Annotated in this window: 53 protein-coding genes, 1 tRNA gene and 4 pseudogenes (1 of these 58 cut by a window edge); 22 read left to right on the forward strand and 36 right to left on the reverse strand. The window is 69.8% G+C overall.

All coding sequences use genetic code 11. The features are described from left to right. The first annotated feature begins 479 nt into the window (after positions 1–479). Positions 480–1766, forward strand: a complete 1287-nt coding sequence (locus LIU39_RS22610; RefSeq protein ID WP_227048663.1) for a sensor histidine kinase — start codon at positions 480–482, stop codon at positions 1764–1766. A 114-nt stretch (positions 1767–1880) separates the two neighbouring features. On the opposite strand, the gene recQ is transcribed toward LIU39_RS22610, so the two are convergent. Then, the gene (recQ, locus tag LIU39_RS22615) at positions 1881–3953 is read right to left on the reverse strand and encodes a DNA helicase RecQ (RefSeq protein ID WP_227048734.1); all 2073 of its coding nucleotides are present in this window, start codon (positions 3951–3953) and stop codon (positions 1881–1883) included. A 357-nt stretch (positions 3954–4310) separates the two neighbouring features. On the opposite strand from recQ, the gene LIU39_RS22620 reads away from it, so the two are divergent. From LIU39_RS22620 to LIU39_RS22635, 4 genes and pseudogenes are all read left to right on the forward strand, one after another. Then, positions 4311–5954 (forward strand): sensor histidine kinase, encoded by a 1644-nt coding sequence (locus LIU39_RS22620; protein WP_227048735.1) that lies wholly within the window; start codon positions 4311–4313, stop codon positions 5952–5954. 94 nt (positions 5955–6048) lie between these two features. Beyond that, the gene (locus LIU39_RS22625; RefSeq protein WP_227048664.1) at positions 6049–6702 is read left to right on the forward strand and encodes a response regulator; all 654 of its coding nucleotides are present in this window, start codon (positions 6049–6051) and stop codon (positions 6700–6702) included. A 203-nt stretch (positions 6703–6905) separates the two neighbouring features. Continuing rightward, positions 6906–7219 (forward strand): annotated as a pseudogene (locus LIU39_RS22630) (ArsR/SmtB family transcription factor). Continuing rightward, a complete protein-coding gene (locus LIU39_RS22635) occupies positions 7216–8010 on the forward strand; it encodes an arsenic resistance protein (RefSeq protein WP_227048736.1) in 795 nt (264 codons plus the stop codon). The pseudogene LIU39_RS22630 and the gene LIU39_RS22635 overlap by 4 nt, the downstream one beginning before the upstream one ends. A 122-nt stretch (positions 8011–8132) precedes the next feature. On the opposite strand, the gene LIU39_RS22640 is transcribed toward LIU39_RS22635, so the two are convergent. Together LIU39_RS22640 and LIU39_RS35650 are read right to left on the reverse strand one after the other, a co-directional pair. Then, entirely contained in the window at positions 8133–9779 is a 1647-nt protein-coding gene (locus LIU39_RS22640) for a caspase, EACC1-associated type (protein WP_227048665.1), read from the reverse strand. Continuing rightward, a complete protein-coding gene (locus LIU39_RS35650; protein WP_227048666.1) occupies positions 9776–10144 on the reverse strand; it encodes an effector-associated constant component EACC1 in 369 nt (122 codons plus the stop codon). The genes LIU39_RS22640 and LIU39_RS35650 overlap by 4 nt, the downstream gene beginning before the upstream one ends. 156 nt (positions 10145–10300) lie before the next feature. Between LIU39_RS35650 and LIU39_RS22650 the strand changes: the two are divergent. Beyond that, positions 10301–10466 (forward strand): annotated as a pseudogene (locus tag LIU39_RS22650) (FtsK/SpoIIIE domain-containing protein); the annotation flags it as partial. A 724-nt stretch (positions 10467–11190) separates the two neighbouring features. On the opposite strand, the gene LIU39_RS22655 reads toward LIU39_RS22650, so the two are convergent. Next, positions 11191–11538, reverse strand: a complete 348-nt coding sequence (locus tag LIU39_RS22655) for a hypothetical protein (RefSeq protein WP_227048667.1) — start codon at positions 11536–11538, stop codon at positions 11191–11193. Between the two features lie 362 nt (positions 11539–11900). Here LIU39_RS22655 and LIU39_RS22660 point away from each other — a divergent pair, with 362 nt between their 5' ends. After that, positions 11901–13349 (forward strand): YDG/SRA domain-containing protein, encoded by a 1449-nt coding sequence (locus tag LIU39_RS22660; RefSeq protein WP_227048668.1) that lies wholly within the window; start codon positions 11901–11903, stop codon positions 13347–13349. 87 nt (positions 13350–13436) lie between these two features. Here the strand turns inward: LIU39_RS22660 and LIU39_RS22665 are convergent, their stop codons facing one another. Next, positions 13437–14078 (reverse strand): pentapeptide repeat-containing protein, encoded by a 642-nt coding sequence (locus LIU39_RS22665; protein ID WP_227048669.1) that lies wholly within the window; start codon positions 14076–14078, stop codon positions 13437–13439. Here LIU39_RS22665 and LIU39_RS22670 point away from each other — a divergent pair. Further along, positions 14077–14436 (forward strand): hypothetical protein, encoded by a 360-nt coding sequence (locus LIU39_RS22670; RefSeq protein ID WP_227048745.1) that lies wholly within the window; start codon positions 14077–14079, stop codon positions 14434–14436. The two genes, LIU39_RS22665 and LIU39_RS22670, sit on opposite strands and share 2 nt — an antisense overlap. Positions 14437–14610: 174 nt before the next feature. Here the strand turns inward: LIU39_RS22670 and LIU39_RS35655 are convergent. Then, positions 14611–14766 (reverse strand): annotated as a pseudogene (locus tag LIU39_RS35655) (helix-turn-helix domain-containing protein); the annotation flags it as partial. 487 nt (positions 14767–15253) lie between these two features. Further along, positions 15254–15937 carry a DUF6009 family protein gene (locus tag LIU39_RS22680; protein WP_227048670.1) on the reverse strand — a complete coding sequence of 228 codons (684 nt, stop codon included), beginning with the start codon at positions 15935–15937 and terminating at the stop codon, positions 15254–15256. A gap of 1349 nt (positions 15938–17286) precedes the next feature. On the opposite strand from LIU39_RS22680, the gene LIU39_RS22685 reads away from it, so the two are divergent. Both LIU39_RS22685 and LIU39_RS22690 read left to right on the forward strand, forming a co-directional pair. Next, positions 17287–17577: a hypothetical protein gene (locus LIU39_RS22685; protein ID WP_227048671.1), complete on the forward strand. Its 291-nt coding sequence runs from the start codon at positions 17287–17289 to the stop codon at positions 17575–17577. Between the two features lie 188 nt (positions 17578–17765). After that, a complete protein-coding gene (locus tag LIU39_RS22690) occupies positions 17766–18704 on the forward strand; it encodes a TRADD-N-associated membrane domain-containing protein (RefSeq protein ID WP_227048672.1) in 939 nt (312 codons plus the stop codon). Positions 18705–18772: 68 nt separating this feature from the next. Here LIU39_RS22690 and LIU39_RS22695 read toward each other — a convergent pair whose 3' ends face one another. Genes LIU39_RS22695 through LIU39_RS22730 form a run of 8 tightly spaced genes read right to left on the reverse strand, consistent with a single transcriptional unit; the run spans position 18773 to position 25929 of the window. After that, a complete protein-coding gene (locus LIU39_RS22695; RefSeq protein ID WP_227048673.1) occupies positions 18773–19366 on the reverse strand; it encodes a histidine phosphatase family protein in 594 nt (197 codons plus the stop codon). Continuing rightward, the gene (locus tag LIU39_RS22700) at positions 19359–20120 is read right to left on the reverse strand and encodes an SDR family NAD(P)-dependent oxidoreductase (protein ID WP_227048674.1); all 762 of its coding nucleotides are present in this window, start codon (positions 20118–20120) and stop codon (positions 19359–19361) included. Before LIU39_RS22700 ends, LIU39_RS22695 begins: the two co-directional genes overlap by 8 nt. Continuing rightward, positions 20105–21241 (reverse strand): hypothetical protein, encoded by a 1137-nt coding sequence (locus tag LIU39_RS22705; RefSeq protein ID WP_227048675.1) that lies wholly within the window; start codon positions 21239–21241, stop codon positions 20105–20107. The genes LIU39_RS22700 and LIU39_RS22705 overlap by 16 nt, the downstream gene beginning before the upstream one ends. Next, positions 21238–22395 carry a glycosyltransferase family 9 protein gene (locus tag LIU39_RS22710; protein ID WP_227048676.1) on the reverse strand — a complete coding sequence of 386 codons (1158 nt, stop codon included), beginning with the start codon at positions 22393–22395 and terminating at the stop codon, positions 21238–21240. The genes LIU39_RS22705 and LIU39_RS22710 overlap by 4 nt, the downstream gene beginning before the upstream one ends. Further along, on the reverse strand, positions 22392–22967 hold the full coding sequence (locus tag LIU39_RS22715; RefSeq protein WP_227048677.1) for a phosphoribosyltransferase family protein: 576 nt from the start codon (positions 22965–22967) through the stop codon (positions 22392–22394). Before LIU39_RS22715 ends, LIU39_RS22710 begins: the two co-directional genes overlap by 4 nt. 47 nt (positions 22968–23014) lie before the next feature. Next, positions 23015–24814, reverse strand: a complete 1800-nt coding sequence (locus LIU39_RS22720) for a DUF4254 domain-containing protein (RefSeq protein ID WP_227048678.1) — start codon at positions 24812–24814, stop codon at positions 23015–23017. Then, complete coding sequence (locus LIU39_RS22725) at positions 24811–25458, reverse strand: hypothetical protein (RefSeq protein ID WP_227048679.1); 648 nt, start codon at positions 25456–25458, stop codon at positions 24811–24813. The genes LIU39_RS22720 and LIU39_RS22725 overlap by 4 nt, the downstream gene beginning before the upstream one ends. A gap of 3 nt (positions 25459–25461) precedes the next feature. After that, positions 25462–25929 (reverse strand): NUDIX hydrolase, encoded by a 468-nt coding sequence (locus LIU39_RS22730; protein WP_227048680.1) that lies wholly within the window; start codon positions 25927–25929, stop codon positions 25462–25464. A gap of 273 nt (positions 25930–26202) precedes the next feature. On the opposite strand from LIU39_RS22730, the gene LIU39_RS22735 reads away from it, so the two are divergent. From LIU39_RS22735 to LIU39_RS22745, 3 genes are read left to right on the forward strand one after another with little or no spacing between them, the layout of a single operon-like run. After that, entirely contained in the window at positions 26203–27276 is a 1074-nt protein-coding gene (locus LIU39_RS22735) for a helix-turn-helix domain-containing protein (protein ID WP_227048737.1), read from the forward strand. 23 nt (positions 27277–27299) lie between these two features. Then, complete coding sequence (locus LIU39_RS22740) at positions 27300–27869, forward strand: cysteine hydrolase family protein (RefSeq protein WP_227048681.1); 570 nt, start codon at positions 27300–27302, stop codon at positions 27867–27869. 4 nt (positions 27870–27873) lie between these two features. Then, a complete protein-coding gene (locus LIU39_RS22745; protein ID WP_227048682.1) occupies positions 27874–28812 on the forward strand; it encodes an FAD-dependent oxidoreductase in 939 nt (312 codons plus the stop codon). Between the two features lie 73 nt (positions 28813–28885). On the opposite strand, the gene LIU39_RS22750 is transcribed toward LIU39_RS22745, so the two are convergent. The 4 genes from LIU39_RS22750 to LIU39_RS22765 all read right to left on the reverse strand — a co-directional run bounded on the left by LIU39_RS22750 (position 28886) and on the right by LIU39_RS22765 (position 33410). Next, positions 28886–30601 carry a relaxase family protein gene (locus LIU39_RS22750; protein ID WP_227048683.1) on the reverse strand — a complete coding sequence of 572 codons (1716 nt, stop codon included), beginning with the start codon at positions 30599–30601 and terminating at the stop codon, positions 28886–28888. Beyond that, on the reverse strand, positions 30598–31203 hold the full coding sequence (locus LIU39_RS35660) for a plasmid mobilization protein (RefSeq protein ID WP_372464007.1): 606 nt from the start codon (positions 31201–31203) through the stop codon (positions 30598–30600). The genes LIU39_RS22750 and LIU39_RS35660 overlap by 4 nt, the downstream gene beginning before the upstream one ends. A gap of 178 nt (positions 31204–31381) precedes the next feature. Beyond that, a complete protein-coding gene (locus tag LIU39_RS22760) occupies positions 31382–32638 on the reverse strand; it encodes a DUF3631 domain-containing protein (protein ID WP_227048685.1) in 1257 nt (418 codons plus the stop codon). A 541-nt stretch (positions 32639–33179) separates the two neighbouring features. Further along, on the reverse strand, positions 33180–33410 hold the full coding sequence (locus tag LIU39_RS22765) for a helix-turn-helix transcriptional regulator (protein ID WP_227048686.1): 231 nt from the start codon (positions 33408–33410) through the stop codon (positions 33180–33182). Positions 33411–33830: 420 nt separating this feature from the next. On the opposite strand from LIU39_RS22765, the gene LIU39_RS22770 reads away from it, so the two are divergent. Both LIU39_RS22770 and LIU39_RS22775 read left to right on the forward strand, forming a co-directional pair. Then, positions 33831–34034 (forward strand): hypothetical protein, encoded by a 204-nt coding sequence (locus LIU39_RS22770; RefSeq protein ID WP_227048687.1) that lies wholly within the window; start codon positions 33831–33833, stop codon positions 34032–34034. After that, positions 34034–35272 (forward strand): tyrosine-type recombinase/integrase, encoded by a 1239-nt coding sequence (locus LIU39_RS22775; protein WP_227048689.1) that lies wholly within the window; start codon positions 34034–34036, stop codon positions 35270–35272. The genes LIU39_RS22770 and LIU39_RS22775 overlap by 1 nt, the downstream gene beginning before the upstream one ends. A 78-nt stretch (positions 35273–35350) precedes the next feature. Here LIU39_RS22775 and LIU39_RS22780 read toward each other — a convergent pair whose 3' ends face one another. The 7 genes and pseudogenes from LIU39_RS22780 to LIU39_RS22810 form a co-directional block, all read right to left on the reverse strand. Then, positions 35351–35704 carry a hypothetical protein gene (locus tag LIU39_RS22780; RefSeq protein WP_227048690.1) on the reverse strand — a complete coding sequence of 118 codons (354 nt, stop codon included), beginning with the start codon at positions 35702–35704 and terminating at the stop codon, positions 35351–35353. A 111-nt stretch (positions 35705–35815) separates the two neighbouring features. Further along, a tRNA-Arg gene (locus tag LIU39_RS22785) sits at positions 35816–35888 on the reverse strand. A 565-nt stretch (positions 35889–36453) separates the two neighbouring features. Further along, positions 36454–36941 (reverse strand): annotated as a pseudogene (locus tag LIU39_RS35665) (LysR substrate-binding domain-containing protein); the annotation flags it as partial. A 208-nt stretch (positions 36942–37149) separates the two neighbouring features. Continuing rightward, positions 37150–37593, reverse strand: a complete 444-nt coding sequence (locus LIU39_RS22795) for a hypothetical protein (RefSeq protein ID WP_227048691.1) — start codon at positions 37591–37593, stop codon at positions 37150–37152. Positions 37594–37838: 245 nt separating this feature from the next. Then, a complete protein-coding gene (locus tag LIU39_RS22800; RefSeq protein ID WP_227048692.1) occupies positions 37839–39146 on the reverse strand; it encodes a putative T7SS-secreted protein in 1308 nt (435 codons plus the stop codon). After that, entirely contained in the window at positions 39143–39445 is a 303-nt protein-coding gene (locus LIU39_RS22805) for a DUF6317 family protein (RefSeq protein WP_227048693.1), read from the reverse strand. The genes LIU39_RS22800 and LIU39_RS22805 overlap by 4 nt, the downstream gene beginning before the upstream one ends. Before the next feature lie 173 nt (positions 39446–39618). Continuing rightward, a complete protein-coding gene (locus LIU39_RS22810; protein WP_227048694.1) occupies positions 39619–40284 on the reverse strand; it encodes a hypothetical protein in 666 nt (221 codons plus the stop codon). Between the two features lie 478 nt (positions 40285–40762). On the opposite strand from LIU39_RS22810, the gene LIU39_RS22815 reads away from it, so the two are divergent. Continuing rightward, complete coding sequence (locus LIU39_RS22815) at positions 40763–42328, forward strand: peptide ligase PGM1-related protein (protein ID WP_227048695.1); 1566 nt, start codon at positions 40763–40765, stop codon at positions 42326–42328. A gap of 2 nt (positions 42329–42330) precedes the next feature. On the opposite strand, the gene LIU39_RS22820 is transcribed toward LIU39_RS22815, so the two are convergent. The 5 genes from LIU39_RS22820 to LIU39_RS22840 all read right to left on the reverse strand — a co-directional run bounded on the left by LIU39_RS22820 (position 42331) and on the right by LIU39_RS22840 (position 45574). After that, complete coding sequence (locus LIU39_RS22820; protein ID WP_227048699.1) at positions 42331–43227, reverse strand: alpha/beta fold hydrolase; 897 nt, start codon at positions 43225–43227, stop codon at positions 42331–42333. A 43-nt stretch (positions 43228–43270) separates the two neighbouring features. Continuing rightward, a complete protein-coding gene (locus tag LIU39_RS22825) occupies positions 43271–44476 on the reverse strand; it encodes a beta-ketoacyl-[acyl-carrier-protein] synthase family protein (RefSeq protein WP_308409407.1) in 1206 nt (401 codons plus the stop codon). A 35-nt stretch (positions 44477–44511) separates the two neighbouring features. Continuing rightward, positions 44512–44742 carry a phosphopantetheine-binding protein gene (locus LIU39_RS22830; protein ID WP_227048702.1) on the reverse strand — a complete coding sequence of 77 codons (231 nt, stop codon included), beginning with the start codon at positions 44740–44742 and terminating at the stop codon, positions 44512–44514. A gap of 326 nt (positions 44743–45068) precedes the next feature. Then, positions 45069–45413: a hypothetical protein gene (locus LIU39_RS22835; protein WP_227048704.1), complete on the reverse strand. Its 345-nt coding sequence runs from the start codon at positions 45411–45413 to the stop codon at positions 45069–45071. Beyond that, positions 45410–45574, reverse strand: coding sequence for a hypothetical protein (locus LIU39_RS22840; RefSeq protein WP_227048705.1), 165 nt, complete (start codon positions 45572–45574; stop codon positions 45410–45412). The genes LIU39_RS22835 and LIU39_RS22840 overlap by 4 nt, the downstream gene beginning before the upstream one ends. Positions 45575–45675: 101 nt before the next feature. On the opposite strand from LIU39_RS22840, the gene LIU39_RS22845 reads away from it, so the two are divergent. Then, complete coding sequence (locus LIU39_RS22845; RefSeq protein ID WP_227048708.1) at positions 45676–46329, forward strand: TetR family transcriptional regulator; 654 nt, start codon at positions 45676–45678, stop codon at positions 46327–46329. On the opposite strand, the gene LIU39_RS22850 is transcribed toward LIU39_RS22845, so the two are convergent. Both LIU39_RS22850 and LIU39_RS22855 read right to left on the reverse strand, forming a co-directional pair. Next, on the reverse strand, positions 46326–47612 hold the full coding sequence (locus LIU39_RS22850; protein ID WP_227048709.1) for a M6 family metalloprotease domain-containing protein: 1287 nt from the start codon (positions 47610–47612) through the stop codon (positions 46326–46328). The two genes, LIU39_RS22845 and LIU39_RS22850, sit on opposite strands and share 4 nt — an antisense overlap. A 57-nt stretch (positions 47613–47669) precedes the next feature. Then, entirely contained in the window at positions 47670–48371 is a 702-nt protein-coding gene (locus LIU39_RS22855; RefSeq protein WP_227048711.1) for a rhomboid-like protein, read from the reverse strand. A gap of 334 nt (positions 48372–48705) precedes the next feature. Between LIU39_RS22855 and LIU39_RS22860 the strand changes: the two genes are divergently transcribed. Both LIU39_RS22860 and LIU39_RS22865 read left to right on the forward strand, forming a co-directional pair. Further along, positions 48706–49383 carry a TetR/AcrR family transcriptional regulator gene (locus LIU39_RS22860; protein WP_372464015.1) on the forward strand — a complete coding sequence of 226 codons (678 nt, stop codon included), beginning with the start codon at positions 48706–48708 and terminating at the stop codon, positions 49381–49383. Between the two features lie 164 nt (positions 49384–49547). Continuing rightward, positions 49548–51086 carry an MFS transporter gene (locus tag LIU39_RS22865; RefSeq protein ID WP_227048713.1) on the forward strand — a complete coding sequence of 513 codons (1539 nt, stop codon included), beginning with the start codon at positions 49548–49550 and terminating at the stop codon, positions 51084–51086. Between the two features lie 86 nt (positions 51087–51172). On the opposite strand, the gene LIU39_RS22870 is transcribed toward LIU39_RS22865, so the two are convergent. After that, the gene (locus tag LIU39_RS22870) at positions 51173–51679 is read right to left on the reverse strand and encodes a MarR family winged helix-turn-helix transcriptional regulator (protein WP_227048714.1); all 507 of its coding nucleotides are present in this window, start codon (positions 51677–51679) and stop codon (positions 51173–51175) included. A 101-nt stretch (positions 51680–51780) separates the two neighbouring features. On the opposite strand from LIU39_RS22870, the gene LIU39_RS22875 reads away from it, so the two are divergent. Next, on the forward strand, positions 51781–52557 hold the full coding sequence (locus LIU39_RS22875; protein WP_372464010.1) for a dioxygenase family protein: 777 nt from the start codon (positions 51781–51783) through the stop codon (positions 52555–52557). 30 nt (positions 52558–52587) lie between these two features. On the opposite strand, the gene LIU39_RS22880 is transcribed toward LIU39_RS22875, so the two are convergent. After that, positions 52588–53637: a questin oxidase family protein gene (locus LIU39_RS22880; RefSeq protein ID WP_227048716.1), complete on the reverse strand. Its 1050-nt coding sequence runs from the start codon at positions 53635–53637 to the stop codon at positions 52588–52590. Positions 53638–53785: 148 nt separating this feature from the next. Between LIU39_RS22880 and LIU39_RS22885 the strand changes: the two genes are divergently transcribed. Continuing rightward, positions 53786–54232, forward strand: coding sequence for a cupin domain-containing protein (locus tag LIU39_RS22885; RefSeq protein WP_227048718.1), 447 nt, complete (start codon positions 53786–53788; stop codon positions 54230–54232). An 89-nt stretch (positions 54233–54321) separates the two neighbouring features. Continuing rightward, entirely contained in the window at positions 54322–54879 is a 558-nt protein-coding gene (locus LIU39_RS22890; RefSeq protein ID WP_264483135.1) for a pyridoxamine 5'-phosphate oxidase family protein, read from the forward strand. A 145-nt stretch (positions 54880–55024) separates the two neighbouring features. On the opposite strand, the gene LIU39_RS22895 is transcribed toward LIU39_RS22890, so the two are convergent. Further along, positions 55025–55189 carry the 3' portion of a hypothetical protein gene (locus LIU39_RS22895; RefSeq protein ID WP_227048720.1) on the reverse strand. It continues 351 nt past the right edge of the window, so only the last 165 of its 516 coding nucleotides appear in the window; the start codon falls outside the window, past its right edge; its stop codon occupies positions 55025–55027.

Raw genomic sequence — 55189 nt, forward strand, 5'->3', positions numbered from 1 at the left:
TCACCGAGATCACCGGCGGCCCGCTGGACGCGCTCGCCGCCCGGCACGACGTCGTCCCGATGACCGTGACCGAGGCGTACGACCTGACCGCCCCCGGCAGGCCGCGGCCCAAGCGGTTCCTGCGGATCCCGCCGCCCGCCGGCACCCGGACCGCCTGGGGCGCCGGGGACGCTCATGCCACCCGAGCCCGCGCCACCCGAGCAACCGGCCCCACCCGCCTCTCCCGCCCCCTCACCCCCAGCCCCGGAGCCGCCCCGCGGAGACCGCCGGTGAGACACCCACGATGGCGAAACCGGACGGCCCGAACCGACAGGACGGACCGAACGGACCGAACGGACCGAACAGGCCGGATAGGCCGGGTGGACGACCGTCCGGGCCGAAGAGACCGTGCAGGCCGCGCAGACCACGCAGATTGCGCAGGCCGCACCCCCAGACACCCAAGGCCCCCGCGTCGCTTCTGGCCCCTGCGCGGCCCCGGTGTGCGCCGCGCCGCGGTCTCCCTGCGCTGGAAGATCGCGTTGACCGTGACGGCGGTGTGCTGTGCGGTCGCCGCCGTGCTCGGGGTGCTCGTGCACAACGCCGTGGCCCACCAGACCGTCGGTCAGGTACGCAAGGAGACCCGCGCGGACCTCGACACCGCGCTGGACCTCTTCGAGTACGGAACCTCCCGCGAGGGCATCAACTCCGTCCTGGACCCGCCCGAACTCCCCGCGCCACTACGCCGGTTGGCGCGCGACGGCAAACGCGGCAGCATGGTGGGCACATATCGGGGGCAGCCCGTCATGTGGGCCGCGGCGCCGGCGGGCGACCAGATCATGGCCGTGTGGTCGCCGTACGGCAACACCCGGCGCTCCCTGGAGACGTTCGATACCGCCATCCTCGGCTCGGCGATCCTGGCCGCGACCGCCGTCGCGCTCGCCGGGCTGTTCCTCGCCCAGCGCATCAGCCGCCGCCTGACCAGCACTGCCGCGGTCGCCCGCCGGATCACCGCAGGCGATCTGGACGCACGGGTCGGGGACACTCAGGCCCACGGGCTGCGGCGCGGCGGCGGGGCCGGGCGGGACGAGGTGGCCGCGGTGGCGGCAGCCCTGGACTCCGTGGCGGGCTCTTTGCAGAGCCGCCTGCAGGCCGAGCAGCGGTTCACCGCGGACGTCGCGCACGAGCTGCGTACCCCGCTCACCGGGATCCTCGCCTCCGCCGAGCTGCTTCCCGAGGGCCGCCCCAAGGAGATGATCAACGACCGTCTGCGGGCGCTGCACCGGCTCACCGAGGACCTCCTGGAGATCTCCCGGTTGGACTCCGGCACCGAGCGCGCCGACCTCGACTCGTATGACCTCGGCACACTGGTCGAGCGCAGTGTCCGGGCCACCGGCCTCGATACCGAGGTGCGCATCGAGACCGCCGTGGTCGTCGAAACGGACCGGCGGCGCCTGGACCGCATCCTCACCAACCTCGTTGTCAACGCGCACCGCCACGGCCGGCCCCCGGTCGTGGTCACCGTCGGCACGGCACCCGACGGCGCTCCCACGGTCGAGGTACGTGACCACGGGCCGGGCTACTCCGACGACCTGCTGCACCACGGCCCGCAGCGGTTCCGCACCGACGCTCCCGGCCGCGGCAAGGGCCACGGCCTCGGCCTGACCATCGCCGTCGGTCAGGCCACGGTCCTCGGCATCACTCTCCGCTTCGGCAACGCTCCCGACGGCGGCGCCCGCACGCTCCTGCATCTGCCTCCCCCTTCCCCCGTACATCCCCGTACCCCCTGATGCGCCCGCAGCCCGGACGGTCATCTGCCGCTCGCGCGACCTCACCGGCGGGCACTCCCTACCGTCCGCGGACATCCCCATTTCCGCCGCAATTCCCCGTTCCCCCGCCGATGTTCACCAGTCGATGTCCTCCGGTTCCGGCGCATCCCAGTCCTCCGGAGGGGCCTCGTCCGTCGTCGGCCCGGCCGCGGTTCCGGCCGGGCCGCGGGCCCCCGTCGTCCTCGGTGCGGCGCCCGTGCCCGAGCGCCCGCCGGGTGCGGCAGCGGCAGTGGTAGCGGTACCGCCGCTCGGCGCGACGGTCTCGGCAGCCACGGCGGTCTCGCCCGTCGGCTCGTCCCGTCCGGCGAGCACGTCCAGGATCGGCCGGCCGTACTTCGCGAGCTTGTTCTCGCCGACGCCGTTGATCGTGCCCAGTTCGGCCGTGCTCGACGGCTGGGCGAGGGCGATCTCCCGCAGCGTGGCGTCGTGGAAGATCACATACGCCGGGACGCCCTGCTCCTTGGCCGTGCGGCCCCGCCAGGCCCGCAGCGTCTCGAAGACCGGCAGCGCGGCCTCCGGCAGATCGACCGGCGCCCGGCGTCCCTTCGACGCGGACTTCGCCTTCACGGCGCGCGGCGCCTTCTCGGGCTCGCGCCGCATCGCCACCTCGCGCCCGCCGCGCAGCACCTCTCCGCTCGCCTCGGTCAGCACCAGCGTGCCGTAGTCACCCTCCACGGCGAGCAGTCCCTGTGCCAGCAACTGCCGTACCACGCCCCGCCATTCGGTGTCCCGGAGGTCTTCGCCGATCCCGAAGACGCTCAGGCCGTCGTGGTCGAACTGGATGACCTTCGCGGTCTTGCGGCCGAGCAGAATGTCGATGATCTGGCCGGCCCCGAACTTCTGCCCCCGCTCACGCTTGAGCCGCACGATCGTCGACAGCAGCTTCTGCGCGGGGACCGTGCCGTCCCAGGTCTGCGGCGGCGCCAGGCACGTGTCGCAGTTGCCGCACGGGGTGCTCTCCTGGCCGAAGTACGCCAGCAGCCGCACCCGTCGGCACTGCACCGTCTCGCAGAGCGCGAGCATCGCGTCGAGGTGCGCCGACAGCCTCCGCCGGTGTGCGTCGTCGCCCTCCGAACCGTCGATCATCTTCCGCTGCTGCACGACATCCTGCAGCCCGTACGCCAGCCACGCCGTCGACGGCTGGCCGTCACGTCCGGCGCGGCCGGTCTCCTGGTAGTAGCCCTCCACGGACTTCGGCAGGTCCAGATGCGCGACGAACCGCACATCCGGTTTGTCGATGCCCATCCCGAACGCGATGGTGGCGACCACGACCAGCCCGTCCTCCCGCAGGAAGCGCGACTGGTGCTCGGCGCGCACCCGGGAGTCGAGGCCCGCGTGGTAGGGCACGGCAGCGATGCCGTTCTGCACCAGGAACTGGGCGGTCTTCTCCACAGAGGCGCGCGAGAGGCAGTAGACGATGCCGGCGTCCTGGGCGTGCTCGGTCCGCAGCAGTTCCAGCAGCTGCCGCTTCGGCTCGTTCTTCGACGCGATCCGGTACTGGATGTTGGGCCGGTCGAAGCTCGCCACGAAATGCCGGGCGTCCTCCATCTTCAGCCGCGAGGTGATCTCGGCGTGCGTCGCCTCCGTGGCGGTGGCGGTCAGCGCGATGCGCGGCACCTCGGGCCAGCGCTCGTGCAGCATCGACAGGGCCAGATAGTCGGGCCGGAAGTCGTGGCCCCACTGGGCGACACAGTGCGCCTCGTCGATCGCGAACAGCGAGATCTTGCCGCGGTCGAGCAGATTCAGCGTCTGCTCGACCCGCAGCCGCTCCGGGGCGAGATACAGCAGATCCAGCTCCCCGGAGAGGAACTCGGCCTCCACCAGCCGCCGCTCCTCGAAGTCCTGCGTCGAATTGAGGAACCCGGCCCGCACCCCGAGCGCCCGCAGCGCGTCGACCTGGTCCTGCATCAACGCGATCAGCGGCGAGACCACCACCCCGACCCCGGGCCGCACCAGCGACGGAATCTGGTAGCACAGCGACTTGCCGCCACCGGTCGGCATCAGGACGACGGCGTCCCCACCCCCGACGACATGCTCGATGATCTCCTGCTGGCTCCCGCGGAACGCGTCGTACCCGAAGACGCGGCGCAGCACCTGCACCGCCTCGCCGGCCTCCGTCCCGCCTTCCGCCTCCCCGCCCACGGTCATCTTCACGTCCACGTCCACGTCCACATCCACGTCCGCCTCACCCATGCCTGAAAGCGTACGAGCAATCCGACCACCCGCGTCGACCCTGTGGATAACTCCGCCGGCTCCCCGCCGCGCCGCCCCGCCCCGCAGGCTCCGCCCGGCCCCAGCCCCTCCCGCCACGAGACTTTCGTCGCAGCGGACAGCGACCAACGGCTACTGCCACAGGATGAGGGCGACATCTACCGTGGCGGCGTGAGACTCCGCAAACGCACCGACGACCCCGCCGCGCCGGCTCCCCGTACACCGGCAGGAACACCGCTCTCCCGGGCGGCGCAGCGGCTGGCCGGAGCCATCGGGGGCCTCTTCGCCCCCGGGATGTGGCCCGCCGGGCGGATCGCAGGCGAGGCGCTGCTCAGCGTGCTGCTGGGGCTGCTGGGCGCGGGCAGCGAGGCCCTGGACGGCGGGAACCCCTGGCGGATCGTCGCCGTCGCGCTGGCCGCGGCACTGCTGTCGCCGCTGCGCCGGGCCCTGCCGGCGACCGTGCTGCTGGCGGCGAGCGTCGGGGTGTCCGGCTGGGCCGGCTTCCTCCCGCTCGTCCTCGTCGCCTCCTGGTCGGCGGGCCGGCGGGTCATGGCGCCAGGCCGGGCGGCCGGCACGTTCACCCTCGCCTACCTTCTCGCCCTCCTCAGCCCGCCCCTCCTCTGGCACTTCTCCCTTTCGTCCCTGGTCTTCGGCGCCCTGCTGCTGCTGGCCGTGATGGTCGTCCCCGGACTCGTCGGCCGCTACTGGACGCAGAGCCGCACCCTCGCGGACATGCTGCACGAGTACCACGCCCAACTGCTGCGCGAGCGCGAGATGGTCGTCGGCCAGGCCCGCATGCGGGAGCGCCAGCGCATCGCGCAGGACATGCACGACAGCCTCGGCCACCAGCTCGCCCTCATCTCGGTGCACACCGGCGCCCTGGAGGTCGGCCCCGGGCTGACCGGCCGACAGCGGGAGACCGTCGGCGTACTGCGCGAGGCGTCGGTGACCGCGATGCGGGAGTTGCGCGAGGTCGTGGGGCTGCTGCGGGACGGCACGGAGATGCCCGACGCCGCGGAGGACATCAGGGCCGCATCGGGGGGAGCGGACGGCATCGAGGGCCTGGTGGCGACATCGCGGAGCACCGGGACGGCCGTGGAACTGCGGCGCACCGGAGCACCGTGGCCGCTCACGCAGGCCGCAGGCCACGCGGCGTACCGCATCGCCCAGGAGGGCCTGACCAACGCCCATAAACACGCGCCGGGCGCACCGATCACCCTCACCTTGCGCTACGACACGGACGCGCTCACCGTGGAGGTCGCCAACGGCCCGGTGCCCGCGCCCGTGCATCCCGACCGGGGTGTGGTGAGCGGCGGACAGGGCCTGGCAGGACTCGGCGAGCGGGCCCGGCTGGCCGGCGGCATCGTGCACGCGGGCCCCACCGACGACGGCGGCTTCCGGCTGGCCGGCGTGCTGCCGCGCACCGCGACGGAAGGGGCCGCGCCCGCACCGGCACCGTTCGTCGCACCACAGGACGGCCTCCGGCGGCAGTTCCCGGCCGGCTCTCCTGGTGACGGCGGTTCCGCCGCCATCCGGAACGGTTTGCCGGCGGAACTGCTGAAGGCGGTGAGCCGGAGCAGGCGGCGCAAGGGCCTGGCCGTGGGCTGCGGCACGTTGGGGCTGATCGCCGTGGCCGTCGTCATCGCCGTCGCGGTGGCGTTGTTCCGCGGCATGGACAGCGGCATGATCGAACGGAAGCAGTACGACGCGGTGACGGTCGGACAGTCCGAGGCGGCGGTGCGCAAGCAGTTGCCCGACGGCAGGACGTTCCTGACCGAGAACCTGGACAAGGGAGCGCCGCCCAAGCCGTCCGGCTCCACCTGCCTCAGCCTCCTGGCCCCGGAGAGCCTGGACAAGCCGGCCGGCAACGTCGTCTTCCGCTTCTGCTTCAAGAACGGCACGCTGATCGAGAAGAAGACCTTCGAGACCGCGCCGTGAGGGCCGCCCGCCCTGCCACCCGGGCGAGCGGCCCGGGCGTGGATGATGGCGGGGCACCCGCCCCCATGACCGCTCGAAGGCCCGCAGGAGAGTCGTGATCAGGGTTCTCATCACGGATGACGAGCCGCTCATCCGAGCCGGCATCAGGCTGATCCTCAACTCCGCCGACGACATCGACGTCGTCGCCGAGGCGGCGGACGGCCGCGAAGCCGTCGAACTGGCCAGGACCCACCGGGCGGACGTCGTGCTGCTCGACATCCAGATGCCGGTCATGGACGGCCTGACGGCGCTGACCGAACTCCGCAGGGCCGTCCCCGGAGCACGCGTCCTGATCCTCACGACGTTCGGCCTGCAGGAGAACGTCCTGCGGGGCCTCTCGGCGGGCAGCGCGGGCTTCCTGCTGAAGGACTCGGCCCCGGCGGAACTCATCGGCGCCGTACGCGCCGCCGCGGCAGGCGACGCCTACCTGTCACCCGCAGCCACCCGGCACGTCGTCGACTCCCTGGCCGCCGGCACCCCCGCCCACCGCACCGAACAGGCCCGCCGCCGTCTCGACGCCCTGACCGAACGGGAGTTGGCCGTCCTGGAACTCCTCGGCGAGGGCCTCTCCAACGCGGACGCGGGCCGCCGGATCCACATGAGCGAGGCCACGGTCAAAACGTACGTCAGCCGCATCCTCGCCAAACTCAACTGCGAGAACCGCGTCCAGGCAGCCCTCCTGGCCCGGGACGCGGGCCTCGGGGGCTGAGGGCGGCGCCGCTTTCCGGGAACGCGGGGACGGGCCCACGCCCAGCGCTCGCCGGAGCCGATCCCGCCAACCGGACCTCTCCGATACGGAATCAGGCACGGATCCGGCGGGGCCGGGTGGGGAACCGGCACACATCGCATCAGCACTCAGCTCACACCAGCACTCAGCGATGCCAAATACCACCGCCGTGAGATCACCAGCACATGCTGACATCAGCAGAAACTGACCTGATCCGGGTGCTCGCGGATCCGCTCAGGCTCCGGACCGTGACCCTGCTCGCCCACGAACCCCTCTGCACGACGCACCTGGTCGAGGAGACCGGGCCCGGCAGGCCAGCCTCTCCAACCACCTGCGCATGCTGCGCGAGGCTGGGCTCGTGGAGACCGAGCCGTGCGGCCGCTTCCCGTACTACCGGCTGCGGCCCGACGTCATCGAGACGGTGGCCGGCGCCTTCGCGGACCTGGCCGCCGCCGCCCGCGCCACCGGCGCAGCCGACAGGAAGAGGGCTTGCCCGTGACGCCCGCCGATGCGGCCGCGACCGCGGAACCCGAGGCCGGGGCCGTCATCGAACTCTCCACCCTGGACCGCTTCCTGGCCGTCTGGATCCTCATCGCCATGGGCGTAGGACTCGGCCTGGGGCGGCTGATCCCCGGCCTGAACGACGCCCTGGCGAAGATCGAAATCGGCGGCATTTCGCTGCCGATCGCTGTCGGCCTGCCGATCATGATCTACCCGGTCCTCGCGAAGGTCCGCTACGACCGGCTCGACACCGTCACCGGCGACCGGAAACTGATGGTGTCCTCGCTGGTCATCAACTGGATCGTCGGCCCGGCGGTGATGTTCGTACCCGCCCGGATCTTCCTGCCCGACCTGCCTGAGTACCACACCGGCCTGATCATCGTCGGCCTGGCCCGCTGCATCGCCATGGTCATCATCGGGAACGACCTGGCCTGCGGCGACCGCGAGGCCACCGCCGTCCTCGTCGCCCTCAACTCCGTCGTCCAGGCCATCGCCTTCGGCCTGCTCGGCCGGTTCTACCCGGACCTGCTGCCGCGCGCCCGCCACCTCGGAAACGGCCAGGGCCTCAACGTCCCTGTCTGGCACATCGCTCTCAACGCCCTCGTCCTCCTCGGCAGGGGCCTGGGCATGGCCTACGACCGCACCGCCACGCTCGCCTTCACCGCAGCCGGCAACAACTTCGAACTCGCCATCGCGGTCGCCACCTTCGGCGTCACCTCAGGACACACAGCCGTCCGTGGCCGCCGCCGGCCGGGACCTGTCGTGAACTGCATGGAGCGCTATGGGTGAACCACCTGGACCACCTGGAACGCGGCTTCGTCCACCTGACATCGGCCCGTGTGCAGGATTCCGTCGGGATGCGCCGGCGTCCCGCCTTGTTGATGCCGGGTGTGGATGCCAGCCTTGCTGTGTCACTCTCTCCAGCGGTTGCGATGCTGCTTCACACACTCCAGGTCGATGATGTGCTGAGGGTGAGTATTCAGGATGCCTACCTCCTGGCCGGCCCGGATGACGCTGAGGTCGTCGTTAAGGACGATGGCACCGGAATCCAGCATCACGTGACAGTTTGGGCAGAGGCAAAGCACATTGCCAGCTGCGTCCGGACCGTTGTGCGGACTTTCTAAAGCCTGAATGTGTGCGCCTTCGCTGTAGCTGCCGCCAGGAACTTCGATACGCACACTGCAGATCTGGCACCGATTATCGTGCCATTCCTTGACTTGGCGATGCATGGAGTTGCTCCGAACGATTCGTTGCACAGTGGTGATCACTCGTTCGAACTTGTCATTTCCATCCGATTTTTGCCGCGCGTTCGTGCGTTTAACTGCGTGCTCCGTCAAATCGCCAAGGCTGTCCTGCTGTTGCGTCTTCGGTAGCGGAGTGCCCTCGCAGGCTTCTAGCCGAAACTGCCATATCAGGAAGCCATCGAGACTGGACTTGCTGCCGTAGCTGGTCACACGGTAGAGGCCGTCGTACCGGTATCCCTTACTGGGAGCATAAACTGATGTGCTTTGCCAACCACGGATAACCCGGACAGGGAGCCCTTCGAGGCAACTGGTCACCAAAGCTGCGTTACCGGAGTCATCCAGGGATTGATCGCTGACCTGGTTGCCTGCTTGGTCTTGCCCTCCATGGCCGGTATAGATGATGACGTCGCCGTGGTCTTCGTCATCTTTGTAGCCGCCGGAGATTACTATGGACTCTGCGCCGGTCTTCCTGGTTCCGCAAATTCCAGCCTGAAGAGGGCGATGCACTCCCGCGTCGTGCGCTTGGCGACGAGTGCTGAATCGGTGTCCGGGCTGCACCTTAGACACTTCACCAATGGACCGACGTGCGACGGTTCGCAGGCTCTTGGTAAGTATCAGGTTTCCTGCGGCATTGATTGCGCGGCGCTGAGGTCGAGGAAGTCCACGCGAGATGAGGCGAAGTTCCACCTCTCGGAAGACCTCATCCAATGTGAGTGACTCTTGATCCTTTAGTGCCCCTAGTAGGGCATCGGTGAAGGCTGTGTATTTTGCGCCCGCCGGCGCGTAGGAGGTGGCATTCGCTGTCGTCGAGGTCATTGTGTAGGTGCCGGCGATGTCGATTTGCCCGGTGATCGCTCCGTGGCTATCTGACATCGCCTCGACCGCGCGACCTGAGAAACAACAGTCCAAGACGAGTATGCGAATGGATGCGGGGCTAGCTGCGAGCTCCTCCCGGAGGGCGTCGAATGGGAGCGCCGTCCACCGCAACTGATCGGGCTTCGTAGAGGACAATGCCAGGTAGAGTCTGCCGCGTTCATCGACGAGCCCGTGCCCGCTGTAGTACACGAATAGCACGTCCGTAGCTTCCGCGCTTTGCGCGAGAGCCTGACCTATATCTGACGTCGTTAGGGGGTCGCTGAGAAGCGTGCAGCGCTCGGAGTTTAGGGAGCCGGTTGTTGAACTGGTGAGCGCTGCTTTAAGGCCCTCGAGGTTGGCTGAAACAGCTGGTATGGATGGCAATCCATCCGCCTCAGAGAACTTGCTGGAGCCGATCAGTACTGCTCGCGATTGGGCCGGGTCAGGGAAGCGAGTCACGATCCTCCCTCCGCGCGCAATATGCGCTCTATGTCTCTCGCTAGCGCTTGGGCATCGACCCGCTTGGCGTCGACTTCGACACTCCGCCCATTGCGTGCAGTTACTGTGAACTTGACATCCGAGCGACGCTGCGAGATCCATGAGGTCAGCGAGCTAGCCAACGCTACCCCGATGCCTCCGGCGCCGAGGGCCACTGTGAGCGCATCGACGAGCCCACCCATCTCGTTCGAGCCAACGGGGGTGTGTTCCAGTCGGACCCGCCCACGCAATGTATCGTCCCACTGCAACCAACCTAGCAGCGACCGCAGTTCGTCGGCTCCGTTGTCAGCACGGATCCACAGCAGTTGAGAGTCTGAATACGTCATAAGCGTATCTTGCCGGGTGTCAATTGAACATGCATCAGCTTTCACCTAGGCAGCGCGAAATGCGCAAAGTGAAATACTCGGCGTAGTGAAAAATGCACGAACTGTAATTATCCCTCTTGGGGGAGGGGTTGCGCCTCGACGGCCTTACGGCTGTGAGTCCGGCTCGTCCCGGGCAGGGAGCCGGCCGATGTGGCTTCCTCGGTCGAACGATTACGGCATGTGGGGCGTGCGCTCCATATACGTCATGACAGTCAAGCCGGGCGCCGTCGAACTGCGACTTGTCGGCTTCGGTGCACTGCGACGCGTACGCATGCCGCGTAGGCCCGCGGTGGCCGGGTCGCTGAGGAGGCGTCTCGGCTGTCAGTGACCGTCCGCGTTGATTTCGGACCTGGATATCAGAGGCCACCTAGGGATGTTCCTAGGTGGCCTCTTCGCTGTGCCCCCGGCAGGATTCGAACCTGCGACACCCGCTTTAGGAGTTTTCCGTGGGCGGGGCTGTGAACTGCACGAACGTCGGCTGCAGGGTGCGTGGCCTGGGAAGACTCCACTCCGTAATACTCATGTTTTCGCGGGGGTTCCCGGCGGTATGTGTGCTGAATGCGTTCTGCATGGATGCTTAAGACCGTGTCCTGTGTGGTGAGGCGGACGAGGCGCTTGTAGCAGCAGATGGCGGAGTGGGGCCCTGTTCCCAGCTATTCGCTGGACAGGCGCTTCGAGTGAAAGTCGGAGACCGGCCAGCCCGACTTGGGTTCTGCAGGCCCCTTGGGCCGTGTGGGGGGCGCGGATAAGGATGGCCTTGACTGTCGTGGTGGCGGGGAGGTTGATGCAGGCGTCGCCCCCGACGTTCTAGGTCTGCCGTTGATAACCCACTGGACCAGGCGGGAGCCGGGGGCGGTCTGGGCGAGGCCGGTGACGCGTGTGCCAGGCTTGGAGAGGCCCGTAGCTTACAGGGCAGACGGTGCCATCGGAGATGGAGGATCGCCTCTTGCCCACGCGCCGAACCCCCGATCTTGCCCCTCCCCACGCCCATGACGAGGCCCTGCGGATTAACCGGCCGAACCTCGGCGTTGGGTCGCGCTCCGTTGCGGAGCCAGCCCGAGGAGGGAGGTCATCACGTCGAGGGCAGCCTTCTGGCGCTGAGGCTTTCGAGACCAGACCGCCGGGCAGACCACCCCGAAGAAGAAGAACGAGCCCAAGATCAGGCTCGGGGCCGACGACATCGCGGCAACGGTCATGCTGCCCTGGAGCGCGGCGGCGAGGGCCCCGGTGCTCGTCATCGCCAGACCGGCGGGAGCCAGCCAGCGGGCGGAGCGCCGCAGCGGCTCCGCACCGAAGGCTCCGCCCATGACCTGGCCCGCTTCGCTAGGCCGAGTATTCCCCGTACCCTCAGACATGTGGTTCTCCGTACCTATAGATGGGGACTACGAGCAAAGACGGCTTCCTGTTGGCGCAGGGAGCCGTCGCTCGTTGCGGAGCAGCCCGGCTCAGCCGTTGGCGCAACGATTGCAGATCTTCCGCCACCTACACATCCGCAGAAAATATCGCGGGACTGAGGTACATTGGAGTTACCGCAGGTCAGGTGCAGTAAGGGTGATGCGACTGTGATCCACATCACTCGCGAAAGGCAGGGTTGAGTGATGCATATCACGGTGGAAATGTGGCCAGGGCTCTCCCTGTGAAGGGTGATGGGCCCCTGGCTGCTTTCGCGCGAGCCCTGCGTGAACTCCGGGAAAGGGCGGGCGGAACGGTCGACGCGGTGGTCACGCGCGGCGCGTCGAGGACGGCGGTCTACGCGGCACTGAGCGGTACCCGCCTGCCGAGCGTGCAGACGCTGGATCTGATCGTCGACGCATGGGTAGGTGGCACTGCGGCGGAGCGAGGCTGGTGGCGCGAGCGCCGACGCGCGGCCGAGGAGGCCATTGCGGAGGAATCGCGCCTGATGGGCGTTGCCGCTCCACGCCGTACACCGGAAGAGGCCGACTTCGCTGAGGAGTTGCGTGCGCTCTGGGATGAGTGCGGCAGCCCGGCCACCGAAGCGGTGGCGCGCCATTGCGAGGTGAGCGCCCGCACCCTGGACTCCTACCTCGACGGGCGGACCTTCCCGACGCCGGAACGGCTCGACCAGATCCTCATCGGACTGGCCTCTGTAGCCGGAGCCAACAAAGAGGCGGATGGGCCGGCCGTACGCGGGATCCCACGTACGGAGAGACTCCGGGAAGCCCTCTTCCGGGCGCGCGCGGCGCGCAAGGAGGAACGGGCCAGGGTTCGGGAGTTGGCGACGGCCCTGCCAGGTGGACAGTCGGGTCCGGCCGCAGACGCGCCGCCTTCTTTCGCCGGGTTCGGTCCGGTGCCGGGAATCCTGCCGGGGCGTCGGTTCGACGATCGCGGAGCGCTAGTCCGGGCTGGTGTCCACCGGCAGTTGATGGCCAGTATTGCGGGCAGCGAGAGGCTTGGTGCTGAGTCGGTCGTCCTCGACGACGAGCACGCCGGTGACGAGGACCATGGTGACGTCATCGTCTATACCGGCGAGGGGGGTGCGGGCGATCAGCAACTTACCCGTGGCAATGCCGCGCTGGCGACGAGTGCGTCCACTCGCGCCCCCGTCCGTGTGGTACGTCGGACCACGGGCACCTCCGGCGCCCGGGCCTATCGCTACGATGGGCTCTACACGGTTGAGGACTATTGGTCCGAGCAGGGGTTGGGCGCCCGGCGCGTGTGGCGATTCTGCCTCGTCCGGCGGGTGTCTGCCGAGCAGGGTATAGCGAACCTTTCACAGATCGACGATGTCGAGAGGGCGGGGGTGGTCGGCGGCACGCGATCGCCCCTCTCTATCCAGCGTGTCGTCCGCAGTACGGCCATTGCCAACCTCGTCAAACAGATCCACGACTTCACGTGCCAGGTCTGTGGAGTCCGCCTTCAGCTACGGGCTGGCCGCGCATACGCCGAAGCTGCGCACATCCGCTCGCTGGGGAGACCTCACGGGGGTGCAGACGCGATCGGCAACCTCCTGTGCCTGTGCCCGAACTGTCATGTGCTCATGGACACAGGAATGTTGGTCATCAACGACGACCTCACGGTCGTGAGCAGGGCGGACAGCACGGTGCTCGGAGTGCTCCGCGAGATACCGGAACACCGGATCGACAGGGAGGCACTCGCGTACCACCGCACCCTCCACGGTGCGCCGGAGGATGGAACGGCGCGGTGACGCGTGGGCTGGGTTCATAAGAAGTCATCTCGTTTGGAGAGTCTGCGGTAGCAGATCAGGGCTGCGGCGATGCTGGCGATGGACCGGTCAGGACCGGGATTCCCACTGAGCCCGGATCTCCGCAGCATGCGCCTCCTCAACGACCGCGGCCCGGTCCGCCGGCCACGAGTCGACGAATCCACAGGCGTCCTTCGCTGTCAGCTCCACCCAGTTGTCGGGCCAGTGCCGCTCGGCTTGGCCGACTGCCTCGCACTTACCGACCTTCGGCGGCGAGGCGAACTGTGCCCACCGGAAGTCGGCACCCGCTCGGAAGGAGTCGAGCCAGAACGTCGCGCCCTCGGCCCGGGCATGCTGGAAGGTGACGGAGCCGTGGAACACGGCATGGGTGAACCAGGCGTGGTTCCGTACCGCCATGTGGTCGAAGAAGGCGTTCTCGCTGAACTGCGATCGTGAGAACTCAGCGTTGAAGCCGAAGTAGGTGTCCTGGAAGTTGGTGTAGCCGTGGAAGGCCACCCAGCGGAACCAGCTGACTGCCTCGAAGCGCGCACTCCAGAACGAGACCTCGTATCCCAGGAACACGGCTCCGATGAATCTGGCTTCCCCCACGAAACGCGCACCGTCGAAATGGGCCTCCCCCTCGAACTGTGCTTCGTCGAAGTCGGCGCGGCGGAACTCGCAGCCGTCGAAGTACACGTCGCAGAGAAATGCCTGCTTGAGGTCGACGTCCATGTCTGGCCAGAAGGTAGAGTTCCTGGCCGTCGCGCCGTCGCGCCGTCGCGCCGTCACGGCGTTCGGGCCGCAGCCGGGCAGCCAGCACCATCTGGGCCGTGCGCCTGACCTGGCCCTCGCCAGTGTCACTGGCGTCCGGCGGGATGCGGAGGTAGTCGCACAGCTCGTCGACGATGCGCTGCTGCTTCTCGTGGTACTTGTCCCCCAGGTCTCCCATCGTGCGCAGAGCGGCCATGCGCACGTGAGGCGAACGGTCGGCCAGATGATCCACTGCCTTCTGATGCAGCACCTCGAAGGGGACCGGGTGGGGTTCGTACTGGTGGCCTGGGACCGTGGCCGGTGCGGTGAGACCGGCTGACTCGGAACGCCGGGGCCGCAGTCCCAATGCCTCGTGCACACGCTCTAGTTGGCCGTGCTTTTCGCGCCACCAGTCGAGCGCCACGGGGATTGAGAACGACCCGCCGTGCCCATCCACACGATGCGCGCAGGCAGTGACCCACTGACTGACGACGTAGAAGTCCTGTGGTCTGGCGTGGCCTCCGTTCTCGGTCTTCGAGACGGTGGCGGGGGCGACCCCGATGGCCGCGGCGAGCTCGCGCACGGTCAGTCCGGCTTCTACGCGTAGTTGGCCGAGCAGGCCGCCGAATCGTCGGACGGCCTCCTGCCAGTCCGCAGCCACCTCGTTCACACCTGCATCCTCTCAGGATCCCAGCCTCGATCTCGTCGATCACCAGGAAACCTCCTCTCGCCCTGTTCAGGGTGCGTTCGCGATCGGTCCGCGATCACCACTGGCAGGGGCCAGCGGCTACCAACCTCGTTCCAACGACGACCAGATGAGGTGGAGGGCGACCATGAACAAAAGTGGCAGGGTGGTGCTGGCCCAGATAGGCGGAGCGGCTGAGGGGGTGACAGCGATCGTCGTACTGGAAGAGCGGGCCGGTGCGACGGCCGTACCGGTGCCCCAGCCACGGCGTGGCTGGCGGCTGAGCGCACTGCCGGTAACGGGCATGCTGATCCGTGCTCTCAGTGGTTCCGCCGCCCTGGCATTGGTGCACTGGGCTCGGCAGGTCTACTGGGCCGAGGTCTTGGGCTGGCTAACGTCCTGACGCCGAGAGGCCGCAAGCCCTCCTCCCGGATGGGCGGAGGGCTTGCTACCTGTGACGGTCCTGCTCGCGCTAACTGGGTGCTTCGTCTGGCCGGCGGAGCCCGGGTGAGAGGATCCGCTGGGCCACGGCCTCGCCGATCGCGTGCTTCAGCTCCTCGGAGTGTGATTGCAGCCAGTCAGAGAACGCTTCGCCAGCGGCGGTGCCGAGTACGTCGGACAGACTCGCCTCGTGAAGGTTGAGCCGATCGGCGAACGCTTGTTTGCTGCTGCTCTCCAGATCTGAGCCGCCCTCATTTCGCCGAGGCGTTGGACAATTTGTTTGAGGATGGTCCTTCCGCCCGTCGGCTTCGACTGTGTCACGCTGCTCATCGCCGACCGCTGACTGGGAGGGAAGCGGAGCTCCCCAAGCTCGATCAGTCTGCTCGCCCCAGGTTCCTGGCTTCACGGTTCTGGGGTCGACCCCCTCGGAAGGGGTTCCGGTCCGGTAGGGGCCCTTCTGTTTGCCGTATTCAGAGCGGTCGTACTCCTTGACCCAGAAGACGCGCCGTGTGAACATCCCAGGTCCGTCGCCGCTCGGAGCATTGGCCCTGAGTACGGAGTATCCGACACGGCGGCCGGGGCCCGGCCAAGGTACGGCGCGACGCCGAGTCGCGGCGTCGCGCACCAAGGTTTCTCGGACATAGTCGAATCCTTCAACGCCCTCCGTCCAGACGATGCTCTCCTCGTGTTTGAGGACTTCCGGGTCGTCGTGCATGCGTGGCACCTCTCAGTAAGCGGTAGCCGGCCGTAGCTTCCCTCCGGACGGGGCGGATATTCACAGGTGCTGGAGGGCGTCAGAAACCCGCAGGCAGGCTGATAGGGATGGTAAGGGCGGCGGGGCATCTGGCCTGTGGCTTTCTGGTAGCGCGAGTCAGGCCATCGACGGCGAGTCCCGCGGTCTCGGAGTGTGCGGGATCCGGACAGCCTGTCCGGGGCGATTCGTGTCAGAGCCTGTTCGTGCGGAGTGGTGGGTGGACGACACCTCACCGATTGCGCCAAGTCCCCGCTGGGCCAAGCGGCTTCGGTGAGACTGCTTCGGTGGACGAACTCCTAAGACGCCTACTCGCGTTGCTATCCACCCCGATCCTGTTAGGCGGCCCTGTCAGCGTTTGGTGGCTCTGGACGCACCCTCAGTCCCGACCGTCGTGCTGGGTGCGTCGCAACGTGGTGGATCCCGTAGTCAACCGCTATGTAGCGTGGACCGATCGGCGGGCGTATCGGAGGTTGGCGAATGCGTGCCGGAATCTTCCACCGACCTTTCCGGGCGTGCCGTGGCATGAGTGGCGCTACGTTGATACGTCGGTGAGGCGGTGGTGCGCCGTCGCCCCATGGGCAGCCGTTTCGCATGCCTTTGCGCTGGTGTTTCTGGCGGGCGCGCTGCTCAAGGCCCGCACGATCGTGAAAATAGCCTGGCGTATCTGGAGCATGCCCCAGAGTTCGGAGCGGCCGCGCCACCTGACGGGAAACCACCTGGTCGATGAAGGGGCCGCTCCGTATGCAGCCCTGGAGCACTGGATCCGGGACGGGGCCGGGTGGATGGTGCGCAGAGTGGGAGCGGGGGTATCTGCGATCACGCAGCCTTGGGCTGATCCCGTGGCCACGGCTACGACGGCAGCTGCGATGGCGTTGCTGGTCGTGTTCCTGCTTGCCTTGCGGACGGCCGCGACTGTCTTTGCCCGGATGGACAACCCGCAGGGGCGGAATCGGCAAGCGAACTGGCCGCAGCTGATCCCAGGGGGGCGATCGGGGGAGACTTTCCGCATACGTGGCGGAGAGACGGCCCAGTGGCGGCCGGTGGTGGTGCTCCTAGCCGCCTGCGGGAGCGTCGGGCGAGCCTACAAGCAGTGGGATACAGGCGGTCCTCTGTTGGCCCCGCGGGTGAGCCTGGCTGCTGCTGAGCGGGCGGTTTGGTCGGCGTGGCGGACTCGGCACAGCCGTATACGGCGCACGCGTCGGCGCGAGTTGAAGGAACACGCCGCACTGGTGGTCGGAGCTTTGCGGGCGGTGGAGGCTAGGCAGGACACGGAGGCGGACACAGGGCAGGTTTTTGAGGATATGGCACGCATGCTGCTGAAGGTCGCCCAACGGTATGGCGAGGGCCGCCTGCTGGCCCTGTTGGATCCCGAGGACTTGAGCGGAGTCACCCCGGCGGTGAACCGAGAGTGGGTACGCCTGGTAGTCCTAGGCGGTGTGGTGGTGGGTACGGCGTTGGGAGCGAACCTGTTGGGGGTGCCGGACTCGGCGAGCGGGCCACTTACCGGCGTCGTCACCGTAGTGACGGTCGGCGTGCTGTATGGAGTCCGCCTTGTGAGCACGGACCTTATTGACGTTATGCGTGGTCAGAGCCGCAAGTGATCCAGTCGGCGAGGCCATGCAGGCAACGGGCCGCGTGCAACACGGTGGGTGGTGGGAAGCCACTTGATGGGGCGGGCATCGGAGATCCCACACTTGTGTTGTGCAGCGGCTGACATGAATGCCCCGGCTCTGGAGAATCTCCACGTCTGCTGGACAGGCAAGTCCCCAGGGCTGCACGATCACCACTCATGGACAGTGTGGCCGAGCCTGACGGCAGTGAGACCACTTCTTCTAGAGCGCGCGGATGGCTCCTTGAGGGATGCATCGCCCTGGGGTCCTTCGCTCTGCTGTGGGTCGTTGGTTGGATCCTGAGTGGTGACAAGGCTTTGCCGGAGATCATCCAAGGAATCGTTGGTCTCCTCGGTGTCGGGCTCAGTGCTACCGGCATGGTTTGGTTCTTTCGCCGCAGAATGACCGCCGATGCGGACCGCTTCGCGGATGGGCGTGAGCGCGTACGCGACGCGGAACAGGGGCTCGAACGTGCGCTGCAGCCACACCTCGTCACCGATGGTCTGGTGGTGCAGGGCTCAGTGCACGGAGACGTAAGCATCCATTACCCAGGCACGGACGGCTCCGGTGCCCCCTTGCCTCCAGAGCCAGCTGATCGGGCGGAGGAGGAGGTTGCCAATGGAGTAGCAAACGTCCCCACTGCCGAAAGGAAGGGCAGGCTCCCTCTTTCCGAACTCTGGGCAGTGACTCACCGGCGTCTCGACCTGTATCACGAGATTGCCCTCAGCCAGGCTTCGCGCTCGTTCCGCAATGCCCAGATAGCCATGGGGCTTGGCTTCTCCCTTCTCGTCGCCTTCGTCTTCATGGCGCTGCGCGCCGGCACGACGGCGGGAAGTGTGGTGGCTGGCGGCTTGGGCGCCGTCGCGGCCACCCTGGCCGGATACGTCAGTCGGACATTCATCCGCTCCCAAGAAGCCGCGGCGGGGCACTTGAGGGCCTACTTCGATCAACCCTTGGAGTTCTCCCGCTACCTCGCTGCAGAACGGCTCATCGCCGAAGCTGAGTTGAGCGAGGAGCAGCGCGGCGAAATGCTGGCCACGCTAATCGAAGCGATGGTGGTAGCAGGATGCCAGAAGCCTGTGGCTAAAGATGCGGCCTCGAAGTCTCCCGCAACTTGAAGCGCCCTAACTTCAGGGGTGCGATCGTGGTGCTGAGAAGGGCCGACTGGCCTCATGAAGCCTGTTTTTCATTGGGCAGGTCGCTGAAGACCAGGCCCCATGCGTGGGTAGGCACGTAGCAGCCGAAGTTCGGCGAACTGCCAGGGGTTCCTCGCCGTAGCGGCGAACGCAGTGGGCCCCTCCGGCAGGCGCGTGAGGACGCCCAGAAGAAGGGTGTGGGACACCGCCAGGAGCGGCCCGTGCCGTTGGGCGGTGTGGTGGAGGAAGGTGGCGCAGTGGCGGGCGCGGGTGTGGAGGTCGGTGAGGCTTTCGCCGTCCTCGCAGCGTAGGGAGGGGTGGGCGAGGCGGCGGGCGCGCCAGGCTCGGTAGACCGGTGGGTAGGTCTCGGCGGTGCGGCCGAGGACGATGCTGGGGGCTCGCCATTCCGCGAGGAAGCCGGTCGTGGCGACGATGGGCAGGCCCGTGAGGTGCGCGACGAGGGTGGCGGTCTGGCGGGCGCGGGGGATTGGGCTGGTGACGATGGCGGCGATGCCAGCGGGGAGGGGTAGGGAGCGGCGTACCTGGTCGCGGCCTTCGAGGGTGAGGGTGGCCTGGTGCGGGGCGTGGTGGCCGGGGCGGTGGCCTTCGTAGGTGCCGTGGCGCATGAGCCAGATGTCAGCCAAGGATCCAGCCTCCGTCGACGCGCAGGGTCTGGCCGGTGATGAAGCCGGCCGCTTCGGTGGCGAGGAAGGCGACGGTCGCGGCGACGTCGTTCGGGTGGCCCCGGCGTTGGACGCACTGGCGGGCGAGTTGCCTGGCGGTCATGGCGTCCGGGTCGTCGACGACCATGTCCTCGGCGGGTACGCGGATGGAGCCGGGGGCGACGCAGTTGGCGGTGATGCCGGCGGGGCCGAGCTCGCGGGCGAGGGCGCGGGTGAGCCCTTCGAGGCCGGCCTTGGCGCTGATGTAGCCGGTGAGATCGTGGCGGCCCGCGGTGGCGAGGACGGAGCCGATGGTGATGATCCGGCCCCAGGCGCCGGCGGCCATGGCGGTGGTCAGCTCGTGGGCGAGGAGATAGTGGCTGGTCAGGTTGATGGCCAGGGCGTCGTCCCAGTGGGCCGGCTTCGTCTCCGTCCACGGTCGGCGGGGGTAGGCACCGGCGTTGCTGACCAGGATGTCGATCGGATCGAGTGCGTCTTGAGCCTGGTGGCAGAGGGCGCGTACGGCTTCGGCGTCGCGGAGATCGGCCTCCAGAGGGATCGCGATACCACCGCTTTCGGCGATGTGGGCGGCGAGTTCGGCTGCAGCCCGGTCGTCGTCGAGGTGGGCGAGAGCGACGGTGGCTCCGTCGGCGGCGAGGCGGCGGGTGATGGCCGAGCCGATGCCGCCGGTGGCTCCGGTGACCAGGGCGGTGCGGCCGTTCAAGGGGCCGGGCATGGCGACTCCAGGGGGCAGAAGTAAGCGGTGGGGTCGAAGGCAGGGCTCATGGCCTCGGCGAGCCGGGCGAGGAGGACGAGCCGTTCCTCGGGGGCGAGGTCGGCCAGGTTGTAGACGCCGAGGATGCGCAGGGCGAGGTAGGGGCGGAGCAGGTTGGCGAGGTCGGAGCCGGGCCAGAGCAGGTCCGCGACCGGCCGCACGAGCTGGTTCCAGTACGCCGTCACGGCGGCTCGGCGGGGCGCCGAGTGGCGAGGGGTGTAGTCGATGTGGAGGGTGTCCGTGGTGTCGTCCACGTCCGCTCGCCGGAGCTCGGGTCTGTTGGCCGGCACGTGCGCGAAGGTGGCGGGGTGGTCGGCGAAGGCGGCCGGGTTGTACGTGGGGACGAGCCAGCCGCCGAGGGCGGAGGCGTACCAGAGGAAGTTGGCGAACTCGCCCGGGATGCTGTTCATCCCAGCGGTGTCGTAGTCGAACCAGGCGAGCGGGTGGGCGAGGTTGACGTCGGTGGGGTCGCCCTGGGTGAGGGCAGCCCAGACCGGTTCCCGCGTGGCGAAGTGGGCGCGCAGCCACCGGAGGGGCGCGGCCCAATCCAGGTGGTGTCGGCGGCCGTTGATGTTCAGGTTGTACGTGCCGAGGCGGGATACCGGGAGGTCGATGAGGCCGTCGGCGATGAGGAAGTCCGCCCCGGCGTAGTACGCGTCGAGCCTGCCGCCGGGGGCTGCGCGGTCCCAGTACAGCTTGCGGACGACATGGGACGGGTCGGTTGGCTGCGCCGTCGCGAGGATGACCTCGCGGTACGCGGTCGTGAGTTGGTCCAGGTAGGTGTGGAGGGCGTTGCTCGGTTCGTCCGCGTTGAGGAGGTCGAGCAGGAGTCCTTGGTCGGTGCCGCTGGGAAGGCGCTCGTACGCGAGGAGGTGTCCCCCGGGTACGCGCAGGTGGGCGTGGAGGGCGGGGACGCGGTAGTGCCGTGCCAGGCGGGCGTGGCCGTGGATCTCCGCGCGTGCCTCGGCCGGGTCGCGGGTGTACTTCAGGAGCAGGGGGCGGCCGAGGAAGTCGACGGGGCACAGCAGGTTGCGGGTGAAACGCCGTACCGGGCCGACCCGCAGGCGTGGCCGGGCGGTCATTGGCCTACCCCGGCCAGCAAGTCGAGGCAGACCCGGGCCAGTGCGGCGGGCGGGAAGGCGTCCATGTGGAGGTCCGTGTCCGGAGTGATGGCGTCGCGGACGGGGCAGAGGTCGCCCTGGTGCATGCGGTCGGACAGGTCGGTGGCCACGGCGTGGTGGTGCAGCAGGCCGGTGCGCCACTTGCTGTGGCTGTGGCGCGCGTACAGGCCGACGACGGGCGGGCAGCCGCCGTCCCTGCCGTGAGCCATCGCGGCGAGGTGGGTGAGCCCGGTGTCGTTGCCGACGATCAGGTGGCAATGGGGGAAGAGGTCGGCGAGGTCGGTGGCCGGCACCCCGTCGAGGCGGAGGACCTGCGCGTGGCGGCGAGGGGCCTCCACGGTGATGCGGAGGCCGTCGGCCGGGTTGCCGCCGATGAGCAGCAGTCGGGCCTGGGTCTGCTGGGCCTCGCCGATGTGTTCGGCGAGCTCGATGTAGCGCCGGTCGGTGTAGTCCTTGCGCTCCGGCCAGCTGGTGGCGGTGATGGCGGCGAGGGTCAGGTCGTTCAGCCAGCCCATCGAGCGCAGCTCCGCCACGAGTTCGTTCGGCCTGGTTGCGAGAGCGGGAGCGAAGGGCGCCGTGACGGGGAGGCGGATGCCGAGACGGCGCTCCAGCGCCAGGTAGTGGCGGGCGGGCAGGTCGGGGTGGGCGCGGCCGTCGCTCGACCAGCAGGGCGGAGCGGCCGGGTCGAGCACCAGGTTCGCTGCCGCTTCCGAGCCGTGGGCCTCGACCCCGGACCGGTCGCCGATCACGGCGCGCCAGCCGTTGGGCGTGGTGGCCTGGGGACGGGTGAGCAGACCGGTGCGGGCGATGAGCCCCGCGTACGGGCCCACCGCCCGAACGACCACGCGAACCGAGCGCAGCCGCAGCCAGTCGAGGACCGCGCGGACTCCGGTAAGGGCGAGGAGGGTGTCGCCGAGCGTGCCCTCGAAGGCCACATCGATCTCGCCGCAGCCGCTCAGGCGGCGGACGAGCTCGGCGGAAGCGGGAAGCGGGAGCGGTGCGCCGACGGGGACGTCGTCCCGGTCGTACCCGAGCGGGGTGGTGTGGACAGCCCCAGCGGGAATGATCTGCGAGCCATGGTGGAACCGGATCGCTGCCAGCGCGACCGCGGTCACGCCGGGCCCTCGATCGTGGTGAGCGAGACGAGCGGCAGACCGAGGCTGGCGAGTAGATCGCGGGCTCCGCGTGTGGTGTCCTCCACCAGGCAGGCCGCCGCCAGCGGGACGGCGCCGGCCTCGCGGAGGCGGCGGGTGAGGTCGGCCAGGGTCCGGCCGGTGGTGGTCTCGTCGTCCACGATGACGATGCGCTGGCCGGTGGCGATGCCGTACGCGAAGACGTCGGTCCGCATCGCGTGGGGTTCGCTGAAGCGGACCGCGCCGTCGAGAGGCAGGTGCAGCTTCCAGGCGATCTTGTACGGCAGGTGGGCGGCCCCCGCGAGGGAGACGGTCGGCAGGATGCCGCCGGCGTCCAGGCCGAGGAGGAAGTCGACGGAGCCGAGTCCGTCCGGCACCTGATCCTGGAGCAGACGCCACAGGTGTGCCCCCGTGGTGGCCAGGGTGTCGGGGTGGACAGGGGCCTCCAGGCCGTCCAGGGAATGGATGACGCGTTCGCGGCGGCTCGTGGCTCCGACGCTGAGGCGTTCGACGATCCGGGCGGAGAAGGACGGGACAGCAAGGGTTTCGGGCATGGCGAAGCTCCTGTCGGGTGGAGAAGGAGGAAGGGGGGAGGGGCTGTTCAGGCGGCGAGCTGGGCGGCGTACCAGGCGAGGAGCTGGTCGACGGCCGCGGTGACGGGCTTGAGGACGGGCTCGGTGTCACCGTCGCGCCAGGCGCTGGAGGTCTCGGCCAGGGAGGGTACGGAGAGGGCGGTCAGGCCCGGCATGCGGGAGGCCGCGGCAAGGATCAGATCCGGGCCGGGCTCCCACTGGTCGTGCTCGCGGAGGAGGAGACGGCAGGCCAGTACGAGGTGCTTGTAGAGCTGGCGCAGGGTGGCCGGTCCCGCCTCGGCGCGCAGGCGGCGCATGGTGAGGATGACCTGGGGGAGTTCACGGACGGCGGCGAGTGCGAGCTCGTCGCGGCTGATCGTCGGCAGTTCGATGCCGGGGGCGGTGTGCAGGACAGGGCGGCCCTGCTGGAGCTGGTGAAGGGCGAAGGCCAGGCGCGGGGTGAGACGTCGGGCGGTCAGTTCGCCGGGAGTGACGAGGGTGGGGCCGAGGGAAGCCGCACCGTTCAGAGCCGTCCGGTATTGCTCCAGGGCCTCGTGGACCCGGCCGGTGACCTCGTGTTCGGCGATGACGAGCAGATCCAGGTCGGACCAGCCACCGATCCATGTGCCCTCGCCGGGGCTGCCGGTCAGGGCAACGAGCCGTACGCCGGGCCCGTATGCCCGTACCGCGTCGGTGAAGTCGGCCGTTGCCGAGGCGATGGCGGCCGGCAGGCCCAGCCCGTATGGGGTGGCCACGCGCAACGCTGTGGCGGCGGGCGGGGCGGTGATGCGCCGGAGCCGGGCGCGAAGGGCGGCGATGCTGCCGGAGTTGTCGAGCACGTGGTCGGCGAGTGCGGCGACCTGATGGGCGCCGCGGCTCATCTTGATCTCGTCCTTCGCGGCGACGGCCTGGGCCGGCGTCCCGGACCGCTCGACGCGTACGGCGAAGGAGGCGTCCAGGTAGACGATCTGGAGCAGGTCGCCCATGAGCTGCTTGAGTTCGGCGATCGAGGTGTCGTCGTGGACGGACTCGATCGTGAACAGCCGCGTGTCGACGTGGGCGTCCGCGAAGCGGTTCAGTTCGCCGAGCAGCAGCTCGGCCTGGCGCCTGGCCGAGAGCGCGTACGGGTCCGCCAGCCCCTCCCGGTGGGCCGCCTGCCGCAGCAGGAAGCCGATCTTGAGGCGCTGGGCGCCGCACATGCGCCGCACGAAGTCCGCGCTCGTGCTCTTGCCGCACTCGCTCAGCCCGCCGAAGGCGATGACCCGGCGCAGATGTCGGCTCGGCTTGATCTCCGTCGGGGTGATGTCGTCCCGGCCGTACAGCTTGAAACGGGCCGGGACGGGGAGACGACGGCGGCCGGCGACCACGTCGGTGACGAGCACGTCGAGAGCGGCGCACAGTTCTTCTCGCTGGCTGCGGAGCGCGGGGATACGGCGCCGGGTCAGCTCGTCCCGGGCGCCGGCCCGCTCGCTGTGCCAGATCCGCAGAGTCAGCACCGACAGGCGGTCGACGACGGAGGCGAGTGTCTCGGTGTGCAGCGGTGCGTCGGCGCGGCCCGCGTCCGCCAGCGAGCCGAGTACCTCGTCGGCCCGTTCGGCGAGCGCGTTGCGTTCGGCGTTGAGCTGATCGATCTCGCGCTTGCAGTCGGCGACCTGGGCGGCGGAGAGTAACGCGCCGCGCACCCGGTCCTCGGTGTCCCACAGGCGCCTGTTGACGGTGTGGAGCCGGGTGACGGTGTCGTCCAGGCGGCGCCGGTCCTTGTCCTGGAGCGTGGCTATGGCGCGGGCCAGGCCCGGGGGCAGGAGCAGAGGCGGGGAGTTCTGGGTCATCGGGGGCTCCCGTCGGTGAGTTGGGCGAGACCGGCGTGGTCGAGCACCTCGGCGTGGACCTCGTCCAGGGAGCGGCCCTCGCAGTCCACGACCGCGGTGTACGCGCCGTGGTCGGTCTGGTGGAGCAGGACCGCGTGCAGCGTCTTCTGGTAGGCCGGGTAGATCCCGGTCCAGGGACGGCCTTCGCGGGCGCTGGTGAGGGCGTAGCTGCGCTCGGCGTCGAGGGACGGGAGCAGGAGAATCGAGGTCTCCGGTGCTCGGGTGCGCGAACTGGCGATGCTTGTCACGGTCTTGAACGCTTCGCCGACCGTCAGCCCGTCCTTGACCACACAGGTCGCGGTGGCCACGGCGAGGAGCATGGGCAGACCCCGGTCGAGCAGGCCGGTACGCCCGGCCTCGCGGGCGGCGGCCCGCTTGGCGTGGCCGGCGAGCAGCATCTCGGTCAGTTCGACGGTCGTGGATGTCTCGAACCACCACCGGGCGTAGCCGTCGGCCGCCACACGTGCCCACGTCTCGGGGTCGTGCTCATGGACCGCGCCCAGCGGCTGGAATCCGTCCCATCGCTCGGTCAGTCGCGCGAGCTGCGTCGTCTTGCCCGCGTTGTCAGGGCCGTTGAGGCTGACGAAGTCCGGCATCTGCGTCATCGCTCATGCCTCGCGGATCGGGGTGTTGAGGACGGAGACGATCGCGTCCGTGTTCGTGGCGATGAAGTCGGCCAGCTCCGGCGGCATCAGGTTCAGCTCACGGACGGCCTCGGCGGTGAACGGCACCCGGACCACCTCGTACCCGCCGCGCTCCGGCTTGGCGAATTCCGTCCCCGTACGCGCGGCCAGGTCCATCGACTCCAGGCGCGCGGCGAAGAGGTGCTGGACGCCGACGCCGCCCGCCAGCTCGTCGGTGATCAGGTGCACGAGCTCGGCGCGCTCCAGCTTGCCGCCCAGCTCCTCGAACACCTCGCGGTGCAGGGCCGCTTCGATGGTCGCGTCGTCCTCCTCGACCCCTCCGCCGACCGTCACCCAGTACGGTTCCCGGCCCGGCTTGGTGCGCTTGATCAGGACCAGTTCGTCGCCGTCGAGGAGGATGGCGCGGGCGTTGCGCTTGACGATGTCGGTCATACCGTTGGCTCCTTCTGATGGTGGCAAGGGAGAGAACGGGCGGAGGGCCGCCTGGTGGTGGCGGTGCTCTCCGGCCCGGTGGACTCAGCATGGTGGAGAGCGCCGGCAGGGCGTGAGGGAGAAGCGCTGCAGCAACGCCGCACCGCTGCTGAACACGCGTGGCTACGCTGGGCACTTCGGTGTTTCACCGGACGACGGACGGGGGGTATGACGGTGGTCACGGTGCAGCGATGGTCCGGCCGGGAAGCCCGGCTGCTACGCGACGCCCTGCGCATGAGCCTGCGGGACTTCGCCGCGTACCTGGGCGTCAGCGACCGGACCGTGTCGAACTGGGAAGGCGGCGGGGCGGGTTACCAGCCTCGTGCCGAATCGCAAGCTGTCCTCGACACCGCGCTCGGCCACGCGTCGGATGACGCGAAGGCCCGGTTCGCGGCAGCGCTCGGTGCGAACGGCTCCGTTGCGCCCGTCGCGGGCAGGATCGGAGTCGACTCCCACAAGTTCCTGCCCGTCTTCATCGGGGTCGAGCGTGCCCGTCGGCTCCGTGCGCACATGGCACCGGACGGGGGTGCGGACTGGCTGGAGTTCTCATCGGCCCGGGTGGACCACCCCGAGGCGCAGGAGTGCGTCCTGCATGTCTTCGCGTGCGGAGTCGCCGTCTTCCGCCTCGTCCAGTCGCACGAGCCGCCCTCGCTCACCGAACTCGCCGTGTGGCGCTACCGTTCGTACGCCTCCGACCTGCCTTGGGCACGAGACACGCTCCGCGCCCTCCTGGACGAGGAGCACGCCTGCGTCCCCAGCCCCGAGTACGTCCTCTCCCTGTACTGGCTCACCGCCGGCCCCTGGGCCGGGGACACCTACGACACCGCCCTGCGCCTGCTGTCCACACCCTCGGTCCTGGTCGACCGCGGCACCCCGGGCGGGCCCGCTCCCCTGGACGGTTCGGTCGAGGAGTCGCTCCTCGTCACCGGCTTCGACCACCCGGACATCGTGTCCTTCGGCGTACGGGGAGTCTCCACCGGCTATGCCGGCTGGTCCGGCGTCGCCTACGCCTCCCACTCCCGCGAGCGCAGCCTCACCATCGACGAGATGGTCACCTGCGAACTGACCGTCCAGGCACTGTGGTGCTTCACCCACCAGATCCAGCAGATGATCGAGGACGGTCAGGACCCCTCCATGCCCGAGCAGTACGGCTGGCGCTTCCTGCGCGCCGCCTACTCCCGGCTCACCACGGCCCGCGCCCAGGAGACCGCTCAGCACGTCCTGATGCGGGAGGCCATCATGAAGACCAGCGGACTGGCCGAACGGCTGCGCGCCGCACAGGACGCTCTGCGTTCGAGCGTCGGCTGACAACCCGGGGCAGGAGAGAGCGGATGGACATCGGCAACGCCGCACTGGTCGTGATCGACATGCAGAACGGCTTCGTGAACCACCACAGCCGCCACGCCGTGCCCGCGGTCTCCGACCTGGTAGCCCAGTGGTCCGCCGCGGGTCGCCCCGTCATCTTCACCCGCTACTTCAACTACCCGGACAGCCCCTACGAGCGCTTCCACCAGTGGCACCGCCTGCAGAAGCCACCCGAGACCGACATCGTCGCCGATCTCGCCGAGGCCGCTGCCCGCGCACACGCGGTCGTCGACAAGACCGGGTACACGTTCTTCACCCCCGAAGGCACCGAGCTGCTCCGTCAGTCCGGCTGGACTGATCTGGTCTTCTGCGGGATTGCCACCGAGAGCTGTGTCTTGAAGTCCGCCGCCGACGCCTTCGAGCACGGCTACGCACCCTGGCTCGTCACCGACGCCTGCGCGAGCGAGGCAGGTCCCGACGTCCACGACGCCGGCCTCCTCGTCGCCCGCCGCCTGATTGGAACAGGCCAACTCATCACCGCAGCCCACGTGGTGGGGCAGCTCACTGCGCACGTCGGGGCGCCGGTGCTGGAATAGCCCCATGGCCGACACATCGTCCCGAACCGGTACGCCCGCCACCTACGACACCGACGTGATCGTCATCGGCGGCGGACCGGCGGGCTGCGCCGCCGCCCGCATGGCCGCCAGCGTCGGCATGCGCTCGATCCTGATCGAACCGGACGCCCTGTGCCGGAACCTCTACCGCATCCCGGCGTTGGACAACGTCCTCGGTGGCTACACCAGCGGCCCCCAGCTCGCCGACTCCATCACCACGGAACTGCACCGCACGGAGCTGTGCCGCCTCGAACTCGGTCGACGCGTCACCGAACTTCGCGCCGATGAAGCCCACGTGGCCGTCACGGTCGACACCGGCGACCGCCTCACCGCCCCGTACGCCATCGTCGCCACCGGCGTCGGCCCCCTCCAGCCCCGCGACGCCGCCTGGATCAGCGCGCCCGACGGCCTCACCCTGCCGCCGCTCTGGCAGGCCGAGGCGGACGACGCCGAGGGCCGCACCCTCCTCGTCCTCGGCGGTGACCGCCCGATCGGCACGTTCCTGCGCGCCCACCCGACCATCGACACCCGGCTGCTCGTGGCGTACCCGGAAGCGGACGCGTACAAGGTCGAGGAGATCCGCGACGACTCCCGCGTCAGGCTGTTGCCCGTCGAGCACCTGACGCTCGCCCGTCGGGACGGCACAGCGATCACAGCGGAAGCGGTGGGCCAGGACGGCGAACGGCAGACGGTCACGGTGGACGCCGCCTACCTCAGCATCGGGAACGCGCCGACCGCCCCGCCCGGCGCCCTGATCCGCAGGGCAGACGGCTACTGCCCTCCCGCTGACCAGCACCCCCGCCTCATCGTGGCCGGCGACCTGCGCTCCGCCCGCTTCCAACGGATCATGACCGCCCTGGGCTCCGGCAGTGAGGCCGCTCTGCAGGCGTACTACGCGGCCAGGGATCTGCTTGCCAGGGACTGAAATGCATGCCGGCACGGTGTGGTGAGGACGGCGGATATCTGCGATCCGCAGACGACGGCCTTGTTTCCGTGGTTCAGCGTCGTCGCAGAGTGCCGTTCGCGGGGCTGGTCCCCGTTTGTGCGGGGCGCGCCGGCGGGGCCGCAATCGAGTTGCCTCGTGCGTGCTGGTCCCGCGTACGCCGGGGGTCTGCGGGGAGGCCGGCCATCCGCCGCAGTCGCCATACGAGCACGTCGCTGATCCGCTCCGTCGTGCCCAACTCCCGCCGTGAGGCGGCCTGGGTGAGCAGGGCGGTGGGTCTGTGGCCGGCGGTCTGGGCGTCGGCCAGGGTGGCTGAGAGGGCGGGCCAACCAGGCTCGGCGAGGATTCGGTCGGCCAGCTCGGGAAGGGCGTGGCGCACGACGGCGGAGTGATGCTGTTGCAGGGATGGGGCCAGGCGGCGGCCCCGCTGGTGGAGCACGGTCATGGGGTGCTCGGCGGCGGCCTGATAGGCCACGCGCAGATGTTGGGCCGCCCGGTGGGCGGCCTCGGCCTGCTGGGCGTGCTGTTTCCTGGCATGCCAGTGCGCGGCGGTGATGGCGAGGAAGAACAGCATGTCGATGGCCATTGCCGTGGTGGCGCCGTCCTCGCCTCGACCGCGGGCCGGACCGCTGTGGACGAGGTCGCGGGCGGCTTGGCGCAGGGCGCCGTCGTGGCCGTGTGCGGCGCGGATGCGGGAGCGGGAGGCGCGTTCGAACACGGAGGCAGCTTCCTGTAGTTCGTGGCGGGTGTGGGCGGCGGAGGTCTTGGCGAGGGCGTCGAGGACCTCCCCGGTGGCGGCGATCTGGGTGGCAACGGTGCCGTCGTTGCCGTGATCGATGATGAGCAGTGCCTGCCAGGCCGCGGTGGCGGCGCTCCGGCGCGCGGATGCGGGCCCGGTCAGCGACGGCAGGACCAGTTGCGGGGTGCCTTCGTCCGAGGGCTGTGTCCAGCGTTCGCGGATGCGGGGCAGGGACAGGTCCGGGGCGAGCTTGGAGCCGGCGTAGAAGACGGGCTCCCCTTTGGCGTTGCGGTTGTCGGGGAGGGCGATGGTGTAGCCGAGGGCGTCGCCCGATGGCGCGATGCGGCGCCGGATGAGTAGACCGGCCGCTGAGAGGCGGTCGAAGAATTCCTCCTCGCTCGCCGCGCCGGCCACCGAGCGGCGGACCGTCGCGCGGAGTTCTTCGCGCGGGGTGCGTTGCCGGCTGTGGCGTTGGGCTTTGTGGCGTTCGGTGCTGGTGGGGCGCTTGGCGGCGGTGCCGTCGCCGGCCGCCACACGGCGCAAGTCGTAGTCGGCTTCGATGTGGCGGCACTCGGTCTGGGCGCGTTTGGCGGAACGGTGGTGGTTGGGTCGGCGGCCGTCTTCGCGGACGAGGGTGGCGATGAGGTGGATGTGGTCGTCGGCGTGGCGGACTGCGGCCCAGCGGCACCCTGCGTCGTCGCCGGGGTCGATGCCGGTGGCGGCGATGACGCGGCGGGCGATGTCGGCCCACTCGGTGTCGGTGAGGGTGCGGTCGCCGGGGGCGGCGCGGACCGAGGCGTGCCACACGTGCTTGGCGGGGCGTGTGTCGTCGGTGAGGAGGTGCAGGGGTTCGTCCAGGAGGCGGGCGAGATCGTCGAGGGTGGCGTTCGGATCGCGGCCTGGGTCGGGGGCGAGGCCGTCGAAGGAAGCGACGAGGTGAGGGTCGGTGTGTTCCTCGCGGCGGCCGGGGCCGTAGAGGTAGGCGAGCAATCGTGCGGTGTTGCCGCCCTGCTTGTGGATGGAAGGGATCAAGCGGCGGCGCCTTCGGCGTTCGGGTGGGTCACGCGGGTGGTGATGCGGCGGATGTCTTCGGTGGCACGGTGAACAGCGGCGGTGGTGTCCTGCAGGCCGTCGGGGTAGGCGCCGCTATTGAGGGCATGGGCAGCCTGGTTGAGGTTGTTGTTGGCGTGACCGAGCTGGCGCCGGATCGCGAAGAGGGCGGTCAGGGTGTCTTGCTGGGTGGCGATGGCGGCGGCGGTGTGGTCGAGATCGCGGGTAGCGGCGAGCCCGCTGTGGGCGAGGAAGCCGGCGATGCTCATGCCGACGGCTTCGGCGCCGGCGGCGATGATCGTGTGCTCGGTTGCGCTGAGGCGGACGCTGTGCGCGCGACGCTGCGTGCGGGCACGCAGGCGGGGCTTGCCTCGGCGCCGTACCGGCTGCGGTCCGCCCCCGGTCGCAGCCCCTTCCTCCCGTGCCCCCTGGCACGGGAGGCTGCCCGCCACCCCCAGGGCGGGCACGGGTTCGGACGCACCCCCTGCGGGGGAGTGTCCGAACCTCCAACTTGCTCCGTCTGGGGTGGGGGCGGTGGGCATCTTCTGCTGACCGTTGTCGGGCTCGTGGGGTGGGTTGCGCATGGTGGTGCTCCGGGTTGTGGGTGGGGCGTCGTCGCGTCCGTCGCATCCGTTGCGTGGCTGGTCAGGGCAGGTACGGACAGGGCCGCAGGTACGGAGTGATCCGTCTTGGCGGGGAGGTCCGTCCCGCGCTGACCTGCGCGGGGACGGATGCGACGGAGTGATGCGGGGCCGGGGGTGGTCAGCGGGTGTGCTTGGGGCCGGTGGCGCCGCCGGGCGGGCCGACGGGGCGCGTTCCGGTCGGTGGGGCGGGAGGCTTGCCCTGAGCGGGGCGTGCGGGGGCGGGCTCGTGTCCGGGGGTGGGTGCCGGTTGGGTGGGGTCGGGGCAGTAGCGGGCCCAGGCGTCGAGGAACTGGTTGCGGGCGTATGCCTTGGCCTGTCTGCCTTCCTCGAAGCGGTGGTTGGCAGGGCTGATGCCGAAGTCCCGCAGGAGATTGGCCAGGTGGTAGGCGTTCAGGCCCTTGGTCCCGTACTCGGCCCACGGCGCCTCGGCGTCCTGGATCAGGGCGGCCAGCAGGTCCTGGCTGCGCAACGCCTCCTTGTTGCCCTTCCGTTCGAAGACGCGGCGGATGTCACGCAGCAGACGGGTCTTCAGGGTGGTCTGCTCGTCCTGGGCCACCTCGTTGTGCGTCATTGCCAGGCAGGCGGCGCGGGCCTGGGCGGGCCAGTGGCTGCCGGCCAGGTCGGCGACGATGACCAGCGGCTCCCAGGTGTCCGCGGCGCGGTCCTCGACCGGCATCTGCGGCACCAGGCGGGCAGCGGCACCCCGCAGTGGAGCCAGCCACGCGGTCAGCCGGTCGCGGAGGGCGTTCAGTTCGGGAACGGAGTACCGCGAGCGAAACGGGGCGATCCGCTCGCCAGGCTTGCGCTTCTGCATCCGGAGCACGACCGCCCGGTCCATGATCGTGTCCGGCAGGTCGCCGATCCCGGCCAGCGCGGCCATGGCGAAGGTGGGAAACGCGGTCGGCTTGTGCTCGGGGCCGGAGATCCGCCAGGCAGGCCGGTTGCGCTGGTGCCCGGCGTTCAGGAGGCCGCGCAGGTCCTCCTTGTCGCCGGCCTTGGGGCCGAAGATGGTGTCGGCCTCGTCCACCAGCAGCGTGGGCGGGGTCTTGCCGATGACGCGGAAGACGACGGCCGGGGAGGTGTTCACCGTCATCATCGGCTGGTGCACGGTCTCGTGGAGCACGTCCAGGACACGGGACTTGCCGCACCCCTTGGTCGGCCCCACCACCGCCAGGCGGGGCGCGTGCTGGAGGGCGGGCTGGATGTGGCTGGCCGCCACCCACAGCGTGACCGCGGTCAGCGCCTCGTCACTCGGCAGCACCACGTACCGGCCGATCGCCGCACGCAGGTCGTCAAGGAGTGCCGCCCCGTCACCGGCCGTCTCGACGCCGGTCCCATCGCGGTCCCCGGCCCCCGATCCGCTCTCGGGGACCACGGTCCCGTCCTGCGCGGTCCCCTCCACCAGGCCGTCGGTCCCCGGTGACCGGTGGGGACCGTCCCCACCACGATCCCCGAGTGTGGTCCCCACGTGTCGGGGACCGGTCCCCAAGGCGCTGGCCTGCACGTTCTCGACAGCTATGCAGGTTTGGTCCCCCGCCTCCGCCGTCTGGGGACCAGGCTCAATGCGGGGACGGTCCTCGGTCCCCGCATCGGTGGACCGCCGGTCCCCACGCGTGTTTGCGTGCGGGGACTGGTCCGGAGTATCCGCGGCGAGCGGACCGCCCTCGGCCGACGGTTGGTCCGCCCGGCGCCACAGTGCTCCCTGGCCGGGGACCGCGACCGTGGGCCAGACGGATTTGGGGGATGTGTTCGTGATGGGGGACGTCGAGTCCTCCATAGACCTTCCTCTCTGGCAAGGGGCAGGATGGGCTAGATCCCGCCCCTTGCAGGCTCGTTCGTTCAGGGATGGGCGCTGTGCCGGGGGATCTCCAGCCTTCAGCGTTGGCGAGTCGAGGGCCACATCGTTTTCGCGCGGGTCAGGCCGTGAGGTCGTACGCGGACTGGGCGGCGAGCCACTCGTCCACCTCCGGCCAGCGGTAGCGCAGGTGGCGGCCGACCTTGAGGGCGTTCGGGCCGATGCGGCGGTGCCGCCACTGGTAGAGGGTCTTCACCGGCACGCCTAGGTAGGCGGCAACGTCCTCCGGCGTGGCCAGCGGGGTGCGGCCCGTACCGCTGGAGGCAGCTGCAAGGCGAGGGGTTCGAGGCATGGGGCTCCTTCACGGAAATAGGGGATGGATACCGTGGCCACGGTTTCCCTGCCGCGCTCAGCGGCATTTTCGAGTCTCCCGTGACCCCGTCAATCGGCATATCGCCGACTGGAATGAAACAGTAAACGCGAATCCGCTGTTGATCTTCATCATCGAGAGGGAGGCAGTGAATCCGTCCGATTCTTGCCGAAAAATCCCTGCCGCGCTGGCCGATCCATCCGAAGGTAAAGAGCGAGGTCAGCGGCGTACCGAGGCGTCCGGATGTACCCACCGCTGGAGGCGGCGCGGAACATAGCACAGAATTCCCGCTTCCCCGAATCGCTCACCCCGCGTCGCGGATTGCCGGGTGCCGATAAGTTGTGGAGAGTTCTTGAGTTAACTCTTGCCATTTCCCGGCGGTGCAAGTTACAGCTATCTGTCATGGCAACACGATCCACCGAAATAGGCCCCACGAGAAACCAGGCCACCCGCAATATCGAACGCCCACGCCCGGCGCGCAGCTTCTCCCCGCACCAGATCGCCGGCGACGGCCTCGTCCCCCTCGCCGCCCCGGGCTCCCCGCTCCTGCCGCCGCTTGCGGTCACAGAGCCTGCGGACGCCAACGCCCTCCAGGGGTGTGGCTGATGGCACGAGTCTGGATCGAGGACCGCAACGGGCACACGGCGTACACACAGGCCGTGGAGAAGGCCAAGCGGGCCGGGCGCACTCCTCCCGGGCGCTACCGCGTGCGCTGGTACGCCCCGGACGGCAAACCGAAGATGAAGACCCTGGCCCGCAAGGTCGACGCGGAGGCCGAACGAACGAGGGTGGAATCCCGCCTCGGCGATGGCACCTACCGTGATCCGGCCGCGGGGCGCGTGAAGCTCGCGGAGGTAGCGGAGTCGTGGCTGGCGGGGCAGGTCCACCTCAAGCGCTCAACACGCAACCGCTACCGGGGTGTTCTCGACGTCCACGTGCTCCCCAAGTGGGGCTCCACCCCGTTGGACCGCATCCGCTTCGAAGATGTCTCCGAGTGGCTCGCCGAGATGCTGTCCGGCGATGCGGCGGGCGGCAGGAAGCTCAGCCCCCGCTCGGTCCGCAAGGCGTACGTCGTCCTCAACCGCGTACTCGGCTTCGCCGTCAAGTCCCGCCGCCTCGCCTTCAACCCGGCCGCCGGTGTCCCCCTGCCCAAGCCGATGCCGGCTGACCATGTCTATCTCGACGACATGCAGGTCGAGGCCCTGGCCGATGCGGCAGGCGACTACAGGGTGTTCATCCTCCTGCTCGCCTACACCGGTCTACGCTGGGGCGAGGCGTCCGCGCTGAAGGTGGGCCGCGTCGACCTCGACGCGTGCCGTGCGCACGTCGTCGAGGCGTACGTTGAGGACAACGGCAAGCTCTACCTCGACAGCCCCAAGAACCACGAGCGCCGGTCCGTGCCGATCCCGCGGTTCCTCGTCGAGGAGTTGAAGTCCCACGTCGAGGGGCGGGAAGAGGGCGAGCTGCTGTTCACCGCACCACAGGGCGGACCGCTGCGTGCGCGCAACTTCCGTCAGCGGTTCTTCGCGCCGGCGGTCACCAAGGCGGACCTTGGCCACCTCAAGCTCACCCCGCACAAACTGCGGCACACGGCAGCCTCGCTCGCCATCGCCAGTGGCGCGGACGTCAACGTCGTCCAGACCATGCTCGGCCACAAGTCCGCGACCTTGACGTTGGACACCTACGGCCACCTCTTCCCCGACCGCCTCGACGAGGTCTCGAAGAAAATGCACAAGCGCCGCGCCAAGCAACTGGCCAAGGCGAAGGCCAAGCTGGAGAAGGCGGAGAGGAAGGCACGCGAGGCCGCAGGTGTGGTGGCAGACCTGGAGGGCGTCGCAGTGTGACGGCTGCCCGATCCGTGCCGAGGTACCCAAGGAACTGCCCGCCAGAGCAGCGGGCAGCATACGGCGCCAGGGTGCCGCTCAGCCGTTACTCGGCCTCTGGTTCATGTGCGGTCGCATGAGGGCATCCACTGCCTCGGCAGCGTTGCGCATTGCCACTCGACTGATCTCTTCGGGGACCTTGCGGTCGTCGTAGACGAAGAGACGTCCGTCGACGAGCTGGGTCTTCGGCTGCCAGTCGAGGCGGCGGCCCGCCTCGCGGGCGGCACGCCGTACGTCCTTGAGCTCGCCCATCTCTTCGAGGTCGCTGCTGCTCAGGATCAGCTGCCCGTAGTAGCCCTGGTAGCCGGGCTTCAGCTCAGCCTCCATGAGGCTCTCCAGGCGGTCGACCAGGTTGTCATGGCGGCGCTTGGCCAGTTCGTCCTTGGCGGGCATCGCGGTACAGCTCCCCCTTGGCGCACACCCCATGTGTGCCAAATCCGTGCCGGAAGCCAGAGGCCCTGTCGCCCCAACGGGTGACAGGGCCTCTGACCTGCTACTTAAGCGTGCCCCCGGCAGGATTCGAACCTGCGACACCCGCTTTAGGAGAGCGGTGCTCTATCCCCTGAGCTACGGAGGCCGGGGTTTGTACGTAACCCGGTTGGAAGCTCAGTGGCTGAGCTTTTGGCCTGGTTGGACAAACCCGCTGGGCGGACGGTCCGTGCGGCGATCGCCTGGTGTGCTCGGCGAAGGCAGCGGCGGAGATTCCGGCCGACCCCTGACAGGGTAGCGGATGCGTCCCCTGCGGATCGCCCCCGTGGTCTCCCGGCCTTGTTGCCGTCCGCTGACGTGGGGGTTTGCCGGGGTTCAGGGCCTCGCAAGGGCAGGCCGGTGAGCTGGGGCCGATGGGGGAGGGCGGTGAATTGTTCGTGCCGCCGCTGGTCGGGCGGAGTGCGTGCCATCACGCTGGTCGCTGCCGCACCGATGGCCGTGGCGACGTCGCCGTCGCGCTCAAGGGCCACGAGATCGCGAGCCAGGGGCTGGGTGACGGGGCAGCCGGGCCGCCGCCCGCCACCGTCGGTCCCGTAGCAGGTGATCGCGGTGCGTCAGCAGGAAGAGTCTGAACTTGCGGGTGGGGGTGGTTTCTTGGCGGTCGTTCATGTGGATCAGGGTGATGTCGCGGTCCGCGCCTGGGGCGTCGACGGTCAGTTCGGTGACGCCGGGGTGGGGTGCGGCGGGGCGGGGAGGAGGGCCACGCCGAGGACGGCGGCGACCAGGCCGCGGAAGGTTTCCACCTCCTCGCCCCCGAAGGCGATGCGCGGTGTGAAGCCGGCTTCGGTGCACAGCCGGTCGGTGATCTGGCGCAGGCCGTAGCCCGATGGCAGGGGGGCGAAGGCGTGGTCGCGGACGTCCGCGAGCCGGGCCAGGGGGCTTCCGGCCAGCGGGTGGCATGGGGGTACGACCAGTCGCAGTCGCTGCCGGTGGGCCCGGTGGGCGGCCGGGGCGGGCTTGTGCGGCGGTGGTGAGAGAAGGTGAGGTCCAGTTCGCCGGTGGGCAGCCGGGACAGCAGTGTGGTGCCGTAGTCCTGCATCAGCTGGAAGCGGATGCGCGGGTAGTGCTCGCTGAACTCGCGCAGCAGGTCGGGGACGGTGGAGGGGCCGGGGGTGTGCGGGAAGCCGAAGGCGATCCGGCCGCTGTGCGGGTCGGCGTCCTCGCGGACCGTCCGGCCGCCTCATTCGACGTGCACGAGGCGCGTTCGGCGTGGGTGAGGAGGCTGCGGTCGGTGGAGGTCAGCCGGACCCGGCGACCGTGGCGGGCCAGTAGCTGGGGCGGCTGTGTGGGGGGCGGGGCTGGCTCTCGGCTTCCACCGGATCCAGGCGTCGCCCTTCGGATACTGCTGATCAGCCGAAGGGCGACGCCGCGGCGGCGGTGTGCTCCTCGGCCAGGGTGCTCGGACGCGGTGGGGCCGTGAAGGAGATGCCGCCGGCCACCACGGTCGCCAGCTCCAGGAATTCTTCCTGAGCTTCGCGTTCCTCCGTGGACAATACGACCACCACCGCCTGGGGAACCCGGGGGAATGCCATCTGGAAGCTGACGGAGAGCACTTCGGCGGCTCCGTCCGCCGGGACTCCGAAGAATGCCCCTGGCACCGGAATCACGGCGTCCGAAACCACGACCGCAGCCAGTCCCGCGGGCAGCTCGACGATGCCTTTCCGCAGTCCGGCGCCGTCCTCCGTATGCGCGTCAAGCGTGTGGCGGGCAAAGAGATGGGGGTCTCCTGCGGGTCGGTCGACCACGGATATCTGGCACGTTCCGGTGAGGAGCAGATCGGCGTCCGTGCGCAAGACGAAAGAGCTGAAGTGGACCAGTCCTTCTTCGGCCAGCTTGCTCAGTGCGGCTTCGAAACTGAGTGCGCTGGTGACCAGTTGCTTCCGGGTTGCCGAAGGGCAGATCTGCGCGAGTGCGTCCTAGTTGGCATCCATACGCGCCGCGGCCTCACCCGAGAGATCGATGGGATGGAAGCCTTCGGGCAGCGCGTACCACATCGGCAGGAGTTCGGACGATGGCGTGGTCACGGATTCTTGGATCATCACAGGGCCTTGGCGACGGAGAAAATCCTCTTCAGCGGGTCAACTGCCATACCGGCACCGACGAGGCCGTCGTTGATTTCCGTGCCCTGTGTCGCCCTGTCGGTGGTTTTGTCGCTGTGAGTCCAGCCCATGTCCAGGCTCTGGGCGGTAGGCACGGCGAGACCTCCGGTTGCCACTGCCTGTGTCACATCAGCGGCCATCTCCGCAGCCCCCTTCGACGAGCCGAGTTTCTGCGCCGCCCATTCGACCGGCGCCCCGATGACGCGATTCGAGGGGCTCGCCGCCTTGGCGAATTCGCTGAAGTGCGTGGCGCCGGTCTTCGCCGCCCGCGAGACGGTCGTGGCGGTCTTCGCCACCGCGCCTGCGCCGCGTGCCGCGCCGAAACCTGCCCGCCCCGCGCCTATGGCCGCCTTGGTCCCTTTGACGGCAGGGCCGACGCCGGGAACCGCGCCGAGCACATCTCCGCCGAGAGTGGCCCATTCACTGATGTTCTTCGATGTCGGCGGAAACATGTCCTTGCCGCTTTTGATGTACTGGTTGGCGTGCTGGGCTGCCGCGGCCAGGCTGAGTCCGATGGCGAGCGGCACGAGCACCGGCACGAAGATGGCGGCGATACCGGCGACCGTCGCCGCGATGGTCAGCAGGTCACCGCCGTGCTCGTCCCACCAGTCCCCGACCGTGTCCCAGAACCCGCCCCCGGGCGCGTGGTCGCTGGCGTGTTTGCGGATCTGGTCGGCGAAGTCCTGTGCAGTGTCCCCGTGATGGCGTTCCAGCTTCTTCGCGTCGTCGATGAGGTCCTGCAGCTTGGTGCTCGCGTGATCCAGCGCCTTCCACGCGCTGTCCGCGCGGTCCTGGGCGACATCGAGACGGTGCTGGGCGCTGTCGAGTTCGGTCTTGGTCTCGAAAATCTGCCCCGCCAGCTTCAGATCGGGGTGAACACGGGCCGTCTCGTACCGCTGCTCAGCGCTTTCCGCTTCCTTCCTGGCGCTCTTGGCGTCTTCTTCGAAGTTGTTCGCCTTCACCTTCATGTCGTGCAGCGAATCGCTCCACTCACCCAGCTCACCACCCGCGGCCTTGAGCGAGTCATGGGCCCGCTTGAGATAATCGGGAAGGTCCGTCACCTTCTTGGCGAACACCTTGGCCGCGTCTCCGGTCCAGTAGGAGCTTTCCTTGTCCAAGGAGTCCAGCAGGTCGTAGGTGCTCTTGAGGGTTTCTGCGGTCTTCTTGAGGTTGTCGGCGAGATTGGTCGCCAAGTGCGGATGGCCCGGAGTCGGGTTCCAGCCCAGCCCGCTCCAGTCGTCGCTCACTTCGCTCCTCCGCCGGCCTTCGCGAACCCGCTCTCGATCTCTTCTTCGGTCTTTTCATAGGCATTGAGGATGGCCGGCAACGCTTCGTTGAGCGTCTTCAGTCGCTTCTTCGTTTCCTTCAGCCCGTGCTCCCAGTCGTCCTCGAAGGTCTCGCATGCCTTGTCGAGTGGCCGCTTCCCGAGGTTCTTCGGGCCGGTGTCCTTCATCCTGCGCAGAGCCTCTTCCAACTGGCTTTCGCTGTCCTCCAGCTTCTTCTTCAGCTTCCGCAGCTGAGCCAGATCAGCCGTGAAATCCGCCATGCCTCCCCCTACTGTTCGATGGACCCGGTTCTTCTCGTACGGCCTTTACCCGCGCGGGTTCTTGTTCTCGTTCTCACGTGCGGCGACGGCCTTCCGGTACGCGGCGACAACCGGACCGTGCATCCGGATTCCTTCTGTGCGCAGCCGCCGGGACCGCATGATCAACCGGACGCTCAGAACCAGTGGCGCCACGGCGCACACCTGGAGCACCGCGTAAGGCAGCCAGAACCCCCAGGCGACCCCTGCGAAACCCTCGGCCGCAGGCCGGCCAGCATGGCCAGGGCCGCGCCCACAACGGCCCGGTCGCTCTTGGCGCGGGATTGCTGCAACCCCTTCTCAGCCGATGCCAGGATGGCTTCGTCCAGGGGGGCGAAGCCATCGCGTTCGCGGACCCGGTGGGCCGCGCGCTGGGCCGCCGCACTCTCCCGCACCGCCTCAGGAGCAGGGCTGCCGCGCACGTCCGCATCCGTCGCGGAACCCGGCTGCGTGTCCATGCGATAAAAGAGCCACTGTCCTCCGGCCCCATGAGACTGCCGCAGGAAACCCTCTTCACGTGCGATGTCCTCGGCCTGCCCGGCGGACGTACCCGGATAGCCGGCGGGATCGATTCGCACATGCCCCCGGGCGTTCGGGATCCCTGAACGCAACTCCTGCCGCAGCTCTTCGGCGCGCTGCTCCGACGGGGCGTTCCTGCGCTGCCTGCGCGTGTCCCAGGAAGCGAAGGCGCCGAAAAGCAACAACACCCCGAGGACAGCTGCCGCCCACTTCAGAAAGCCGGAATCGGCATGTCCGCCCGGCGGAGCCGCCCACCCGCCGACAGCAAGAAATACCTGGCTCATGCCCACCCCTTTATCCGCACCGGAAATGCGAGGCTCGGTCTCCCCAAAGGCCGGACGTGGCACGGCCGTTACCCGCCCGCCTGAGGAACAGGAGCTGAAGGAGAAGCATGCCGACGCTCGGCAGCGAAACGAATCCGGTCGGTTTCGCCGACGCCACATCCCACACAACGGTGCGCTTTCCCGTTGGGGATACGTGTGATGAAGGGATGCGTGACGTGGATATCTGTGCCATGCGATCGGCCCCACCCGGAAGAGTGTTTTCCCCTGCTCGCCGACCAGGCTTCCCGGCACACCAAAACAAACCTACACGGAGCCTGTGCCGCGTTGCACTCCGGTTCGTTTGCCGCAGGCGATATCCATGACGGCAACCCTCCACCGGACCCGGGGAACAGGTTCACCCCGAGGAACAACAACCCCACCCCCGAACACGCCCCCCAACACCCCACGTTGCCCGCATCCGACCGCGACGCTGGTTCCCATGTGTTCACACTGTGCAAGCCGCGCCGGGTCCAGTGGTTCCCGTCGCGCGGGCCATGACGGCGACGCCTCCTGTCGGCCGGCCCGGATCTGTATTCAGAGCAGGGAGTGCAGTCCGCAGCTGCTGGAGCGGCTGACGGGCGCGACCCTGTTTCCCGAGCGTTTTCTCGGCTCGGCCGTCGTCAATACCGTCTGCCGTTCCGGCGGGCATCTGCTGTATGTGACGGCGCCGCCGGTGGCCGACGCGGACCAGCAGGTCGACTACTACCTCGGGCTGCTTCCCGAGAGGCCGGAGCGTGGCGCGGAGCGGGCCCGGATCCGGCTTGTGGGGCTCGACGACCGTTCGCCGCGCTGGCTGAGCGAGAAGATTCTCGATCCCGGCAGTGCGGACGCGGCGCGGGTGCGTGCCGTGCTCCGTGCGTTCGTCGAGCGGGAAGAGGGCAACGGGCGGTGCGTCGGGCTGAGTTACTTCGAGCCGTCCGAGCCCTTGGAGCGGCTGGGCCGCGATCTGGGGGTGCCGGGTGACCAGGCCCACTCGTCGTGCATCCCGCTGGGCACCAAGCACGCGGGACGCGAACTCCTGCGCAGCGCAGGTGTCGAGGTCCCGCAGGGCAGCGCGCTGTGCCACACCCTCACGGAGCTGGCCGGGGAGATGGCACACCTGGTGCGCAGGGGGTGCCGGAGGTTTGTGGTGAAGCTGAACAGCACCGCGTACGGCGGCGGTCTCGGCAATGCGCTGCTCGACCTCGGGGACATCGGGGATCTCGTGCCCGCTGCGGACGGGCAGGACGGGCAGGACGACGGCCGGCTCGCCGACCGTATTCTTGCCCGGTTGCCGGATGCCGTGCTGATGGACGTCAAGATCACCTGGCAGGACTTCGCCGAGGCGGTCGAACGCGAAGGCGCCCTCGCGGAGGAACTGCTGGCGGCCGACGAACTCCTCAGCCCCAGCTTCCAGGGCAGGATCGGCGACGACGGTACGGTGGCGGCCGTCTCCACGCACGACCAGGTGCTCAGCGGCTCGGGCCAGACCTTCACCGGATGCGCCTTCCCGGCGGACGCCGCGTACCGCCGGGCCGTCATCGGCCACGGCCTGCGGGTCGGCCGCGCCCTGCGGGAGCGCGGGGTGACCGGCGGGGACTACGGCGTCGACTTCCTCGCCCTGCGTTCGGCTGCCGGATGGCGGCTCGTCGGCTGTGAACTGAACCTCCGCGCGACCGGAACCAAGCACGCCTTCACCATGGCCGGCGGCCTCCTGGGCGTCGCGCCGACGGAAGACGGCCGGCTGATCGTCGACGGCGCGGAGCGCGTGTACGAAGCGTCGGACGGCATCATGGACACCCGCTACCGAGGGCTCAGGCCCGCCCGGCTGATCCGCGCGATCAGCGGGTCACCGCTGCGCTACGACCACGTCAGCAGGACCGGAGTCGTGCTGCACATGCTGAGCGCAGTGGTCACGTACGGGAAGTTCGGCGCCGTGTGCATCGGCCGGAACGGTGCGGAAGCCGGCGCCATGATGCGCGGGGTCCGGGCCCTCGTCGACGGGCTCGTCGCGGCCGGGCCGTAGTCTCACGCGGAAGCCGGCTCGGGGTGTGGTGCGCGGGAGGCCGCGGCGGGCGCGAAGCCGGCGGTTTCCAGCGGCCGGTCGGTGAAGAAGCGGAGCAGGAGGTCGATCACTTCCTCGGCGCGCTCCAGCGCCACCCAGTGGTCCGCTTCCGCGAAGCTGACGAAGCGGCTGCCTTCGATGGTGTCGGCGAAGGCCCGCTGCCGGTCGGGCGTCGAGACGTTGTCGTGTTCGCCGCAGAAGACCAGCGTGGGCACGCCGCGCAGGACACCCGACGGATTGACGGTCTCGGCCGATGAGCGCTCCAGGACGTCGAAACCGTGAGCGGTGCGGGTGACCGCGTGTGCCAGCAGCCGCTTCACGTAGCGGTGCACCAGCTTGCGGTGCCGTACGGTGCGGCTTTCGTCCTGGCAGAGGGTGAGTTCGAGTACGAGGTCGACGAACGCGTCCAGTTCACCGGCTGCCATGTGGCCTGCGGCCTTGTGCCACAGCTCCATCTTCTCGTCCGTGGTGGAAGCGGGTACGCCCCCCAGCAGCAGCCGCGCGACGCGGCCCGGCCGGCGCTGGGCGAAGGTGAAGGCGAGCACCGAGCCGAACGAGTAGCCGAAGATGTTGACCCGGGAGATGCCGAGGTCGTCGATGACCTGCTCGATCGCGTCGTGCATGACGTCCCACCCCTGGTCGCTGCGCAACGGGTCGGCGTCACCGGAGCCGGGCAGGTCGATGCTGATCAGGCTCGTCACCGTCAGCACGGGGGCATCGAGGTGCTGCCAGCCGTACTTGTCCTGCAAGGCACCGCCCAGAACGAGAACGGGTTCCGTGCGGGATGCGGGTTGCCGCAGCACCCGGTAGCTGTACGACAGGCCGTCCACGCTCAGGTTCCGGATCGTTTCTTCGGTCATGGCTCTCCTTGAGTCGGTTCCGGGTGGCCCCTTGCGGCGGCTGTCACCCGCGGGTGAGGACCAGCGCGGCGTTGTGTCCGCCGAACCCCAGCGACGTCTTCACCACGCAGTCCAGCCGTGCCGGGCGGGCTTCCTTGCGCACCGTCTCGACGGCGATCCGCGGGTCGGGCGACTCCAGATTCGCCGTGGGCGGGACGAGTTGATGCTGGAGGGCCAGCACGGCGAAGGCCGTCTCGATGCCGCCGGCCGCGCCCAGCGTGTGCCCCGTCATGGCCTTGGTCGACGTGACCAACGGGTGGGCGCCGAGCACCCGGTGGAGCATGGCGCTCTCGACGAGGTCGTTGACCGGCGTCGACGTGCCGTGCGCATTGACGTGCCCGACGTCGGCACCGCACACCCGGGCGTCGGCCATCGCCGCCCGCAGGGCGCGCTCGGCGCCTGCGCCCTCCGGGTGGGGGGCCACCGGAGCGTAGGCGTCGTTGGACGCCCCATAGCCGACGACCTGCGCCCGCACCCGTGCACCACGGGCGCGGGCATGTTCGGGACGTTCCAGAACGAGGATGCCGGCGCCTTCTCCGATGACGAAGCCGTCGCGGTCCACGTCGAACGGACGGCAGGCCGCGGCCGGGTCGTCCCGCCGGGTGGACAGTCCCTTCAGCTTGCACATGCCGGCCACCAGGAGCCGGGAGCACACCGACTCCGTTCCGCCGGCGATGGCGACATCGCACAGGCCCGCGCGCAGCAACTCCCGGGCCAGGCCGATCGCGTCCGTACCCGAGGAGCAGGTGGTGTTCAGGCCGAAGCTCGGGCCCACGGCCCGCAGGTCACGGCAGACGCTCGCGGCGGCGCAGTTGGTGGTGGTCAGGGCGGCGGTCATCGGAGAGACGCGTCGCGGGCCCCGCTCCAGCAGGACCCGCTGCTGCTCGCCCTGGTAGACGAACCCGCCGTTCGCCGTGCCGATGACGACCGCGACCCGGTCGCCCTCCCACGCCGACGGGAGCAGCCCGGCGTCCGCCACCGCTTCACGGGCGGCCAGCACCGCCAGCTGGGAGAACCGGTCCAGCAGGCGCTGCTCGCCGACGTCGAACGACTCCTGGACGCCGTCACCCACGAGGTACATGAAGTCGCAGGGCAGGTCGTGGAGTTCTGGCGGCTTGCGGACGCCGGACGGTGCACTGGAGGTGGTGACCCGGTGCCAGTTCTCCTTGACGCCGCGCCCTGCCGCCGTGATCAGGCCGAGCCCCGTCACGGCGGCCGCATACGCCTCCCTCCCGCCGCCACCGCTCACGCGGCCGCCGAGTGCACGGCCGCGAGCAGTTCCCCGACACTGTTCTGCGGGGTCAGCACGGCACTCTCCAGGTCGACGTCCAGATCTTCCTCGATCAGCAGCCGCAGTTCCTCCAGCGCCAAGGAGTCGACGCCGAGATCCCGCAGGGGGGATTCCGGGCTGACAGCCTGCTGCGGAACTCCCATTTTCGTCGTCAACAGCGTGCTCACCTGCTGCGTGATATCCACTCGAATTTCCTGTCCTCGTGGCCGGAAAGGTTCCGTCAGGCGGAACAACGGCACGGCCCTTCCCTGAGTTACGCCGCCACAGGGGCGCTGGAGGGTGCGCGATGCGTTCGGGCGGAGGGAGCGGAGGCGGTCGGTGCGGGGGAGCCGGACATGGGGGCATCGCCGGTGCATCGGGTGGCGGCGGCGGGCGGGCGGCGCCGTGTCGTGCGGGGCGTTCGGGGCATGGGCACCCGACGCCCTTTTCGAGCCACTCGCAGCCGGCCCACTCCGGGTGCCGCCGGATCATCAGTGCCGAGATCTCCTCGACGACGGTGCGGGGCGCGGTGTCAGCCCGTGAGGTGCCAGCTGACGGTGCCGTCGGTGGTGACGAGGACGGCGAGGAGGATGAGGTCGGCCGCGCCCAGGGCGAGGCCGAGGAGTGCGCGGCCGCGGCGGGTGGTGCGGCGGGCCAGGGCGAGGGCGCCGAGGATCAGGGCGCAGGGGCCCAGGACGACGTTGAAGACCAGGGTGCCGAGCAGGCCGAAGACGAAGGAGGCGACGGCCAGGCCGTCGGCGTGCGTGCGTGCGGCCGGTCGGGGTGAATCGCGGTGTACGGAACCGGAGTTGGCGGTTTCGGCGACCTCGTCCGTGGTGGCCGCGGTCGTGGTCCTGTGGAGCGCGGTGAGGGTCATCGGGGCGTCCCCTCGGCCGGGTTGCGGCGTTCGCGGAGGTGGAAGACGAGCAGCCAGCCGGTGATGACGGCGGCGGCGATGAGGGTGACCGGGACCGGAAGATGTGCCGCGGTGCCCAGCAGGACCCCCATCAGGAGGAGGGCTGCGACGAGGAAGAGCATGAGCTGCCTTTCCCACTCGGAGGACAGTTGTTCACTGACTTCCTTCAGTGTAGGGCTCGCGCGAGTGGAAGAGTTCGGAGAACGGTTGTTTACTGGATGACATGAGTCACACCGTGGGAGTCCGCCAGGCCCAGAAGCAGAAGACCCGTCAGGCGCTGCTCGACGCCGCGCTCGGCCTGCTGGCGGAGCAGAGCCTGAGCAGCCTGGGCCTGCGTGAGGTGACACGGGTGGTCGGCATCGCCCCGACCGCCTTCTACCGGCACTTCCGTGACCTGGGGGAACTGGGGGTCGCGCTGGTCGAGGAGGCGCTGGGCAGCCTGCACTCCATGGTGCGGGCGATCCTCGCCGAACAGGCCGCGGCCGAGGAGCGGATCGACCGTACGGTGGCGGTGGTCGAACGGCATGTGCGCGAACACCCCGCGCACGTACGGTTCGTGGCCCGCGAACGGCACGGCGGCGTGCGGGCCGTGCGGCAGGCCATCGCCGGGGAGCTGGAGCGGTTCGGCGCCGAGGTCGCCGACGCACTCAGGACGCAGCCGGTTTCCCGTGGTTGGAGCGACGACGACGTACGGATGCTGGCCGACCTGTACGTCGACCGGCTGGTGACCACGGCGGCGGCGATCCTGGACGCGGAGGACGCCGGGAGCCCGGAGGGGGAGCGGGAGCGCGCGGTGCGGGTGGCGCGCTGGCAGCTGCGGCTGATCAGCATCGGCCGGCAGCACTGGAAGGACGAGGAGTCCGGCGAGCGGCCCTAGCGGGTCCTGGCGTCGGGCGGCCGTATGCGGATGCGGTAGGTGCCGTCCGGGTTGCGGGCGAGGACGCTGACGGCGGCGTGGCTCCGTGGGTCGGTGTAGGTGGCGCCGGGGCGGAAGGCGGCGTCGGTCAACTCGGCGTGTACGTAACGGTTTCCGGTGAGGCAGCCGCCGCTGTGCGGGGTGGCGTCCACGACGCGGAGCGGGCCGCCGCCCGATGCGACATCGGTGGCGACGCGGTAGACGAGGACGCCGGGGCGGCAGAGGGCGGGATCGAGCGGGCCGCGGGTGCGGGCCTCGGCGACCAGGGCGGTGCGGGCGGACGTCGGCATCACGACGATCTTGGTGCCGCCCGGTGACGGCATCGGCGTGAGGGTGAACTCGGCGGCCGGGCCGCCCGGTTGCGCGCAGGCCACCTGGCCGGCGCCCAGCCAGCCGAGCTTCCATTTGTGCCAGCCGGTGAAGTCGTTGGCGGGCCCCCAGTCCTCGTCCATCGGATCCCAGTGCCCGGCCGCGGGCGGGGCGTTGCGGCCGTCGGTGTAGTAGAGGTCGGGCAGGCCGAAGGAGTGCGCGTTCTCGTGGTTGATGACGCGGAACGGGCTCGGCCCCGGCTGCCGGCTCCAGATGAAGGACGCATTGCGGAACGGCACGCCGTCGCCGGTGCGCAGGCCCAGGTCGCTGCCGCTGAAGGTGACGGACAGGACGGTACGGGTCGCGGCGGGGCCCGCGTTGGGCGCGGCGATGACGTTGACGATGTCGTAGTCGCGGAAGTCGACGGAGGCGTCGGCGGCGCGGACGATCTCCTGGGAGAGCGCGTGGTAGCCGCCGTCCGACGCCGGATCGAAGGCGGCCCCGCGCCGTATGCCGTACGCGGCGAGCGGCCGCGCCATGTGGAGCCACTTCAGGAGCGGGGCGGGGCGGTAGACGAGCCGGCCGTACGAACTGGTGTGGAAGAACTCGGCCGCCGCGGGGAAGAACTCGGCGAAGCGGGCGCGCGGGGTGATCGTGGCGCGGGCGTCGGGGAAGTCGATGAAGAGGGTGAGGGCCCTGACGGTGCCGTGTGCGCGGGCGTAGCCGTCGGGGGTGGCGGCGGTCTCGGCCACGTTGTCGGTGATGCCGCCCAGGGCGCACGGGCCGCTCGGCCGCTCGGCCGTCGCGGGTCCTTCCGGGGCCCGGGGGCCCGCCGTCGCGGGTATCGCGGTGGTGGCGGGCGGCCCGCACAGCGCGATGGCGGCCGTCGCCGTGGCCGCGCCGACGGCCAGCGCAGCGGATATGCACTGCTTCATACGGCTCACCCTGCGGCGGGGGCAGGCCGGGCGCGCGGGGGGTTACGTCATCCGGCGTCATGCGGGGGCGGGCCGCGGCGGCGCGGGGTCGGGGCGCCCGCGCACCAGGGGGTAGCAGGCGAGGCCGATGAGTACGGAGGCGAAGTGGCCGATGTCGGTGAAGTTACGGCCGGCGAGCAGCGGGGCGCCGTGGAAGGCCAGGACGCCGAGCACGTAGAGGTAGTTCCAGGGGGCGGCGAGGCGGTAGGTGAGGACGGCGATGACGCCGGCCAGGGCGTAACTGACGCCCACGTCGAGGGTGTTGACGGCGGAGCGCGGGGCGGCGCCGGCGCGGATGGCGAGGGCCAGCACGCCCTCGCTCAGGTAGGTCGCGCCGATGTGCGCGGTGGCCAGGACGGCGAGCCAGCGGCCGGTGCCCAGCCAGCGCTCGGCGGGCACGTGGACGACGTTGTAGACCACGAAGTACAGCAGCCAGCCGCCGCCGTCGAGCCACAGGGCGCTGGTGAGCAGTACCCGGACGGGGGAGTGCACCAGGTTGTGGATGTTGGTCGAGCGGTGCTGGAGGACGTGGGTGAGGACGGCGGGCGTGAAGCGGTGCATGATCACCGACGTCACCAGCAGGATGGCGAGCCAGACGAACGTGCCCGGGGCCCGGCGGACGTACGTCCAGAGGCGGGCGGCGGCGCGGGGGAGTGTGCGGGGCCCGAGGTGCGGCAGGAAGCGGGCCCGGAAGACGGTGAATCGGGACCTTTGACGCATAGCCGATAAATTATCAAGAGGGGCGGTCGGGTCGGGGCGAGCCGGTCGACGGTGTGTGGCTCAGGTCACATTTGAAGGGGAAATATCCGGGGAAGCCCTCCCCGTTTACACAGGCGTTGACGGAAACGGGGAGCAGATCCCCGCTTCGCAGGGGAGAGCTCCCCGCTCAGGGAGAACACCGCACGACGTCACACGCGTACGAAGACACGCACACACGCACACACGCACACACCACGACGCGGCCGGCCGGCGTTGACGAGGCCGGCCGGCGACGAGCAACGGGAGGAGGGCCGCCGTGACCGCGACCGGAACCAAGGTGAAGCTCCGGCAGAGCGTGCCGGCCGCGCGGTCCGCGGCGGCCGGGGAGCCGGAGAGGGCCGGTGCGGCCGGGCAGCCCCGGCTGCGCGCCGATGCGCAGCGCAACCGCGAGCGGATCATCGCGGCGGCCCGCGAGGCGATGGTCGAGTTCGGGGCCGAGGTCCCGCTCGACGACATAGCCCGCCGGGCCGGCGTCGGCAATGCGACGCTCTACCGGCACTTCGCGGATCGCCCGGAGCTGATCCACCACGTCACGCTCTCCGTCATGTCCCGCACCGCACAGACCGCCGAGTGCGCCCTCGCGGACGAGCCCGGCGACCCCTTCCAGGCGCTGCGGCACTTCGTCCACGCGGCGGTGGGGGAGCGGATCGGTGCCCTGTGCCCGCTGCTCTCGGACGGCGTGGACGTCTCACATCCCGACCTGATCGCGGCGCGCGAGCGGCTGGAGGCGGCCGTCGAGGCGCTCATGGCCGCCGCGCGCGACAGCGGCCGACTGCGCACCGACATCGCCGTCGGTGACCTGATGGTCGCGATCACCCAGCTGACCAGACCGCTGCCCGGCAGCGTCTGCGGCGACTTCGACCGCTTCGTGCACCGGCATCTCCAGCTGTTCCTGGACGGCCTGCTGACACCGGCACGCTCCGAACTCCCCGGCGCCGCCGCCACATTGGACGACCTCAGGCACCGGCCGTAAACCCCGGGCGGCGCACCGGCAACGGCGCCCGCGTCCGCCCGCGCAGCACCCTTCACACCACCGGCAGCACCGGTGCCGCAGGACCGTGGTCCCGCCGCACCGCGCCGCCGCCATACCCCCGTACCAGCTTTATCCGCTCACTGCACCACTAGGTGGATCCCGTCATGCCCGAAAACACCTCTTACGCCGACCCGCGGCGCTGGAAAGCGCTGATATTCATCGCCCTCGCGCAGCTGATGGTCGTCCTCGACGCGACGATCGTGAACATCGCGCTGCCCTCGGCACAGTCCGACCTGGGCATCTCCGACGCCAACCGCCAGTGGGTCATCACCGCCTACGCACTCGCCTTCGGCGGGCTGCTGCTCTTCGGCGGCCGTCTCGCCGACCTGTGGGGCCGCAAGCGGACCTTCACCATCGGGCTGATCGGCTTCGCCATCGCCTCCGCGCTCGGCGGGGCCGCGGCCAACCAGGGCATGCTGATGGGCGCGCGGGCGCTCCAGGGCGTCTTCGGCGCGCTGCTGGCGCCGGCCGCGCTGTCCCTGCTCGCGGTGACCTTCACCGAGGCCAAGGAACGCGCCAAGGCGTTCGGCATCTTCGGCGCGATTGCCGGCGGCGGCGGCGCCGTGGGCCTGATCCTCGGCGGCGTTCTCACCGAGTACATGAACTGGCGCTGGACCTTCTTCGTCAACATCCCGTTCGCGGTGATCGCGGCGGCCGGTGCCGTCCTGGTGATCCGTGAGCCCGCGGGCAGCCGCAACCCGTCCCGGCTGGACGTGCCCGGTGTCCTCCTGGCCACCCTCGGCCTGGTCTCGCTGGTCTACGGCTTCACCCGCGCCGAGTCCGACGGCTGGCTGGCCGCCCCGACGCTCGGCCTGTTCGTCGCCGCCGCCGTGCTGCTGCTGGTCTTCGTGCTGGTCGAGTCCAAGGTGAAGGCCCCGCTGCTGCCGCTGCGGGTGGTCGCCGAGCGCAACCGTGCCGGTGTCTACGCCTCGCTCGGCCTGGCCGTCATCGGCATGTTCGGGCTCTTCCTGTTCCTGACGTACTACCTGCAGATCGTGAAGGGCTACACGCCGGTCATGACCGGCCTGGCGTTCCTCCCGATGATCGTGGGCATGATCACCGGCTCGACGCAGATCGGCGCCCGCCTGATGACCCGCGTGCGCCCGCGGCTCCTGATGGCGCCGGGCTTCACGCTCGCCGCCGTCGGCATGCTGCTGCTCACCCGGATCGACCTCGGCACGTCCTACGCGACGCTGATCCTGCCCGCCTTCCTGATGCTGGGCCTGGGCATGGGCACGGCGTTCATGCCGGCCATGTCGCTGGCCACCCACGGCGTGCAGCCGCGGGACGCCGGTGTGGCATCCGCGATGGTCAACACCTCGCAGCAGGTGGGCGGCGCGATCGGTACGGCGCTGCTCAACACCATCGCGGCCAGCGCCACCACCGCGTACGCGGCCTCGCACGCGGCCGGGGCGCGTTCCCTGGACGTGCTGAAGCTCCAGTCGATGGTGCACGGCTACGCCGCCGCCATCTGGTGGGCGGTCGGCATCCTCGTCCTGGCCGCGGTGATCGCCTTCACCTTCGTCACCACCGGGCACCAGGGCGGCACGCCGGCCGCTTCCGGCGGCGGCGAGGGCGCGAAGGCGTCCGGCGGCGCGCACGACGAGGGCGACGAGGTCCGGATTCCGGTCATGGTGCACTGACGCCGGGCCGTGCGGGCCGGGTGCCCGCCGGCCGTGACGCGGTGACCTGCCGCTGTTCCTTGAAGGCGCCGGCCTTCCCTCGCTCCTCAGCGGAGCCAGGGGAGGTCGGCGCCTTTCGGCTGGAGTCCGTCGGCCATCACCCGGCAGATCTCGGCCAGTTGGCCGACCTGCTCGGGCGAGAGGCGGTCGAAGATCGCGCCGCGTACGGCGGCGACGTGTCCGGGGGCGGCTTTTTCCAGCACCCGCAGGCCCTCGTCCGTGAGGAGGGCGAGCTGGCCGCGCTTGTCGGACGGGCAGTTCTCGCGCCGTACCCAGCCGTTCTTCTCCAGGCGGGCGACCGCGTGCGAGAGCCGGGAGCGGGTGATCTTCGCGTTCTGGGCCAGCTCGGTCATCCGCATCCGGCGCCGCGGCGCGCGGGACAGCTGAACGAGCAAGCCGTAGTAGACGTGCGGCATCCCGGCGTCGCGCTGTAGCTGGCGATCGAGGTGATCCTCCAGCAGCGTGGTGGCGTGGAGGTACGACTGCCAGGCGTATTGCTCCTCGTCGCTGAGCCAGCGCGGCTCGGCTGCGGGTTCGGTGCTCATGCCATCCATTCTCGCATCGGCTCCGCTGTTCTTGAAGATTTAACAATGCGGGGATAGGCTGAAAGTTATCCTTGAACATTCAAGTAGGCGAGTTACGTACGGGAGTGGCGATGTCCGTGATGCCGGCCCTCTACCTCAGCCACGGTGCACCGCCGCTGGCCGACGACGCGCTCTGGCCGGGCCAGCTGGCGGCCTGGGCCGCACAACTCCCGCGCCCCACAGCCGTACTGATCGTCTCCGCCCACTGGGAAGAGGCCCCGCTCGCCCTCGGCGCCACGGGGACAGTGCCGCTGGTCCACGACTTCTGGGGCTTCCCCGAGCACTACTACCGGGTGCGCTACGCCGCGCCGGGCGCACCGCAGCTCGCCCAGCGGATCCGCGCCACGCTGCGGACGGCAGGCACCCCGGTGCAGGACGTCCCCGACCGCGGGCTCGACCACGGCGCGTACGTCCCGCTCGTCGAGATGTTCCCGCGGGCCGACGTCCCGGTCCTGCAGATCTCGCTGCCCACCCTCGACCCGCGCCGCCTCTTCGACATCGGCCGCAAGCTGGCCCCGCTGCGCGACGAAGGCGTACTCATCGTCGGCAGCGGCTTCTTCACGCACAATCTGGCCGCCCTGCGGCATCAAGGGCCGGGCGTGCCGTCCTGGTCGGCGGAGTTCGACGACTGGGGCCGGCGGGCCCTGGAGGCGCGGGATCTCGACACCCTCTTCGACTTCCCGCACAAGGCGCCGGCCGGGCGGCTGGCGCACCCGCGCACCGAACACTTCGCGCCCCTGTTCGTCACCCTCGGCGCCGCGGACGCCCAGGGGCAGCTGGACGACGGCCGAAGCGTGATCGACGGGTTCTGGATGGGGCTCGCGAAGCGGTCGCTGCAGTTCGGCTGAGGGCGATCCGGGGGCGGACCGGCGCCGGGGTCAGCCTTCCGGCGGGATCAGCTCCTGGGAGCGGAGGGCGGCGGCCAGGGCGCGGTCGTCCCCTTCGGGTGTCCAGGAGGTCACGTCCAGGGCGGTATCGGCCAGCTTGATCGCGTGCGCGTCGCCGTGCGCGGTGGCCCGCGCGAAGACCTCCTCCGGGGTCAGCGACCCGGCCCGGAGCGGCGGCAGCGCCTCGTCCGGTGAGTAGACGGAGGTCAGGGCGGCGCAGGCCGCCCAGGCGGCGTGGAGCGAGGGCGCCCACAGGGGGCGTGGCAGCACCGGCAGGGTGCGCAGGATGGCATTCGGTGCGGTCGCCGCGTGCACGAGCAGGATCGCGTCGCCGTGGGCGTAATCGACGTAGCGGTGGGTGGCCGCCCGGACCAGGGCGGCGAGTTGGTCCCGCGCCGCCTCCGGGTCCTGCGGTGCCGCGACGGCCTCGGCGGCCGCTGCCCAGCCCGGGGTTCCCGGCAGCTGGGCGAGGCCCTGGACCACGCTGACCTGCTGGTCAAGGACGTGCGGGAGGGCTTCGAGTGCGGCGGCGGGCGAGGCGGTGCCGGAGGGGGTGACCGTCACGGGCAAGGTGGTGTGCCGGGCCGCCCAGTAGCCGACCGCGTGCGCGAGTTCGGCGATGCGCGGCTCCTCCTCGCCCTCCTCCAGGAGGGTGCGCACGGCGTGGCCGACACGGATGACGGGATGTGTCGCCGCGCCCGAGATGCCGGGCAGCAGCCGGGGCCACCATGCGGCGAGCACCTCACGCCAGGGGCGCTCGGCGACGGCGTGGGTGAAGTACGTGGTCCAGTCGGTGACCCGCTGCGGATCGCCCAGCGCCTCCTGCCAGTTGGCGTCGGTGATCCGCTCCCTGGCGCTCGGTACGTCCTCCAGCTCGGCGGAATACCGGTCGAGCCAGCGGTGCACGGTGCGGGCCTGGCCGTGCCGGACCAGAGCCTCGACCGCCATGGGGCCGTGGTTGCTCAAGAAGCCGCGGAATTCGGGCCCGGTCGCGTGCAGTCGCTCCAGGGCCTCGTCGAGTGTGCCGCTCTGCGTATCCATGCCGCGAGGCTAGGCCGGGCGCGCGCGGTGTGTAACGGGCTGCGGCCCTACGCCGCTGGTCGGAAGGGTGGGGGCCAAGAGACGGGGGACGGGGCGGGAGCCGGGGCCGGGCGGCGGCATTGTCAGTGGTGCGTGGCACGCTGAAGTCATGAATGAAGACAGGGCAGTTGACGAGACGGCCGACGCCGCCGACACGGCCGGGCAGCCCGCCGGGGTGACGGACCTGGGCCGGGCCTACGACTCCTTCACCGACACCTGGGCGCCGCGGATCGCCGCCGTGGTCAACGACTACGACGTCAAGATCGCCAAGGTCGAGGGCGCCTACGTCTGGCATGCACACGCGGACACCGACGAGTTCTTCCTGGTCCTCGCGGGCCGGCTGACGCTGGAGCTGGCGGACCGCGATCCGGTCGTGCTGGGCCCGCAGCAGGTGTTCACGGTGCCGCGCGGCCTGTCGCACCGCCCGGTGGCCGAACCGGGCACCCGCATACTCCTCTTCGAACCGCGGGGCACGGTCAACTCCGGAGACGCCGAGCTGACCGGCGCGGACGCCTGGGTGTGCGCCACCGAAGGGGTGCCGCTGACGGCCGGGTAGGGCGGGCCTGGGGCGGCCTGGGCGGAGTCCGTGGGAAGCCGCGGGAAATCCGGACAGTGGATGTCGGGTAAGGGGGCGACGGTGGAGCCATGACGAGAAGCGAGAGCGCGGCGAGCGGGGCGGCGGACGAGGCGGGGGAGAGGGGCGCGGCCGGTGTCGGCTGGGCACAAGTGGTGGCGGCGGAGCCGGAGTTCGCCGCTCGGGTGCAGGAGCGGTTCGGGGCGTATGCCCACCACGTCCTCGGGACGCTGCGGGCGGACGGCTCGCCGCGGCTGACCGGCCTGGAGGCCGACTTCCGCCACGGCGAGCTGTGGCTCGGCATGATGACCGGCTCGCGCAAGGCCCTCGACCTGCACCGCGACCCGCGCTTCGCCCTCCACACCAACCCCGGCCCCGGTACGGACATGGCGGGCGGCGACATACGGATATCGGGGCGGGCGGCGGAGGTGCGCGAGGCGGAGGTGCTCAGGCGCTATGCCCACGCGGTGCGGCCGCCGGAGCCGTTTCTGCTCTTCCGGGCAGAGGTGACCGAGGTGGTGCGGACCTCCGTCACCGATCCGTATCTGGTGCTGGAGAGCTGGCGACCGGGGCGGCCGCTGCGCACCGTGCGGCGGACGAGCGTCGAGGCGTCGCCGGAGGCCGTTTGAGCACCTGCGTTATGGCGGGGCCGGGGGCGGTCGGCGGCCCGTGCGCTCCGGGGCGCCCCCAGTCCTCATGCCCCCGGCGCGGCACGGTCGTTCGGGAGTACGCACGCGGTGGCTCGGGAGTACGTACGCGAATCGTTCGGGCCGCTCAGTGCGCGCCGTGGGGCCTGCGGTGTGCACGGGGCCGGTGCAGGCCATGCGGCTCGCGTACGCGACGGCCGCGGAAGACGTAGAGCGAGACGAGGCCCATGATGATGCCCATGACGAGGCCCCAGGCGCTCGACTTCAGGACGGAAGGGCCGCTGAGGCTGTA

Origin of the sequence: Streptomyces pinistramenti (assembly GCF_020564935.1) — a bacterium.
In the GTDB taxonomy this organism is placed as follows: domain Bacteria; phylum Actinomycetota; class Actinomycetes; order Streptomycetales; family Streptomycetaceae; genus Streptomyces; species Streptomyces pinistramenti.

Excerpts from the sequence above, each read along its gene's own strand:
- LIU39_RS35660 (WP_372464007.1), bottom strand. The coding sequence starts at position 31,203 with ATGCGCAACCCACCCCACGAGCCCGACAACGGTCAGCAGAAGATGCCC.
- LIU39_RS22820 (WP_227048699.1), bottom strand. The coding sequence starts at position 43,227 with ATGACCGAAGAAACGATCCGGAACCTGAGCGTGGACGGCCTGTCGTAC.
- LIU39_RS22855 (WP_227048711.1), bottom strand. The coding sequence starts at position 48,371 with ATGCGTCAAAGGTCCCGATTCACCGTCTTCCGGGCCCGCTTCCTGCCG.
- LIU39_RS22770 (WP_227048687.1), top strand. The coding sequence starts at position 33,831 with ATGGCAACACGATCCACCGAAATAGGCCCCACGAGAAACCAGGCCACC.
- LIU39_RS22835 (WP_227048704.1), bottom strand. The coding sequence starts at position 45,413 with ATGACCCTCACCGCGCTCCACAGGACCACGACCGCGGCCACCACGGAC.
- LIU39_RS22845 (WP_227048708.1), top strand. The coding sequence starts at position 45,676 with ATGAGTCACACCGTGGGAGTCCGCCAGGCCCAGAAGCAGAAGACCCGT.
- LIU39_RS35650 (WP_227048666.1), bottom strand. The coding sequence starts at position 10,144 with ATGACGTATTCAGACTCTCAACTGCTGTGGATCCGTGCTGACAACGGA.
- LIU39_RS22725 (WP_227048679.1), bottom strand. The coding sequence starts at position 25,458 with ATGACGCAGATGCCGGACTTCGTCAGCCTCAACGGCCCTGACAACGCG.
- LIU39_RS22780 (WP_227048690.1), bottom strand. The coding sequence starts at position 35,704 with ATGCCCGCCAAGGACGAACTGGCCAAGCGCCGCCATGACAACCTGGTC.
- LIU39_RS22775 (WP_227048689.1), top strand. The coding sequence starts at position 34,034 with ATGGCACGAGTCTGGATCGAGGACCGCAACGGGCACACGGCGTACACA.
- LIU39_RS22705 (WP_227048675.1), bottom strand. The coding sequence starts at position 21,241 with ATGACCGCCCGGCCACGCCTGCGGGTCGGCCCGGTACGGCGTTTCACC.
- LIU39_RS22880 (WP_227048716.1), bottom strand. The coding sequence starts at position 53,637 with ATGGATACGCAGAGCGGCACACTCGACGAGGCCCTGGAGCGACTGCAC.
- LIU39_RS22810 (WP_227048694.1), bottom strand. The coding sequence starts at position 40,284 with ATGAGCCAGGTATTTCTTGCTGTCGGCGGGTGGGCGGCTCCGCCGGGC.
- LIU39_RS22865 (WP_227048713.1), top strand. The coding sequence starts at position 49,548 with ATGCCCGAAAACACCTCTTACGCCGACCCGCGGCGCTGGAAAGCGCTG.
- LIU39_RS22720 (WP_227048678.1), bottom strand. The coding sequence starts at position 24,814 with ATGACCCAGAACTCCCCGCCTCTGCTCCTGCCCCCGGGCCTGGCCCGC.
- LIU39_RS22850 (WP_227048709.1), bottom strand. The coding sequence starts at position 47,612 with ATGAAGCAGTGCATATCCGCTGCGCTGGCCGTCGGCGCGGCCACGGCG.
- LIU39_RS22885 (WP_227048718.1), top strand. The coding sequence starts at position 53,786 with ATGAATGAAGACAGGGCAGTTGACGAGACGGCCGACGCCGCCGACACG.
- LIU39_RS22840 (WP_227048705.1), bottom strand. The coding sequence starts at position 45,574 with ATGCTCTTCCTCGTCGCAGCCCTCCTCCTGATGGGGGTCCTGCTGGGC.
- LIU39_RS22730 (WP_227048680.1), bottom strand. The coding sequence starts at position 25,929 with ATGACCGACATCGTCAAGCGCAACGCCCGCGCCATCCTCCTCGACGGC.
- LIU39_RS22685 (WP_227048671.1), top strand. The coding sequence starts at position 17,287 with ATGCTGCTGAAGGTCGCCCAACGGTATGGCGAGGGCCGCCTGCTGGCC.
- LIU39_RS22805 (WP_227048693.1), bottom strand. The coding sequence starts at position 39,445 with ATGGCGGATTTCACGGCTGATCTGGCTCAGCTGCGGAAGCTGAAGAAG.
- recQ (WP_227048734.1), bottom strand. The coding sequence starts at position 3,953 with ATGACCGTGGGCGGGGAGGCGGAAGGCGGGACGGAGGCCGGCGAGGCG.
- LIU39_RS22765 (WP_227048686.1), bottom strand. The coding sequence starts at position 33,410 with ATGCCTCGAACCCCTCGCCTTGCAGCTGCCTCCAGCGGTACGGGCCGC.
- LIU39_RS22690 (WP_227048672.1), top strand. The coding sequence starts at position 17,766 with ATGGACAGTGTGGCCGAGCCTGACGGCAGTGAGACCACTTCTTCTAGA.
- LIU39_RS22670 (WP_227048745.1), top strand. The coding sequence starts at position 14,077 with ATGTCTGGCCAGAAGGTAGAGTTCCTGGCCGTCGCGCCGTCGCGCCGT.
- LIU39_RS22875 (WP_372464010.1), top strand. The coding sequence starts at position 51,781 with ATGTCCGTGATGCCGGCCCTCTACCTCAGCCACGGTGCACCGCCGCTG.
- LIU39_RS22715 (WP_227048677.1), bottom strand. The coding sequence starts at position 22,967 with ATGCCCGAAACCCTTGCTGTCCCGTCCTTCTCCGCCCGGATCGTCGAA.
- LIU39_RS22870 (WP_227048714.1), bottom strand. The coding sequence starts at position 51,679 with ATGGATGGCATGAGCACCGAACCCGCAGCCGAGCCGCGCTGGCTCAGC.
- LIU39_RS22745 (WP_227048682.1), top strand. The coding sequence starts at position 27,874 with ATGGCCGACACATCGTCCCGAACCGGTACGCCCGCCACCTACGACACC.
- LIU39_RS22665 (WP_227048669.1), bottom strand. The coding sequence starts at position 14,078 with ATGGACGTCGACCTCAAGCAGGCATTTCTCTGCGACGTGTACTTCGAC.
- LIU39_RS22620 (WP_227048735.1), top strand. The coding sequence starts at position 4,311 with ATGTGGCCCGCCGGGCGGATCGCAGGCGAGGCGCTGCTCAGCGTGCTG.
- LIU39_RS22815 (WP_227048695.1), top strand. The coding sequence starts at position 40,763 with ATGTGTTCACACTGTGCAAGCCGCGCCGGGTCCAGTGGTTCCCGTCGC.
- LIU39_RS22700 (WP_227048674.1), bottom strand. The coding sequence starts at position 20,120 with ATGCCCGGCCCCTTGAACGGCCGCACCGCCCTGGTCACCGGAGCCACC.
- LIU39_RS22740 (WP_227048681.1), top strand. The coding sequence starts at position 27,300 with ATGGACATCGGCAACGCCGCACTGGTCGTGATCGACATGCAGAACGGC.
- LIU39_RS22680 (WP_227048670.1), bottom strand. The coding sequence starts at position 15,937 with ATGCACGACGACCCGGAAGTCCTCAAACACGAGGAGAGCATCGTCTGG.
- LIU39_RS22655 (WP_227048667.1), bottom strand. The coding sequence starts at position 11,538 with ATGTCTGAGGGTACGGGGAATACTCGGCCTAGCGAAGCGGGCCAGGTC.
- LIU39_RS22735 (WP_227048737.1), top strand. The coding sequence starts at position 26,203 with ATGAGCCTGCGGGACTTCGCCGCGTACCTGGGCGTCAGCGACCGGACC.
- LIU39_RS22890 (WP_264483135.1), top strand. The coding sequence starts at position 54,322 with ATGACGAGAAGCGAGAGCGCGGCGAGCGGGGCGGCGGACGAGGCGGGG.